The organism is Nocardioides sp. Root240 (genome assembly GCF_001428825.1).
Lineage (GTDB): Bacteria > Actinomycetota > Actinomycetes > Propionibacteriales > Nocardioidaceae > Nocardioides.
In genome coordinates this window covers 494,737-550,085 of sequence record NZ_LMIT01000002.1, presented here as the reverse complement: position 1 = coordinate 550,085, position 55,349 = coordinate 494,737, and the positions used below count along the sequence as shown (strand labels likewise).

General features: G+C 71.6%; 56 protein-coding genes (1 of these 56 running past the window's edge). 26 read left to right on the top strand and 30 right to left on the bottom strand.

The annotated features are described in order from the left end of the window. Positions 1 to 1,254, bottom strand: partial view of an acyl-CoA synthetase gene (locus ASE20_RS05655; RefSeq protein WP_056893536.1) — the 5' portion only. The gene continues 378 nt to the left of window position 1, outside the view; the window shows 1,254 of its 1,632 coding nt (coding positions 1-1,254); the start codon lies at positions 1,252 to 1,254; its stop codon lies beyond the left edge, outside the window. Between the two features lie 46 nt (positions 1,255 to 1,300). Between ASE20_RS05655 and ASE20_RS05650 the strand changes: the two genes are divergently transcribed. Further along, positions 1,301 to 2,083, top strand: coding sequence for a crotonase/enoyl-CoA hydratase family protein (locus ASE20_RS05650; RefSeq protein WP_056893535.1), 783 nt, complete (start codon positions 1,301 to 1,303; stop codon positions 2,081 to 2,083). Here the strand turns inward: ASE20_RS05650 and ASE20_RS05645 are convergent, their stop codons facing one another. Next, positions 2,084 to 2,644, bottom strand: coding sequence for a chloramphenicol phosphotransferase CPT family protein (locus tag ASE20_RS05645; RefSeq protein ID WP_056893534.1), 561 nt, complete (start codon positions 2,642 to 2,644; stop codon positions 2,084 to 2,086). A 125-nt stretch (positions 2,645 to 2,769) separates the two neighbouring features. On the opposite strand from ASE20_RS05645, the gene ASE20_RS05640 reads away from it, so the two are divergent. Further along, complete coding sequence (locus tag ASE20_RS05640; protein ID WP_157538607.1) at positions 2,770 to 6,561, top strand: hypothetical protein; 3,792 nt, start codon at positions 2,770 to 2,772, stop codon at positions 6,559 to 6,561. Next, a complete protein-coding gene (locus ASE20_RS05635; protein WP_056893532.1) occupies positions 6,549 to 6,974 on the top strand; it encodes a hypothetical protein in 426 nt (141 codons plus the stop codon). Before ASE20_RS05640 ends, ASE20_RS05635 begins: the two co-directional genes overlap by 13 nt. Here the strand turns inward: ASE20_RS05635 and ASE20_RS05630 are convergent. From ASE20_RS05630 to ASE20_RS05615, 4 genes are all read right to left on the bottom strand, one after another. After that, positions 6,955 to 7,575 (bottom strand): HAD family hydrolase, encoded by a 621-nt coding sequence (locus ASE20_RS05630; protein ID WP_056893531.1) that lies wholly within the window; start codon positions 7,573 to 7,575, stop codon positions 6,955 to 6,957. The two genes, ASE20_RS05635 and ASE20_RS05630, sit on opposite strands and share 20 nt — an antisense overlap. 33 nt (positions 7,576 to 7,608) lie before the next feature. After that, positions 7,609 to 9,207 (bottom strand): fatty-acid--CoA ligase FadD8, encoded by a 1,599-nt coding sequence (gene fadD8, locus ASE20_RS05625; RefSeq protein WP_082612175.1) that lies wholly within the window; start codon positions 9,205 to 9,207, stop codon positions 7,609 to 7,611. A gap of 88 nt (positions 9,208 to 9,295) precedes the next feature. Then, positions 9,296 to 9,685, bottom strand: a complete 390-nt coding sequence (locus ASE20_RS05620) for a hypothetical protein (RefSeq protein ID WP_056893530.1) — start codon at positions 9,683 to 9,685, stop codon at positions 9,296 to 9,298. A 40-nt stretch (positions 9,686 to 9,725) separates the two neighbouring features. Then, on the bottom strand, positions 9,726 to 10,769 hold the full coding sequence (locus ASE20_RS05615) for an LLM class F420-dependent oxidoreductase (protein WP_056893529.1): 1,044 nt from the start codon (positions 10,767 to 10,769) through the stop codon (positions 9,726 to 9,728). 80 nt (positions 10,770 to 10,849) lie between these two features. On the opposite strand from ASE20_RS05615, the gene ASE20_RS05610 reads away from it, so the two are divergent. From ASE20_RS05610 to ASE20_RS05595, 4 genes are read left to right on the top strand one after another with little or no spacing between them, the layout of a single operon-like run. Next, positions 10,850 to 11,809 (top strand): Zn-ribbon domain-containing OB-fold protein, encoded by a 960-nt coding sequence (locus tag ASE20_RS05610; protein WP_056893528.1) that lies wholly within the window; start codon positions 10,850 to 10,852, stop codon positions 11,807 to 11,809. Positions 11,810 to 11,827: 18 nt separating this feature from the next. Continuing rightward, positions 11,828 to 12,895 (top strand): thiolase domain-containing protein, encoded by a 1,068-nt coding sequence (locus tag ASE20_RS05605; protein ID WP_056893527.1) that lies wholly within the window; start codon positions 11,828 to 11,830, stop codon positions 12,893 to 12,895. After that, positions 12,895 to 14,058 (top strand): thiolase domain-containing protein, encoded by a 1,164-nt coding sequence (locus tag ASE20_RS05600; protein ID WP_056893526.1) that lies wholly within the window; start codon positions 12,895 to 12,897, stop codon positions 14,056 to 14,058. Before ASE20_RS05605 ends, ASE20_RS05600 begins: the two co-directional genes overlap by 1 nt. A gap of 58 nt (positions 14,059 to 14,116) precedes the next feature. Then, complete coding sequence (locus tag ASE20_RS05595) at positions 14,117 to 14,794, top strand: hypothetical protein (RefSeq protein WP_056893525.1); 678 nt, start codon at positions 14,117 to 14,119, stop codon at positions 14,792 to 14,794. A 3-nt stretch (positions 14,795 to 14,797) separates the two neighbouring features. Here ASE20_RS05595 and ASE20_RS05590 read toward each other — a convergent pair whose 3' ends face one another. After that, a complete protein-coding gene (locus ASE20_RS05590) occupies positions 14,798 to 15,694 on the bottom strand; it encodes a hypothetical protein (protein WP_056893524.1) in 897 nt (298 codons plus the stop codon). Positions 15,695 to 15,807: 113 nt separating this feature from the next. On the opposite strand from ASE20_RS05590, the gene map reads away from it, so the two are divergent. The 4 genes from map to ASE20_RS05570 all read left to right on the top strand — a co-directional run bounded on the left by map (position 15,808) and on the right by ASE20_RS05570 (position 20,876). Further along, positions 15,808 to 16,575: a type I methionyl aminopeptidase gene (map, locus tag ASE20_RS05585; protein ID WP_056893523.1), complete on the top strand. Its 768-nt coding sequence runs from the start codon at positions 15,808 to 15,810 to the stop codon at positions 16,573 to 16,575. 6 nt (positions 16,576 to 16,581) lie between these two features. Then, a complete protein-coding gene (locus ASE20_RS05580; RefSeq protein WP_056893522.1) occupies positions 16,582 to 17,544 on the top strand; it encodes a hypothetical protein in 963 nt (320 codons plus the stop codon). Positions 17,545 to 17,672: 128 nt separating this feature from the next. Next, positions 17,673 to 19,706, top strand: a complete 2,034-nt coding sequence (locus ASE20_RS25810) for a choice-of-anchor D domain-containing protein (protein WP_056893521.1) — start codon at positions 17,673 to 17,675, stop codon at positions 19,704 to 19,706. Positions 19,707 to 19,757: 51 nt separating this feature from the next. Then, positions 19,758 to 20,876, top strand: coding sequence for a glutamate--cysteine ligase (locus tag ASE20_RS05570; RefSeq protein WP_056893520.1), 1,119 nt, complete (start codon positions 19,758 to 19,760; stop codon positions 20,874 to 20,876). Here ASE20_RS05570 and ASE20_RS05565 read toward each other — a convergent pair. From ASE20_RS05565 to ASE20_RS05540, 6 genes are all read right to left on the bottom strand, one after another. Beyond that, entirely contained in the window at positions 20,866 to 22,035 is a 1,170-nt protein-coding gene (locus ASE20_RS05565; RefSeq protein ID WP_056893519.1) for an MFS transporter, read from the bottom strand. The two genes, ASE20_RS05570 and ASE20_RS05565, sit on opposite strands and share 11 nt — an antisense overlap. Positions 22,036 to 22,079: 44 nt before the next feature. Continuing rightward, complete coding sequence (locus ASE20_RS05560; RefSeq protein ID WP_056893518.1) at positions 22,080 to 22,259, bottom strand: hypothetical protein; 180 nt, start codon at positions 22,257 to 22,259, stop codon at positions 22,080 to 22,082. Positions 22,260 to 22,301: 42 nt separating this feature from the next. Then, positions 22,302 to 22,850, bottom strand: a complete 549-nt coding sequence (locus ASE20_RS05555; RefSeq protein ID WP_056893517.1) for a hypothetical protein — start codon at positions 22,848 to 22,850, stop codon at positions 22,302 to 22,304. Between the two features lie 95 nt (positions 22,851 to 22,945). After that, entirely contained in the window at positions 22,946 to 23,758 is an 813-nt protein-coding gene (locus tag ASE20_RS25995; RefSeq protein ID WP_412778603.1) for a sensor histidine kinase, read from the bottom strand. Positions 23,759 to 24,254: 496 nt separating this feature from the next. Further along, a complete protein-coding gene (locus ASE20_RS05545; protein WP_056893515.1) occupies positions 24,255 to 24,932 on the bottom strand; it encodes a response regulator transcription factor in 678 nt (225 codons plus the stop codon). A 94-nt stretch (positions 24,933 to 25,026) separates the two neighbouring features. Further along, complete coding sequence (locus ASE20_RS05540) at positions 25,027 to 26,262, bottom strand: cytochrome P450 (protein WP_056893514.1); 1,236 nt, start codon at positions 26,260 to 26,262, stop codon at positions 25,027 to 25,029. 172 nt (positions 26,263 to 26,434) lie between these two features. Here ASE20_RS05540 and ASE20_RS05535 point away from each other — a divergent pair, with 172 nt between their 5' ends. Both ASE20_RS05535 and ASE20_RS05530 read left to right on the top strand, forming a co-directional pair. Then, positions 26,435 to 27,598 (top strand): steroid 3-ketoacyl-CoA thiolase, encoded by a 1,164-nt coding sequence (locus ASE20_RS05535; protein WP_056893513.1) that lies wholly within the window; start codon positions 26,435 to 26,437, stop codon positions 27,596 to 27,598. Between the two features lie 70 nt (positions 27,599 to 27,668). Next, on the top strand, positions 27,669 to 29,102 hold the full coding sequence (locus ASE20_RS05530) for an NAD(P)/FAD-dependent oxidoreductase (RefSeq protein ID WP_056893512.1): 1,434 nt from the start codon (positions 27,669 to 27,671) through the stop codon (positions 29,100 to 29,102). A 12-nt stretch (positions 29,103 to 29,114) separates the two neighbouring features. Here ASE20_RS05530 and ASE20_RS05525 read toward each other — a convergent pair whose 3' ends face one another. Both ASE20_RS05525 and ASE20_RS05520 read right to left on the bottom strand, forming a co-directional pair. After that, positions 29,115 to 29,993 (bottom strand): SDR family oxidoreductase, encoded by an 879-nt coding sequence (locus ASE20_RS05525; protein WP_056893511.1) that lies wholly within the window; start codon positions 29,991 to 29,993, stop codon positions 29,115 to 29,117. Then, positions 29,990 to 30,772 carry an SDR family oxidoreductase gene (locus ASE20_RS05520; RefSeq protein WP_056893510.1) on the bottom strand — a complete coding sequence of 261 codons (783 nt, stop codon included), beginning with the start codon at positions 30,770 to 30,772 and terminating at the stop codon, positions 29,990 to 29,992. Before ASE20_RS05520 ends, ASE20_RS05525 begins: the two co-directional genes overlap by 4 nt. Before the next feature lie 40 nt (positions 30,773 to 30,812). On the opposite strand from ASE20_RS05520, the gene ASE20_RS05515 reads away from it, so the two are divergent. Genes ASE20_RS05515 through ASE20_RS05500 form a run of 4 tightly spaced genes read left to right on the top strand, consistent with a single transcriptional unit; the run spans position 30,813 to position 34,327 of the window. Further along, positions 30,813 to 31,607, top strand: a complete 795-nt coding sequence (locus tag ASE20_RS05515) for an enoyl-CoA hydratase family protein (protein ID WP_056893509.1) — start codon at positions 30,813 to 30,815, stop codon at positions 31,605 to 31,607. Continuing rightward, the gene (locus ASE20_RS05510; protein ID WP_056893508.1) at positions 31,607 to 32,497 is read left to right on the top strand and encodes a CoA transferase subunit A; all 891 of its coding nucleotides are present in this window, start codon (positions 31,607 to 31,609) and stop codon (positions 32,495 to 32,497) included. Before ASE20_RS05515 ends, ASE20_RS05510 begins: the two co-directional genes overlap by 1 nt. Continuing rightward, positions 32,494 to 33,267, top strand: a complete 774-nt coding sequence (locus ASE20_RS05505) for a CoA-transferase subunit beta (protein ID WP_056893507.1) — start codon at positions 32,494 to 32,496, stop codon at positions 33,265 to 33,267. The genes ASE20_RS05510 and ASE20_RS05505 overlap by 4 nt, the downstream gene beginning before the upstream one ends. After that, a complete protein-coding gene (locus tag ASE20_RS05500) occupies positions 33,260 to 34,327 on the top strand; it encodes an NAD(P)H-dependent flavin oxidoreductase (protein ID WP_056893506.1) in 1,068 nt (355 codons plus the stop codon). The genes ASE20_RS05505 and ASE20_RS05500 overlap by 8 nt, the downstream gene beginning before the upstream one ends. Positions 34,328 to 34,341: 14 nt before the next feature. Here ASE20_RS05500 and ASE20_RS05495 read toward each other — a convergent pair whose 3' ends face one another. Further along, complete coding sequence (locus tag ASE20_RS05495) at positions 34,342 to 34,671, bottom strand: hypothetical protein (protein ID WP_056893505.1); 330 nt, start codon at positions 34,669 to 34,671, stop codon at positions 34,342 to 34,344. Between the two features lie 94 nt (positions 34,672 to 34,765). On the opposite strand from ASE20_RS05495, the gene ASE20_RS05490 reads away from it, so the two are divergent. Then, positions 34,766 to 35,047 carry a hypothetical protein gene (locus ASE20_RS05490; RefSeq protein ID WP_056893504.1) on the top strand — a complete coding sequence of 94 codons (282 nt, stop codon included), beginning with the start codon at positions 34,766 to 34,768 and terminating at the stop codon, positions 35,045 to 35,047. Between the two features lie 9 nt (positions 35,048 to 35,056). Here ASE20_RS05490 and ASE20_RS05485 read toward each other — a convergent pair whose 3' ends face one another. Beyond that, the gene (locus ASE20_RS05485) at positions 35,057 to 36,043 is read right to left on the bottom strand and encodes a GNAT family N-acetyltransferase (RefSeq protein WP_056893503.1); all 987 of its coding nucleotides are present in this window, start codon (positions 36,041 to 36,043) and stop codon (positions 35,057 to 35,059) included. Between the two features lie 53 nt (positions 36,044 to 36,096). On the opposite strand from ASE20_RS05485, the gene ASE20_RS05480 reads away from it, so the two are divergent. Continuing rightward, a complete protein-coding gene (locus ASE20_RS05480; RefSeq protein WP_157538606.1) occupies positions 36,097 to 36,444 on the top strand; it encodes a hypothetical protein in 348 nt (115 codons plus the stop codon). Positions 36,445 to 36,557: 113 nt separating this feature from the next. Here the strand turns inward: ASE20_RS05480 and ASE20_RS24630 are convergent, their stop codons facing one another. Beyond that, on the bottom strand, positions 36,558 to 37,097 hold the full coding sequence (locus ASE20_RS24630) for a hypothetical protein (protein WP_056893501.1): 540 nt from the start codon (positions 37,095 to 37,097) through the stop codon (positions 36,558 to 36,560). 55 nt (positions 37,098 to 37,152) lie between these two features. Here ASE20_RS24630 and ASE20_RS05470 point away from each other — a divergent pair, with 55 nt between their 5' ends. After that, positions 37,153 to 37,848 (top strand): PilZ domain-containing protein, encoded by a 696-nt coding sequence (locus tag ASE20_RS05470; RefSeq protein WP_056893500.1) that lies wholly within the window; start codon positions 37,153 to 37,155, stop codon positions 37,846 to 37,848. 164 nt (positions 37,849 to 38,012) lie between these two features. On the opposite strand, the gene ASE20_RS05465 is transcribed toward ASE20_RS05470, so the two are convergent. The 5 genes from ASE20_RS05465 to ASE20_RS05445 are packed head-to-tail and all read right to left on the bottom strand — an operon-like array spanning position 38,013 to position 42,295. Beyond that, complete coding sequence (locus tag ASE20_RS05465; RefSeq protein ID WP_056893499.1) at positions 38,013 to 39,179, bottom strand: acetyl-CoA C-acetyltransferase; 1,167 nt, start codon at positions 39,177 to 39,179, stop codon at positions 38,013 to 38,015. Further along, positions 39,172 to 39,795: a TetR/AcrR family transcriptional regulator gene (locus tag ASE20_RS05460; protein WP_056893498.1), complete on the bottom strand. Its 624-nt coding sequence runs from the start codon at positions 39,793 to 39,795 to the stop codon at positions 39,172 to 39,174. The genes ASE20_RS05465 and ASE20_RS05460 overlap by 8 nt, the downstream gene beginning before the upstream one ends. Next, positions 39,773 to 40,576: an SDR family oxidoreductase gene (locus ASE20_RS05455; protein WP_056893497.1), complete on the bottom strand. Its 804-nt coding sequence runs from the start codon at positions 40,574 to 40,576 to the stop codon at positions 39,773 to 39,775. The genes ASE20_RS05460 and ASE20_RS05455 overlap by 23 nt, the downstream gene beginning before the upstream one ends. 4 nt (positions 40,577 to 40,580) lie before the next feature. Then, a complete protein-coding gene (locus ASE20_RS05450) occupies positions 40,581 to 41,786 on the bottom strand; it encodes an acyl-CoA dehydrogenase family protein (protein WP_056893496.1) in 1,206 nt (401 codons plus the stop codon). Positions 41,787 to 41,818: 32 nt separating this feature from the next. Next, entirely contained in the window at positions 41,819 to 42,295 is a 477-nt protein-coding gene (locus tag ASE20_RS05445; protein ID WP_056893495.1) for a winged helix-turn-helix transcriptional regulator, read from the bottom strand. A 59-nt stretch (positions 42,296 to 42,354) separates the two neighbouring features. Between ASE20_RS05445 and ASE20_RS05440 the strand changes: the two genes are divergently transcribed. Genes ASE20_RS05440 through ASE20_RS05420 form a run of 5 tightly spaced genes read left to right on the top strand, consistent with a single transcriptional unit; the run spans position 42,355 to position 48,305 of the window. Further along, positions 42,355 to 43,767, top strand: a complete 1,413-nt coding sequence (locus tag ASE20_RS05440) for an MFS transporter (RefSeq protein WP_056893494.1) — start codon at positions 42,355 to 42,357, stop codon at positions 43,765 to 43,767. Between the two features lie 42 nt (positions 43,768 to 43,809). Next, entirely contained in the window at positions 43,810 to 45,276 is a 1,467-nt protein-coding gene (locus ASE20_RS05435) for a FadD3 family acyl-CoA ligase (RefSeq protein WP_056893493.1), read from the top strand. A gap of 1 nt (position 45,277) precedes the next feature. After that, the gene (locus ASE20_RS05430) at positions 45,278 to 46,438 is read left to right on the top strand and encodes an acyl-CoA dehydrogenase family protein (RefSeq protein ID WP_056893492.1); all 1,161 of its coding nucleotides are present in this window, start codon (positions 45,278 to 45,280) and stop codon (positions 46,436 to 46,438) included. Then, a complete protein-coding gene (locus tag ASE20_RS05425) occupies positions 46,435 to 47,322 on the top strand; it encodes an acyl-CoA dehydrogenase family protein (RefSeq protein ID WP_056893491.1) in 888 nt (295 codons plus the stop codon). The genes ASE20_RS05430 and ASE20_RS05425 overlap by 4 nt, the downstream gene beginning before the upstream one ends. After that, positions 47,322 to 48,305, top strand: coding sequence for an acyl-CoA dehydrogenase family protein (locus tag ASE20_RS05420; RefSeq protein ID WP_056893490.1), 984 nt, complete (start codon positions 47,322 to 47,324; stop codon positions 48,303 to 48,305). The genes ASE20_RS05425 and ASE20_RS05420 overlap by 1 nt, the downstream gene beginning before the upstream one ends. On the opposite strand, the gene ASE20_RS05415 is transcribed toward ASE20_RS05420, so the two are convergent. The 6 genes from ASE20_RS05415 to hsaA all read right to left on the bottom strand — a co-directional run bounded on the left by ASE20_RS05415 (position 48,235) and on the right by hsaA (position 53,863). Then, positions 48,235 to 48,726 carry a hypothetical protein gene (locus ASE20_RS05415; RefSeq protein ID WP_056893489.1) on the bottom strand — a complete coding sequence of 164 codons (492 nt, stop codon included), beginning with the start codon at positions 48,724 to 48,726 and terminating at the stop codon, positions 48,235 to 48,237. The two genes, ASE20_RS05420 and ASE20_RS05415, sit on opposite strands and share 71 nt — an antisense overlap. A 37-nt stretch (positions 48,727 to 48,763) precedes the next feature. After that, the gene (locus ASE20_RS05410; RefSeq protein ID WP_157538605.1) at positions 48,764 to 50,125 is read right to left on the bottom strand and encodes a trypsin-like serine peptidase; all 1,362 of its coding nucleotides are present in this window, start codon (positions 50,123 to 50,125) and stop codon (positions 48,764 to 48,766) included. Between the two features lie 79 nt (positions 50,126 to 50,204). After that, on the bottom strand, positions 50,205 to 50,852 hold the full coding sequence (locus ASE20_RS05405; protein WP_225869177.1) for a flavin reductase family protein: 648 nt from the start codon (positions 50,850 to 50,852) through the stop codon (positions 50,205 to 50,207). Between the two features lie 22 nt (positions 50,853 to 50,874). Beyond that, entirely contained in the window at positions 50,875 to 51,771 is an 897-nt protein-coding gene (gene hsaC / locus ASE20_RS05400; protein ID WP_157538604.1) for an iron-dependent extradiol dioxygenase HsaC, read from the bottom strand. Further along, on the bottom strand, positions 51,768 to 52,673 hold the full coding sequence (hsaD, locus tag ASE20_RS05395) for a 4,5:9,10-diseco-3-hydroxy-5,9,17-trioxoandrosta-1(10),2-diene-4-oate hydrolase (protein WP_056893487.1): 906 nt from the start codon (positions 52,671 to 52,673) through the stop codon (positions 51,768 to 51,770). The genes hsaC and hsaD overlap by 4 nt, the downstream gene beginning before the upstream one ends. Positions 52,674 to 52,675: 2 nt before the next feature. Then, entirely contained in the window at positions 52,676 to 53,863 is a 1,188-nt protein-coding gene (hsaA, locus tag ASE20_RS05390) for a 3-hydroxy-9,10-secoandrosta-1,3,5(10)-triene-9,17-dione monooxygenase oxygenase subunit (protein ID WP_056893486.1), read from the bottom strand. 162 nt (positions 53,864 to 54,025) lie between these two features. Here hsaA and ASE20_RS05385 point away from each other — a divergent pair, with 162 nt between their 5' ends. Beyond that, positions 54,026 to 54,295 carry a hypothetical protein gene (locus ASE20_RS05385; RefSeq protein WP_056893485.1) on the top strand — a complete coding sequence of 90 codons (270 nt, stop codon included), beginning with the start codon at positions 54,026 to 54,028 and terminating at the stop codon, positions 54,293 to 54,295. A 262-nt stretch (positions 54,296 to 54,557) separates the two neighbouring features. On the opposite strand, the gene ASE20_RS05380 is transcribed toward ASE20_RS05385, so the two are convergent. After that, a complete protein-coding gene (locus ASE20_RS05380) occupies positions 54,558 to 55,085 on the bottom strand; it encodes a DUF1990 family protein (RefSeq protein WP_056893484.1) in 528 nt (175 codons plus the stop codon). Positions 55,086 to 55,349 lie beyond the last annotated feature (264 nt).

Genomic DNA, 55,349 nt, shown 5'->3' with positions numbered 1-55,349 from the left:
GGCGTTGTCGCCGGGGATGGAGTAGCGGACGCCGTCGATCTCGATGAAGGTCTTCGCCGACTTCTCGGGGTCCTTGTAGTAGCCGACCGGGACGTTGCCCGAGCGCGCGGTGCGGCCGACCTTGCCGACGTCCTTGACCGGGTCGAGGATTTGGTTGTCGTCACCGAGGATCACCGTGGTCGGCGGGATCGAGACCACCGGGCCGTCGGTCGACAGGGCGCTGGCGTCCTGCAGGCCGGTGCCCTGGAAGCCGGTCTCCGACGAGCCGACGGAGTCGGTGAAGACGGCGTTCGGGAAGTGCTTCATCCACCGCTCCTTCACCGACTTGGAGAAGATCGCGGCGCTCGAGGCGATGGCGAACAGGGTCTGCCCGTCGAAGCCCCCGGCCTCGTAGGCGTCGATCAGCGGCACGGCCATCGCGTCGCCGGTCATGAAGAGCATCTGCACGCCGTGCTTGTCGACGAGCTCCCAGGTGCGGACCGGGTCGAACTTCGGCTCGAGGATGGTGACCTGGCCGGCGAAGAGGTGCATCAGCAGCGAGGCCTGCGCGCCGCCGTGCATCAGCGGGCTGAGCGGGAGCGTCACCAGGCTGTCCTGGAGCGCCTTCTTCGACTGGTCGTACTCCTCGAGCGGCTCGGCCGTCATGAAGTCGATGCCGCCGCCGAGCACTCGCCAGAAGTCCTCGTGGCGCCACATGACGCCCTTCGGGAAGCCGGTCGTGCCGCCGGTGTAGATGATGTGGATGTCGTCGGGGCTGCGCGGACCGAAGTCGCGGGCGTCGGACTGGCCGGCGACGGCCTCGGCCAGCGTCACGCCGCCGTACGACGCGATGCCGCTGGCGTCGTCGGGCTCCAACGGGTTCGGTACGGCGACGACCGCCTTCATCGGCGCGACCTTCGGCAGCACCTCGGCCACCAGCGGCGCATAGACCCGGTCGTGGACCAGCCCCACGAGGTCGGCGTTGTCGAAGAGGTACTCCAGCTCGCCGGCGACGTAGCGGAAGTTCACGTTGATCGAGACGGCGCGGACCTTGAGGATCGCGATCAGCGCGATGACGTGCTCGATGCTGTTCTTGGCGTAGAGACCGACGTGGTCGCCGGTGCCGATGCCCTGGGACCGGAGGTAGTGGGCGAGCTTGTTGGACTCGGCCTCCAGCTCGGCGAAGGTGATGACGCTGTCCCCCACCTGCACGGCAGGCTTCTCGGGGACGGCATCGACGGCATGTTCGAAGAGATCGGCGATGTTCAGGGCCACGACGCGAGACTAGAACACGTTTCACTTTTTCGCTAGCGTGGTTCACATGAGTGATTGCCTCGTCGAGCAGGACGGCCACAAGCTGGTCGTCACCATGAACCGCCCCGAGCGGCGCAACGCACTCTCCTCGGAGATGCTGCGGATCATGGAGGACGCGTGGGACCGCGTGAACGAGGACCCGGAGATCCGGGTCTGCATCCTCACCGGCGCCGGCGGCTACTTCTGCGCGGGCATGGACCTGCAGAAGGCCGACGAGAAGCCGCCGTCGGAGAGCTTCGAGTCCGGCGAGTACGACCCGACCGTCATCAAGGGCCTGCTCAAGGGCTTCCGGCTCACCAAGCCGCTGATCGCCGCCGTCGAGGGCCCCGCGATCGCCGGCGGCACCGAGATCCTGCAGGGCACCGACATCCGCGTCGCCGGCGAGTCGGCCAAGTTCGGTGTCGCCGAGGCCCGCTGGTCCCTCTACCCGATGGGCGGCTCCGCCGTCCGACTCCCCCGCCAGATCCCGTACACCGTCGCCGCCGAGCTGCTGCTGACCGGCCGCACCCTGCTCGCGCCGGAGGCCAAGGAGCTGGGGCTGATCGGACACGTCGTACCGGACGGCCAGGCGCTCGCCAAGGCCCACCAGCTCGCCGACATGGTCGCCGCCAACGGGCCGCTCGCGGTGCAGGCGATCCTCCGGACGATGCGCGACTCCGAGGGCAAGCACGAGGAGGACTGCTGGGCCGACGACGCCAAGGTCGGCGCCGCCGTGTTCTCCTCCGCCGACGCCAAGGAGGGCCCGCGGGCCTTCCTGGAGAAGCGGGCTCCGCAGTTCCAGGGGCGCTGATCAGGAGGAGGCGCGTCGCGCGCGCAGTCGGTCGAACGCCTTCGGGCCGCTCAGCGCCGCCATCGCCGCGACGACCTGCGCCGCGCACTCCCGTGCCGACGCGTGCGTCGTGTCGACCGTGACGTCCCGGTCGCCGTGGGCGTGCACCAGCTCCTGCGACCGCGCCAGGCCGACCGGGCGGTCGCCTCGGGCACGCTCGCGGCGCTCGAGCTCGGCAGGATCGCAGCGGACGTCGACGAGGGTGACGTCGTACCCGTCGAGGACGTCGAGCAGGTCGTCGAGGCGCCACGCCTCGCTGAGCGGGTAGTCCATGACGACGTCATTGCCGACGGAGGCGAGACCGGCGACGGCGCGGTGGTACCCGAGCCGGGTACGACGCAGCATCGCCGCGACCTCGTCGTCGTCGAGCTCCCGCGAGTGCACCGTCGATCGCAGCGCCCCGAGGGCGTCGACCGGCACCAGGAACCAGGGATCCGGGAGCAGCCCGAGGAGGGCCTCACCCAGGCTGGTCTTGCCGGAGCTGGACGTGCCGTTCAACAGGATGATCCGGCCGCGAGCCATGCCACGACCGTAGCCGAATGTAAAGACTCCGAACGGGCTATGGCGTCCGGCCGCGCTCAGGAAGATAGTGATCACCGCCACTCCCTGCTCTGCTCCCGATCCCCCCGAATTGGCAGGTGTCTCCCGTGCGCACTCGGACCCTTTGTGCTGCCCTCTCCTCGGCCGTGATGCTGGCCGCCCTCGTGAACCCGGGGGCCGCCCACGCGGCGCCCCTCCCGGCCGTGGCCGGCGGCAGCGCGGTGCGCTGCGCCGAGCCGCCGCCGACGGAGGGCGCAACGGCGGAGACCCGCGACCGCTTCGTCGACCTGTGGGCGCCGCGGTTCACCGACAACGCCTGGCGCAAGCGCTTCGTCGCGCTGGAGAAGGTGCCGGCGGACATCCTCGCCGAGGGCTTCCACGCCCTTCCCGACGCCACGCAGCTGTGGCTGAGCGCGTGCCTCGTCGACAAGCTGCTCGACGTCACGAACACCACGCCGACGGCGCAGGAGCGCGAGACCTACCTGGCCGGTGTCGCCATGGTGGTCTTCGGCAAGCAGGGCACCGAGGACCTCAAGGACGAGCTCAACGACACGACGCCGACTCCCCCGCCGGCCGACACCCCGCCGGTTAACCGCGACCAGACCGGCGAGGCGCTCGACGCCGTCGCCGAGGAGCTGGCCGAGGCGCCGAGCCTGACGTCCGCCCGGCTCCCGCGGGCCTCGGTCGCCGCGCCCACCGCACGCACGTCGAGCACCATCACCGCGGGCCTGCCGCCGTCGTTCAACGACACGTTCACCTCGCTCCCGCTCGTCCCGCAGCTGCTGGACGCGCTGGACGAGCTCCTGCAGGAGGTCAGCAAGATCCAGGGCAAGCTGTTCACGCTGCCCGTGGTGAACCTGCTGTCGCCGCTGTTCTACAAGATCTGTGCCGAGTCGCCGACCATGCCGCTCTCGTGCAGCATCTCGCTGCCGGTGGGCGTCCCGGTGCCGGCCGACGTGACGGGTGACCACCTGCCCGACGTCCTCGCACAGCTCAACCCGGTCACCAACCTGATCGACGTGGGCGCCCGGTTCGCGGTGCAGCGGATCACGCCCAACAGCGGGCCCCTGCCGGCGCACGTGTTCGCCGTCTACGACACCCCGGTCGTGAAGAAGCGGGTCACTGTCGGCGTCGACGGCCGCGCCTCCACGCTCGGCGGGAACAGCACCGCCCGCGTCCTGCTCAAGAACGTCGTCGCCGCGATCACCGGCGACATCCAGGTCGCCGCCGACGTCGTCTCGACCAACCCGGGGCCCAAGGAGGCGATCACGTTCGGCGTGAAGTCGCTGACCGGAGGCAGCGGCGGCGTACCGCTGACCGAGCAGGACCCGCTGACCGGCTCCGTGCAGCTCAGCCCGTTCCCGACCACCCTGAACATCGGCGCGCGGATGACGCACGGGAGCACCAGCAGCAAGGACACGATCACCGTCGACACACCGACCGCGACCCGCGTGGACGCCGTCATCGACCAGGCGACCGACTCGGGTCCGATCGACAGCAACCGTCGCTTCACCGCCACGGTCGACAAGCTGCCGTCGTCGGTGCGCGTCGACCTGGTCCGCCAGGGCACGCACCAGAACATCGAGTACACCGCGAACGACGAGATCGGCCTCGTCGAGGCGACCGACACCACCACGCCGGACCTCACCAAGCCGACCGAGGTCGACCACGCGGTCTACCAGGTCCACGGCGTCCCGAAGCACATGAAGGTCGACCTCGACGGCAACCTCGTCACCTACGACGCCAGCGACTCCATCGACAAGGTCTACGCGGGCGTCGAGCGGATGGGCGGTGACCGGATCACGGCCGAGGTGCTCGGCATCCCGGCCCACGCCAAGGTCCTCTTCGACGGGAAGAACTCCGTCCTGGACTGGGACGCCGACACCGCGACCACCAGCGCCGCGGCCACCGCACACCTGACGGCGGCGACCCTGGGCATGGACCGCGACTTCGACGCCGGCCTGGCGATCACCTCGATCCCGGCCAAGTGGAATGCCTCGTGGGCGGACGGCAACGTCCTCTTCGAGGCCCCGGCTGCGGGCATCGGCTCGATCGTCGCGAACGTCACCAACCACGAGGACCACTCGACGCTGCCGGGCGACCACCTGACGGCGTACTACGACGAGGCCTCGGGCGACCTCGACGCCAGCCTCCAGGTCAGCAACCTGCGGCGGGCGGCGTTCACCAAGCTCCCCGACGACGGTGACGGGGGCGGCTTCGAGGCCGGCCTGGACATGGGCGACCACAGCACCTTCTCGTTCGCCGCGGAGGCGCACCTGGCGCAGGGCGACCTCGAGGCCTCGGGCCAGCTGAGCAACCTGCCGTCCGAGATCACGCTGCGCAGCGAGGGCGGCCGGATCACCTACGACGGTGACTCGAACCCCGACCTGACCCTCTCGGTCGCCGCGGGCAAGGCCGCTGCCCTGGCCGCCACGCCGGTGCCGCCGCAGGTCCACGGTGTCGCCGTCCGCGACGGTGCCAGCGGGTCCGACAAGGCCGTCCGGGCCAAGCTGTACCTGACCGGACTGCCCACCAACCTCGACCTCGACTCGACCAACGGGATCTACACCGTCACGGGCTTCCACCCGACCAACGGCACCCTGGTGGTCGACGCCAAGCTGAAGGCACTCGCACCCAAGCCGCTCAGCCTGTACCTGACGCAGGGCATCCCGACGGCCAACCCGGTGGACTTCACCTTCGGACCGATCGTCACGCGCACCGAGCCCGACGGCAGCCACACCACCGGCCTCGACTACGTCGCCAGCGAGCCCCTCGGGGCCTTCACCGCCAACGCGCAGTACGACAACACCGACGAGGCACAGCTGACGATCAGCGCGATCCCGAAGACCATCAGCGTGGACGTCGCCTTCGGCGCGGACACGAAGAAGGTCGGCATCGTGATGAACCAGGGCATCAGCGACATCACGGCGGCGTACAAGCACGTGGGCGACCTCGACTTCGCGGCGTCGGTACGCCTGCACGACGTCCCGAAGACGGTCGACATCCTGATCGGCAAGGAGTCCTCCGCCGGCGGCGGTACGACGGTCGACGCACCCGTCTTCACCATGACGGCCTTCGCACCGGGCCTCGACATCGACGCCTTCGCCGCCGCGCGGATCGCCGACCCGGTCGACGCCAACGCCGCGGTCAAGCTCACCGTCACCGACCTCGGGCAGACCGTCACCGCCGACCTGATCGGGTCCCGGCTCCACATCACCTCGGCGCCGGCGACCCACGCCTTCGCGCTCGAGGCGGCGGGCCGGGTGCAGAAGTCCATCTCGCTCGACTGGGGCAGCGGCGAGGACGGCCAGACCGGCTTCTTCCAGAACCGGGGCTACCTGGCGGCCGACCTGAAGATCCGCCGGGTCACCCTCGGCCTGACCGACTTCTCCGACGTGAACCTGCGGCTCGGCTTCACCACCGGCCTCGACGGCTCGTTCGGGACGTTCACGTTCGGCCAGGACAGCAACCTGACGGTCGACCTCGAGGACAAGTTCTCGGTGTTCATCGACTGGCCCGACCCGCTGGGCTCGGACACGATCACCATCGTCGACATCCCGCACCTGGTGATCCCGTTCGGCAACGTGGCGCCGCGCTGGCACATCAACGAGAACATCCAGGAGCGTGCGTTCCACCTGCCGATCATCCACTTCGGCATCGCGGACTGCGGCGTCTCGTTCGACGTCCGCCCGGCCCCCGGCTACACGACGTCCGGCAACACGTTCACGCTCGGCCAGCCGACCAACGACGGGACGAACACCCCGGCCTGGCTGATCACGCCCGACATCAACCTGCTCGGGTTCTCGCTGCCCGACTTCGGGCTGGACATCATCGCCTACTTCCTGTCGCCCTACGGCAACAACATCCACCCCTACCCCGAGTGCCAGTGGCTCGTGTAGCGCTGGCCCTCGCCGCCCTCGCGCTGGTCTGCTCCGGGTGCAGTGACGACCCGGAGCAGACCGGGGCCGACCCCTCGGCGCCGGTCACGGACATCACGGTCGAGTGCGACCGGTTCGCCGACACGGCGCAGCGGATCGCTGAGGCCCAGGCGGCGCTGTACGACGGCAAGGACTCCCCGGAGGACGCGACGGCCGTCGACGACCTCGTGACCGAGCTCGACGCGCTCAAGGAGGAGGCGCCGGACGACGTCGACGAGGCACTGACCGGTCTCGGCGAGGGCTTCCGCTCCGCGCAGGAGCTGCTCGCCGACCCGACGCCGGAGAACACGGCCGAGCTGGCCGCACTCTCCCCCAAGCTCTCCGAGGACAGCCAGGCCGTGACCGCCTGGATCCTCAGGGAGTGCGAGAGCTGACGTAGCCGGAGAGCCAGTCCGGGAAGTCCTCGAGACTCTCGAGGACCACGTGCGTGCCGGCGGCGACCAGCTCGTCCGCGGTGCACCCACCGGTGAGGACGGACACGCTGGTGACCCCCGCGGCGAGGGCGCCCTCGACGTCGTGGACGTGGTCGCCGACGTACACCGACGCGGACTCGCGGCGCAGCGCCTCGGCCTTGCCGACTCCCCACACCCATCCCTCGAGCACGTCGACGTCGAGCCCGGTGTGGTCGATGTGCAGCTGGGCGTTGGCCGCGAACTTGCCGGTGACCACCACCACCCTGCCCCCGAGCCGTCGTACGGCGGCGATCGCCTCATGGGCGCCGGGCAGCACCGGCACGGTCGTGATCGCGTGGTCGGGGTAGAGCGCGCGGAAGCGGTCGCCCGCGGCAGGGATCCGGTCTGCCGCGAGGTACGGCGCGAGCAGAAGGTCCAGCGGCGGCCCGAGGCGCCGGGTCATCTCCTCGACGGGGAACTCGACCTCGAGCTCGTCGCCGAGCGCGCGCAGCACCTGCCTGAAGCCCGGTGCCGTGTCGATGAGGGTCAGGTCGAGGTCGAACCCGACGACGAGATCCGGCATGCCGCCACGGTACCGGCGAGCCGCCCGAGACGATCAGCCGACCGAGCGCTCGCCCGTCCAGAAGCGCGCCCGCAGCGCCTTCTTGTCGGGCTTCCCGAGCGCGGTGAGCGGCAGCGCGTCGACGGCGATGACGTCCTTCGGGGCCTGGACGGAGCCCTTGCGCTCCTTCACCGCGGCCTGGATCTCCGCGACCACCTCGTCGGTGAGCTCGTGGCCCTCGCGCAGGACGACGACGGCGGTGACCGCCTCGCCGAACTTCTCGTGCGGCGTACCGATCACGCCGACCTGGGCGATCGCCGGGTGCTCCGCGATGACGTCCTCGACCTCGCGCGGGAAGACGTTGAAGCCGCCCGTCACGATCATGTCCTTGGTGCGGTCGACGATGTACCAGAACCCGTCCTCGTCCTCGCGCGCCACGTCGCCGGTGTGCATCCAGCCGTCGCGGAAGGTCTCGGCGGTGGCCTCGGGCAGCTGCCAGTAGCCCGCTGACAGCAGCGGTCCGGCGACACAGATCTCGCCCGGCTCGCCCTGCGGGACCGGGTTGCCGGCCTCGTCGAGCAGCGCGGCCCGCAGGTACGCCGACGGCCGGCCGCACGACGTGAGGCGGCTCTCGACCGGCGTACCGTCGGCGTCGACGTGGTCGCCCTTCGGGAAGTAGCTGATGACCATCGGCGCCTCGGACTGCCCGTAGTACTGGGCGAAGATCGGCCCGAACCGCTCGATGGCCTCCTTGAGCCGGACCGGGTTGATCGCGGACGCGCCGTAGTAGACGGTCTCGAGCGAGGACAGGTCGCGGGTGTGCGAGTCCGGGTGGTCCATCAGCGCGTAGAGCATCGTCGGCACGAGCATCAGCGAGTTGATCCGCTTCTCCTCGATGGTCCGGAGCACGTCGGCCGGGTCGAAGCGGGCCGACACGAACAGCGTGCCGCCCTGCAGCACCACCGGGACGAAGAACGCCGCACCCGCGTGCGACAGCGGCGTGCACATCAGGAAGCGAGGCTCGGCGGGCCACTCCCACTCCGCCATCTGGATCTGCGCCATCGTCGAGAAGGCGCGCACGTTGCCGATCACGCCCTTGGGCTTGCCGGTCGTGCCACCGGTGTAGGTGATCGACGTGATGTGGTCGGGCTCGAGGACCGCGGCCGTGAGGGTCTGTGGCTCGAAGGTCGCGGCGACCTCGGTCAGGTCGGTGCCGACCTCGGCCAGCTCCTCCGGCACGGGGCCGATCGTGAGCACCTGCTTGAGGCCGGGGCACTTGCCCAGCAGCTCGACGGCACGGCCCGCGAAGTACGGGTCGATGACCAGCGTGGTGATGCCGGCGTCGTTGATCACGTAGGCGTGGTCGTCCGCCGAGCCCAGCGGGTGCAGCGACGTGCGCTGGAAGCCCTGGGTCTGGCCGGCGCCGAGGATGAACAGCACCTCCGGCCGGTTGAGCGCGAGCAGCGCGCCCGGCGTACCGCGTCCGGCGCCGAGGGACTCGAAGGCCTGGATGTACTGGGAGATCCGCTCCGCGGTCTCCTTGCCGGTCAGCGTCACGTCGCCCAGGTGCACGATCGGGCGGTTCGCGTGGCGCTTGAGCGCGGCGACCATCAGGTGGCCGTTGTGGGCGGGGGTCCGGAGCGTGTCGGTCACTGAATGCCTTCGGTTATTGAGGAGCACGCGAGGGACGAGCGCGCGTCTCGAAATATAGAACGTGTTCTACTAACGGGCAAGGACCTGCTCAGCTCGCGGGCCGGCGCTCGACAGGTGCCACCAACGGCCGCACCCCGCCCAGCCGGCGGTGGAAGCGCACCCCGTCGGCATGGGCGTCGAGCACGTCCCACAACGCGCGGTGGGCCGCCCACGGGAGCGGGTCGTCGCCGCTGGCCCAGCGGTCGCCGAAGCTGACCCACACCGGCGTCCACTCGGCGGCGCAGTCCCAGGCACCGCGCTGCGCCTCGACCAGCCGGCGGCGTACCTGGAAGGCGGTGCGCGGACCGTCGACGCAGATCGGCGCCGACCGGACCGGCCACACCCAGAGGTCGAGCTCGACCAGCTCCAGCTCGAGGTCGGGCAGCAGGGCAGGGTCGACCAGCACCGTGGCGACGTTCTCGTGGGGCTCCCGCCTCATGGCAGGAACGCTAGTCGGCACCGCCGACAGCGGCCAGCGATCAGGCGAGGAGCTCCGCGACCTGCCGCACCTCGTCCGCGCTGCGGCAGGACAGCAGCAACGTGGTCACGCCGGTCTCCTCCCACCGCGCGACCCGGTCCTTCACCTCGGCGGCGGTGCCGATGATGTGCATGTCGTCGACGAGGTCGTCAGGGATCAGGGCAGTGGCCTCGTCGCGCTTGCCGGCGAGGAACAGCTCCTGGACCTGGTCGGTGATCGCGGCGTAGCCCATCCGCTCGAAGACGTTCTTGTGGAAGTTCTCGTCCTTCGCCCCCATCCCGCCCATGTACAGCGCGACGATCGGCTTCATGCCGTCGATCACCGCCTGCTTGGCAGCCGCGTCGGGGACGACCTGGAGGTGGCACGTCGCGGCGATCTCGAAGTCCTTGCGGGTACGACGGGCGCCGGGTCGGGCGAAGCCCTCGTCGAGCCAGGGCTGGTACATCCCCGCGCTCCTGGGTGTATAGAAGATCGGGATCCAGCCGTCGGCGATCTCCGCGGTCTGGGCGACGTTCTTGGGGCCCTCGGCGCCGAGCCAGATCGGGATGTCGGCGCGCAGGGGGTGCACGATCGGCTTGAGGGGCTTGCCGAGGCCGACGGCACCGGGGCCGTCGTAGGGCAGGGGGTGGTGGGGGCCGGGGTTGGTGACCGGGGCCTCGCGGGCGAGGACCTGGCGGATGATCGAGACCACCTCGCGGGTGCGGGCCAGGGGCTTGGAGAACGGGACGCCGTACCAGCCCTCGACGACCTGGGGTCCGCTGACGCCCATGCCGAGGACCACCCGGCCGCCCGTGAGGTGGTCGAGGGTCAGGGCGTGCATGGCGATCGAGGTCGGGGTGCGTCCCGACATCTGCACGATCGAGGTGCCCAGGCGCACGCGGGAGGTCTCGCGACCCCACCACGCCAGCGGCGTGAAGGCGTCGCTGCCCCAGGCCTCGGCGGTGAAGATCGCGTCGAACCCGGCGTCCTCGGCGGCCGCGACCAGCTCACCCACACCTTGCGGGGGCTGCGCGCCCCAGTAGCCCAGCTGCAGTCCCAGTTTCATGGTTCGCATCATGCCGTGACCCGACACGCCATTTCTAGAACATGTTTCACTTTGGGGCAGAACATGTTTCACTTTCGCTCATGAGCCGCACCTTGCAGGCGCCCGTGACGGTCGCCTTCGACTACACGCGTTCGACCGGGCCCGTCGTCGGTCGTTTTCTCTCCGGACTCCGCGACGGAGTCGTCGTCGGCGCACGGACCTCGACCGGTCAGGTCGTGGTTCCCCCGCTCGAGTTCGACCCCGTCACCCACGAGGCGACGACCGAGTTCGTGGAGGTCTCCTCCGTCGGGACGGTCACGTCCTGGACCTGGGTCCCCGAGCCCGTGAAGGGCCAGCCGTTCGACCGGCCGTTCGCCTTCGCCCTCGTCACCCTCGACGGCGCCGACGTCCCGTTCCTGCACGCACTGGACGTCTCGTCGCCCGCCGAGGTGACGACCGGCATGCGGGTGCGCGTGCGCTGGGCCGCGGAGAGGGTCGGCCACATCAACGACATCGCGTGCTTCGAGCCACTCGCCCCCGGTGAGGCCGCGGCGACCGCCCCGGCCGCCTCCTCCAGCGAGCCGGTCACCGGCGTCGTCACCGAGGTCTCGCTCGACTACGACTACGCCGCCTCTCCGGAGGAGTCGCTGTTCTACCGCGGCCTCAACGAGGGCCGCATCATGGGCCAGCGCTGCCCCACGTGCCAGAAGGTCTACGTCCCGCCGCGCAGCGCCTGCCCCTCGGACGGCACGCCGACCGCGGAGGAGGTCGAGCTCTCGCAGACCGGCACCATCACGACCTTCTGCATCGTCAACGTGCCCTTCCTCGGCCAGAAGATCACCCCGCCGTACGTCTCGGCGTACGTCCTCCTCGACGGCGCCGACATCGCGGTGCTGCACCTGATCCTCGGCGTCCCGGCCGACGAGGTGCGGATGGGCATGCGGGTCAGGGCGGTCTGGAAGCCGGAGGAGGAGTGGGCGTACTCGCTGGAGAACATCGACCACTTCGCGCCGACCGGCGAGCCGGACGCCGACTACGACACCTACAAGCACCACCTCTGAGACGGGAGACAACGACAGATGCGTGACGTCGCCGTCGTCGGGTTCGCCCAGCGACAGATGCCTGAGTTCGACGGGTCCCCGACCTGCGTCGAGCTGCTCGTGCCGGTCTTCAAGGAGCTCTACGAGCAGACCGGCTGGACCCGCAAGGACGTCGGGTTCTGGTGCTCCGGCTCCTCCGACTACCTCGCCGGCCGTTCTTTCTCGTTCGTCCAGGCGGTCGACGCGATCGGCGTCATCCCGCCGGTGAACGAGTCCCACGTCGAGATGGACCTCGCGTGGGCGATGTACGAGGCCTGGCTCAAGATCCAGACGGGCGAGGTCGACACCGCCCTCGTCTACGCGTTCGGCAAGAGCTCGGCCGGCGTCCTGCGCCGCACGCTCGCGCTCCAGCTCGAGCCGTACACGATGACGCCGCTCTGGCCCGACACCGTGTCCCTCGCCGGGCTCCAGGCCCGCGCGGGCATCGACGCCGGCGCCTGGGACGAGCGCGCCATGGCCGAGGTCGCCAACCGCTCGCTGACCGACGCCGAGAAGAACGAGCACGCCATCCGCAAGGGCGGCTCGTCGGTCGAGGAGCTGCTCGCCCGCCCGATGTACGCCGACCCGCTGCGCAAGCACGACTGCTCCCCCGTCACCGACGGCGTGGCGGCCCTGGTGCTCGCCGCGGGCGACAAGGCCCGCGAGGTCCGCGAGCGTCCCGCCTGGCTGACCGGCATCTCCCACTCGATCGACCCGATGGGCATGGGCGTCCGCGACCTCACCCGCGCGCCGTCGGCCCAGCGGGCCGGCGCCGCGCTCGACCTCGGCGGCGTCGAGGTGGCCGAGCTGCACGCGCCGTTCAGCCACCAGGAGCTCATCCTCCGCAGGGAGCTCGGGCTCGGCGACGACGTCGTCATCAACCCGTCGGGTGGCGCGCTCGCCAGCAACCCGATGTTCTCGGGCGGCGGCATCCGCGTCGGCGAGGCCGCGCAGCGGGTCTGGTCCGGCGAGGCCGACAAGACCCTCGCCCACGCCACCAGCGGCCCCGCCCTGCAGCAGAACCTCGTCTGCACCCTGGCTGCATCGACCGAAGGGAACCAGAACTGATGGGCAAGCAGCCTGCAGCGATCATCGGCGTCGGCCAGACGCACCACCGCGCCAAGCGCGAGGACGTCTCCATGGCCGGCCTGTGCCGCGAGGCCATCGACCGCGCGCTCCTCGACGCCAACCTGACGCTCGACGACATCGACGCGATCGTCGTCGGGAAGGCGCCGGACCTGTTCGAGGGCGTGATGATGCCCGAGCTGTTCCTCGCCGAGGCGCTCGGCGCGGCCGGCAAGCCGCTGCTCCGCGTCCACACGGCCGGCTCCGTCGGCGGCTCGACCGCCATTGTCGCGTCGTCGCTGGTCCAGGCCGGCGTCCACAAGCGGGTGCTGACGGTCGCCTACGAGAAGCAGTCCGAGTCCAACGCGATGTGGGCGCTCTCGGTGCCGCTGCCGTTCAACATGCCCGTCCACGCGGGGGCCGGCGGCTACTTCGCACCGCACGTGCGGTCCTACATCCGTCGTTCGCAGGCGCCCACCCACGTGGGCGCGATCGTGGCCGCCAAGGACCGCAACAACGCGCTGAAGAACCCGTACGCGCACCTCCACAACGAGGGCACGACGGTCGAGTCGGTGCTGGCGTCGCAGATGCTCTGGGACCCGATCCGGTACGACGAGACCTGCCCCTCCAGCGACGGCGCGTGCGCCCTCGTCATCGTCGACGAGGACACCGCCAGGTCCTCCCCGAACCCGGCGTGGATCCACGGCACGGTCATGCGGTCGGAGGCCACCACGGCCGCCGAGCGCGACCAGGTCAACCCGCAGGCCGGCCGCGACGCCGCCGCCGCGCTCTGGAAGCAGGCCGGGATCACCTCGCCGATCGACGAGATCGACGCGGCCGAGATCTACGTGCCGTTCTCGTGGTTCGAGCCGATGTGGCTGGAGAACCTCGGCTTCGCCGCCGAGGGCGACGGCTGGAAGCTCACCGAGGCCGGCGAGACCGCGATGACCGGCAGGATCCCGGTCAACTGCTCGGGCGGCGTCCTCTCGTCGAACCCGATCGGCGCCTCGGGCATGCTCCGCTTCGGCGAGGCCGCACTCCAGGTCCGCGGCGCCGCGGGCGAGCACCAGGTCGACGGCGCACGCAAGGCCCTCGGCCACGCGTACGGCGGCGGCTCACAGTTCTTCGCGATGTGGGTCGTCGGCGCCGACAAGCCCGAGAACTGACCGCGGGCTGACCGCGGGCTGACGTTTCGGCGACTGGGGTGGCGGCTAGGTTCGCGTGGTGAGTGACGCGCCCTACCCGCCGCCCCCGCCGTACGGCCAGCCCGTCCCCCGACCGCCCGGCAACGGGCTCGCCGTCGCGGGGCTGGTCCTCGGCATCCTCGCGCTGCTGACGGCGCCGATCCCGCTGGTCAATTTCCTCGGCCTCGTCCTCGCCCTGGTCGGCGCGGGACTCGGCATCGCCGGCATCACGCGCGGCCGGCGGGTCGGTCGCCGTACCGGCATGGCCGCGTGGGGTCTCGGCCTGTCCGCCGTGGCCCTCGTGGTCTCGACGGTCGTCGGCTTCCTGACCGTGCGCTACCTGGGCGACCTGCTCGACACCGTCGACCCACCGGACCCGAGCGCCTCGATCGGCGAGGAGTTCGAGACCGACGACGGCGACCTGAGGATCACGGTGACCTCCGTCGGGTGCGGGAGCGCCGACGGTGCCGACTGCACCTTCAGCTTCGACGCGCGCAACACCAGTGACCGGACCCTCTATCTCGACAACATCAAGGTGAAGGCGGTGGTCGACGGCGAGTGGGTCGACCCGAGCCTCGACGGCGGGCTCACCCTCGCGCCGGACGCCTCCGCCACCGGCAGCGGATCGGTGTGGCTGAGCGGCGGGACCCTCGAGGGGCTGGCGTTCGACGCTGACGACGCATCGAGCCACAGCGCGGTCGTGGTCGCCGTCCCGTAGCGGTCAGGTGCTGCTGTGCCCGACCATGCCGGAGACGCGCCAGCGACCGAGCACGCCCGGTCGCAGGCGGAGCACGTAGTACGCCCGGTAGGTCGGCACGTCTCCCCCGTTGCCGTAGTAGGCAGCGTCGAGCAGGCACCCCTTCGTGGCGGTGCCGAGGTAGGAACCGTAGTCCGGGTCGGTTCGACCGAAGCACTTCACGATCGTGAGCACGTCATCGTTCCAGTGCATCGTGTAGAGCCGGTCGGTGACGCTCTGGCTCGCCCACCGAGCCGTCGCGGCTGGCTGGACGGCGTTGACCGTGCGCGCGACGATCCGGCCGGCGTAACCGACCGTGCGCAGGTCGCGCGGCTGTCGGAAGTTCGCGTACGAGCGGTAGCCGCCGAGGTCGCCGTAGCAGGATCCACCCGAGACCGCCGTCGGTACGCCGTAGGCGCGCAGGTCGGTGCACCACAGCGCCTCATGCCCGCCGAGCAGGTACGGCGCACGCCACACGCCGCCGCGGACCAGCCAGATCGCATGGTGGCCGCCGCTGGGGCACGGGCTGGCCGTGCCGACGCCCGAGATCTGCGCGAACCCGTCGGAGCGCCAACGCTTCACAGTGACGTACGGCGCCCGCTTGCACGCGGCCGTACCCCCGACCGAGCGCCACAGCTGCGTGAGCTGGCGGTTGACGAAGACCCGGAAGGACCGGGACGTGCCGGTCAGGTTGCCGACCGTGCCCAGGTGCACCTTGCGTCCGCTCCCGGCGTAGGTGACCGTGCGCACCGCGACCCGCTCCACCCGCGCCGTCACCGTGGGCGACACCGGGGGCGACGCCTCAGCGACCGCGACCTGACCCGAGACGAGGACCACGCCGACGACGGCGGCGTTGACGAGCCGTCCGAGCACCCTGTTCATCACGCGGCGAAGGTAGCGCCTCGGAGACCCGGAAAGGTCCCACTTCGTACCGATTTTGCCGAATCTGCCGCCACGGTTCTCCGACTCGGCACCGACGGATCTAGGCTGGATCGGTGATCGAGCTCCGTACCCCGACCCAGATCGAGCAGATGCGCCCCGCGGGACGCTTCGTGGCCTCGGTGATCAAGGCGCTCTCCGAGAAGGCCGACGTCGGGGTCAACCTGCTCGAGCTCGACGAGCTGGCGCACCGGATGATCAAGGACGCCGGCGCCGAGTCCTGCTACATCGACTACCACCCGTCGTTCGGCGCGAGCCCGTTCGGCAAGGTGCTCTGCACGTCCGTCAACGACGCGGTGCTGCACGGCCTGCCCTTCGACTACACGCTCCAGGACGGCGACCTGCTGTCCGTCGACTTCGCCGCGTCCGTCGACGGCTGGGTCGCCGACTCGGCCCTGTCGGTCATCGTCGGCACGCCGGACGAGAAGGACCAGTGGCTGATCGACGTCACCCAGCGCGCGCTGGACGCCGGCATCGATGCCGCCCGGGCCGGCAACAAGCTCGGCGACATCTCCTTCGCCATTGGCAGCGTGGCCCACGCCGAGGGCCTCAAGGTCAACCTGCAGTTCGGCGGACACGGCGTCGGCAAGACCATGCACGGCGAGCCGCACGTGCCCAACGACGGTCGCGCGGGTCGCGGGCTGAAGCTGCGTCCGGGTCTGGTCATCGCGATCGAGCCGTGGTTCCTGCACACGACCGACGAGATCGAGTTCGACCCCGACGGCTGGACGATCCGCAGCGCGGACGGCTCGCGCGGCGCGCACGTCGAGCACACCGTCGCGATCACCGACGGCGACCCGATCGTCCTGACCGCCCGCGACTGACCCCCGATGGGCCTGTTCGGCCGGCGCCGGCGCCGGGAGCGTGACCTCTCCCCCGTGACGCCGGAGAACCCGGACGACTCGCTGACCTTCCTCGGTGTCGAGGACGCGCAGCGCATCCGGGCCCTGGTACGACGCTCGTTCGCCGATCGCGGCCTCGAGGTGAGCGTCCACGCCGACCACGTGGTCGACGACTCCGGACGCCAGTTCGGCCTCTGGAACGTCGCCGCCGCCTGCCACCAGGACGACCGCGGACGTGGCGGCTGGGCCGACGTGGTCGACCAGCACGTCGACCGGGTGCTGGCCGGCATGGATGCTCCCGACCCGTTCGAGGGCCTGACGCCCGAGGCGGCGCGACCACGCATCTACGCACGCATCTACGAGCGCGCCGGCATCCCGGACCTGACCGGCTTCCCGCACCGTGAGTTCGCTCCGGGCCTCGTCGAGATGATCGCCCTCGACATGCCGGACTCGGTGATGGTCTTCAACGACGAGCGCGTCGAGGCCCTCGGCGGGTACGACCAGCTCCGCGCGTGGGGCATGGAGAGCCTGCGCCGGGAGCCGGTCGAGCGGCACGAGGTGCTCGACCTGCCCGACGGGGCCCGCTTCCACGTGCTGCTCGGTGGCTCGGTCCACACCGCCAGCCGTGCGCTGCTGATGCCGTGGCTCGCGGCCGAGGTCGCCGGCGAGGAGGTCGGTCGGCACGGCTGGCTGCTCAGCGTCCCGAACCGCCAGCAGGTGGTCTGGCACCTGGTCCGCGACATCTCGGTCATCCCGACCCTCCAGGCGATGGCGGGTTTTGCTGCGGCGGGCTTCGGCGACTCCCCCGGCCCGCTCAGTCCGCACGTCTACTGGTGGGACGGCGGCGCCTACCAGCAGCTCACGCAGTACGACGACGAGGGCAACGCCTCGATCGTCGTCGACGCTACCTTCCAGGCGGTCCTCGAGGAGCTGGCCGGCGGGACCGACTGACCCCGCACGTTTGCCTCGAATGTGCTGCACCGTCGCACAGACAGCCCCTAGTGTGACGCACGACATCACGTCGGCCGCGCGGCGAGTGCTCCCCCCTCTCTCGCGCCGGACCCCATGGGAGTTGTGCCATGCCTGTCTTCTCTGCCCGCCGGCTGCTGGTCGGCCTCTGCGCCACCGGCCTCGCCGCGACCGGCGTCGCCGCCCTCGCGCCGGACACCGCCAGCGCCGCACTGCCGGCGCAGTGCTCCACCGCCGGTGACGCGGTCACCTGCCTGTTCACGCAGCAGGGCAACTACTACCTGCCGATCCCGGACGCCGTCACCAGCATGCAGGTCCACGCGGTGGGCCAGCGCGGCGCCGACGCCGTCGGCGCACCGGGCGGGCGCCCGGCGTACGTCGACGCGACGATCCCGACCGCCGACAAGGACGCCTTCATCGTCTCGCTGCGCGCCGACGGCGGCGCCGGCACCGACGGCGGCGGCAACGGCGGCGGCTCGGCGACGGTCACCCGGACCGTCGGGGGCAGCACCCCGGTCGTGCAGGCAGCGGGCGGCGGTGGCGCTGGTCGTGGCACGGTCGCCGGCGGTGCCGGTGGCGACGCCGGCTCGCCGGGCCAGGGCGGACTCTCCAGCGGGGTCGTGACGACGCCCGCCGGCGGCGGTGGCGCCGGTACGGCGACGGCGGGCGGCGCCGGCGGCCTGGGCGCCTCCATCAAGTGCAACAACCTCACCTGGGTCGGTGTCCGCGGTGGCGCGGGTGCGGCCTACGCCGGCGGCCGTGGCGGCGCCGACTACAGCGGCAACACCGTCCAGCAGGGCGGCGGGGGTGGCGGCGGCGGCCGCTTCGGCGGCGGCGCCGGCGGTGGCGGTGCCACGTGCGACGGCACCACGTTCGCCGACGGCGGCGGTGGTGGCGGCGGCACGAGCCTGGCCCCGGAGGGCAGCACGATCGGCGTCGCGGGCTCGGAGTCCTACCTGGTCCGCATCACGTTCACCCTGCAGCCGCGGTCGACGTACACGCCGACCTCGCTCGCGTTCGCCCCGCAGGAGATCCGTACGGCGAGCGCCGCCAAGTCCGCGACCGTCACCAACACCGGCTCGCTGCCCCTGGCCATGGGCACCGCGGCCTTCGAGGGCCCCGGCGCCGCGAGCTTCGTGAAGGGCACCGACACCTGCAGCGGCACCAGCCTCGCCGTGGGCGCGAGCTGCCAGGTGGGCGTCAGGTTCTCCCCCACCACCGCGACCAACCTCGAGGCGACCCTCTCGATCCCGAGCAGCTCCCCGACCTCTCCCCACCTCGTGGCGCTCACCGGCACCGGCCTGCCGCCGGCGGACCTGAAGGTCCTCGGCATCGGCTCGATCTACAGCGGCAAGGGCCAGCTGGTCACCCGCACCCTGCCGGTCTCCGGCAGCAAGCTGATGGTCTACAAGCTGGGTGTCCTCAACGAGGACACCGTCGCCCGCTCGTACCGGCTGCGGCTGACCTCCGCCGGCGCCCCGGCGACCGCGGAGGTCTGGACCACCGGATTCGGCGCGAAGGTGCTCGCCAAGGACCCGTCGGGCAACTTCATCACCCCGACCGTCGCGGCCGGCAAGGTCGTCACCCTCGACCTCCGGATCACGCCCACGACGCCCGGCCAGCACACCTCCCACGTCGACGTCGACCTGCTGAGCGACCTGGAGGCGCTGATCGAGGGCGTGTCGACCGAGACGAACACCCCCGCCCCGGCGAAGGGCACGTCGTCGTACGAGCTCACGGCGATCCAGGGCGGCCAGCCCGCGATCGGCGGGCCCGTCCTCGACCAGACGGTGACCGCTCCGGCGCTCAACGTGGGCCAGACCGCGTCGTACACGGTGCGGCTGAAGAACGACGGCGCCAGCGCCGCCGCGATCGGCTTCAAGCTCGCCCTGGTCTCCGGCTGCAACGCCTACACGGCCGTCGCCAAGGTCGGCGCCACCAACATCACCGCCGCCGCGGCCGCCGGCACGTACGTCACCCCGGTCCGCCCGATCGGCCAGTCGACCAACGTGACGATCACGGTGAAGCGGGTCGCGACCGGGTGCCGCGCGTTCAAGCTGCAGGTGCAGTCGCTCAACGCGGGTGTGCCGGTGCGGTCGTCGTACCTGCTGACGAACGCGGCCTACGCCGCGGCGACGGACTGACGGATCTCCCGGGGGTCGGCTGCGGCCGGTCCCCGGGGGTACCGCCGTGCCATGGTGCGCACGGTGGGGGTCGAGGAGGAGCTGCTGCTGATCGACCCGGTGAGCAGGCAGGCGGTGCCACGGGCTCCGGAGGTGCTCAAGCACGCGGCGGAGCACCACCTGCCGGGGAGCGACGCGCTCGACCACGAGCTGTTCCGGCACCAGCTCGAGATCCGCACGCCGCCGGTCGCTGACGTGGCGAGCCTGTACGAGCACGTCCTTCTCACTCGTCGCACCGCCTCCCTCGCGGCGTCCGCGGCGGGCCTGGTCACCGCAGCGTGCGGGGCCGTGCCCCTGCGCAGCGCGCCGCCGCGCACCACCCGCAACGACCGCTACCTGGCGATGGTCGACACCTTCGGCGAGGTCGCCCGCCCCGGCGGGACCTGCGGCATGCACGTCCACGTGGCCGTGGCGGACGACGAGGAGGCGGTCATCGCCCTCGACGGACTGGCCCCCTGGCTGCCCGTACTGCTCGCCATGAGCGCGAACTCGCCGTTCTACGCCGGGCACGACACCGGGTACGCGTCGTGGCGCTCCCACCTGTGGGCCCAGTGGCCCAGTGCCGGACCGACCGAGCGGTTCGGCTCGGTCGCGGCCTACCGCGAGGTCGGGCGGCGGCTCATCGCGTCCGGAGCGGCCCTGGACGAGGGCATGCTCTACTACGACGCCCGCGTGGCACGGAACTTCCCCACCGTCGAGATCCGCGTCCCCGACGTCTGCACGGACCCGGCCGACGCCGTGCTCATCGCGGCCCTGGCCCGCGCCCTGGTCGAGCACCTGGCAGCAGCGGGCCGTCCCACCGTCGCCAGCGACGTGTGGCGCGCCGAGCTGCTGCGCGCGGCGCGCTGGCGGGCGTCGCGCTACGGCCTCGGGGACCGGATCCTGGACCCCGTGTCGGGCGAGCTCGCTCCCGCGCGCGACGTGCTCGCTCTCCTCGTGCGCACCGTGCGGGAGCCGCTCGAGGCCGCGGGCGACGTCGACATCGTCACCGAGGGCGTCGCCCGGGTGCTCGCGGACACGGGATCGACCCGGCAACGCGCCGCCTTCGAGCGCAGCGGCGGCAGCGTCGAGCGCGTCGTCGACGACCTCGTCCAGCGGACCAACGCGGCAGGGAACGCGGTCAGGCCCTGACCCGGACGGTGGCCAGCAGGAGGACGAGCGCGAGCGCCTGCGCGCCGGCGACGAGCAGCGCGAGCGTGGTCGCGTGGTGGGTGACGAGCGCGCCCGCCGTGGCGCCGCCGACGACGGCACCGAGGCCCTGGACGGCCGCGAAGACGCCGTAGCCCGTGGCCCGGCGGGGTGCGGGGACGACGGCGGCGACCTGCGCCTTGACGGTCGAGTCGAGGACGCCGGTCGCCACGCCCCAGAGCGCGACGCCTGCGAGGACGACCCAGAGCCGGTCGCCGAAGACGAGCGGGGGCAGCACCGCCACCAGCACCGGTACGACGAGCAGCACCCGCGCCCCGGAGCGGTCGAACACCCACCCGGTGGCCAGGGCGGCCAGGGCTGCGGTCGCCATCGCGAGCGCGTAGACGACCGGCGCCGCGGCGAGCGGGACCAGGCCCTCCTCGACGAAGCGGTAGGAGATGACGCCGAAGGTCATCAGTCCGGCGGTGGCGAGGGCGGAGGCCGCCGAGAACACGTGGAAGCGAGGCGGCAGGTCGACGCCGAGCACCGCACCGAGGCCGCGGCGCTCGATGCCGTCGGGCTCCGGCTGCTCGACGGCGGTCAGGCCGGGCGAGCGGCGCGCCAGCTGGGCCAGGAGCAGCAGCGAGAGCACGCCGGGGACCGCGAGCACGGCGAACCCGGGCCACAGCACACCGGTCAGGGCGGTCACGCCGGCGACGACGAGCGGGCCTACGAAGGCGCCGACCTGGTCGAGCGCCTTGTGCACGCCGAACGCCTTGCCGAGGCTGCCGCCCGTGGCGACCCGGGCCAGCAGCGCGGACTTCGCGGGGCTGCGGACGGCCTTGCCGGCCCGCTCCAGCAGGATCAGGGCCGCGGCGACGGCCACTCCCGCCGTACCGAGGGCGGGAGCGAGGGCCAGCAGCGGCACGCAGACCGCGGTCAGGCCGTAGCCGACGACCGTGAGCCGCCAGTGACGGCCGCTGCGGTCCGCCCACGGGCCGGTGGCCAGGCGGAGCAGCAGCGCCATCGCCTCACCGGCGCCGGTGATGATCCCGACGACGAGCGCCGAGGCACCGAGGGCGCCGAGGAAGGGTCCCGAGATCGACCGCATCCCCTCGTAGACCATGTCGGCCGAGAGGCTGACGAGGCCGAAGGCGACCACGGTCCGCCACGGGGACCAGGTCTCCCGTGGCGTGGGGGCCTCGCTCAGTGGCTGATGCCCCAGAGGAACCCGAACACGCCGGCACCGACGCCCAGCACGATGATCGTCCACAGGGAGATCCACGCGAGCGTGTGCATCCCGTGCTGGTAGTGGTTGTCAGAGAAACCCTGGAATTGCTCCACGTTGACGTCGCTCATCGCGTCCTCCTGTCGGTCGGCGTCCACGGCGAAACGCTACTGCACCCGGGCCCCTCCCGGCGGACCGGCTCAGCGGTCGGCGTGCTGGGCGACCACGGAGAAGTCGGCCGCGAGGTCGACGTCCCACTCGGCGCCGGCCGCGTCACGGACCTCGACCTCGTAGGCGACGCCCCGGTCGTCGCTGGCCTCGACGTCGACGACGGTGCCCGTGCCGACGGCGGCCAGTGCGGCCTTCCCTGCGGAGCCGCGCTCCGCAGCGGTCAGGACACGGTCGTCGGCGTCCCGGTCCCAGCGCTCGTCGTCGCGCTCGTCGTCGCGCTCGTCGTCGCGCTCGGTCGCGACCACGCCGAGGTCGCGGTCGAGCGCGACGTCCACCTCGGCGCCGTCCGCGGTGCGGACCTCGACCTCGTAGGCCTCGCCGGCGTCGTCGCTCGTCTCGACGTCGACGGCCGTGCCGCCACCGGCGGCGTCGACCGCGGCGGCCGCCACCCGGTCACGCTCGGCGCCGGACACGTCGTCGGCCGAGGCGGCCCAGACGGTGCCACCGACGGCGAGGACGGCGACGGTCGCCAGGGCGGGGAGGACGACGCGCTTGCGGCGCAGGATGCTCGTGTTCATGGGGATTTTCCTCTCGTTGGAGCTCGTGAGCTGGTTGCTGCTCCGAGCCTGCCGGGAGGTCGCTGAACGTCCCCTGAACGCTCTTGAAGGAGGCTTCAGGAAGGCAGTCGTACGACGAACCGCGCGCCCCCGAGCACGCTGTCGGTGACCTCGACCGTGCCGCCGTGGCCGGTGACGACCTCGCGCACGATCGCCAGGCCGAGCCCGCTCCCGCCGGCGTCGCGCGCCCGCGCCTCGTCGAGCCGCACGAACCGCTCGAACACGCGCTGCCGCTCCCCCGGAGGCACGCCGGGTCCGTCGTCGTCGACCGCGAGCACGACCTGGCCCGCCGCCGCCGACAGCGACACCGCGACCCGGTCACGGGCGTGCCGTGCGGCGTTGTCGACGAGGTTGCGGACCACCTGGCCCAGCGCGACCGGGTCGCCGAGGACCCGGCCGGCGGCAATCCCGGAGCCGTCGACGGCCAGCCCGGGGCGGGCGATCCGTCGTACCTCGGCGAGGGCGAGGTCGTCGAGGTCGACCTCCATGCGCGGTGCACGGGCGCGACCCTCGCCGGCGCGGGTGAGGACCAGGAGCTGGTCGACCAGCGCCTGCATCCGGACGGTCTCCTCGAGCACGGTCCCGGTCAGCTCGCCGGGTGGCATCGCCGCCGGGTGCGCCTGCGCGACCTCGGCGGCCTGCCGAAGGCTCGCGAGCGGCGAGCGGAGCTCGTGCGAGGCGTCGGCGACGAACTGCTCCTGCCGGTGGCGGCTGTCCTGGAGGCGCGCCAGCATCGCGTTCATGGTCCGGGCGAGGCGGCCGACCTCGTCGGTCGCCGCCGGCTCCGGGACGCGGCGGTCGAGGCTGCTGCCGCTGATCCGCTCGACCTCGGCCCGGATCCGCTCGACCGGGCGCAGTGCCCTACCCACCACGAGCCAGGTCGTCCCAGCCACGACCAGCAGGAGCAGCGGCAGGCCGAGCAGCAGCGGCAGGCCCAGCGCCGCGGTGGTCTCGTCGACGTCCTCGAGCGACACCGCGACCGCCACGACGCCGTCCGCCTCGGTGTCCTCGGTGACGACCAGGTAGGAGTGCTCCCCGCCGCGCAGGCTCGCCTCCTCCCCGTCCACGACAGGGATGCTGCCGCCGTTCAGCGAGGCGGAGGCCGCGACGACCCGGCCCTCGGCGTCGGTGACCTGCCAGACCAGGTCGTCGGGCTCGTCGTCGTCCTCCCCGGGCGCGGGCAGCCGTCCGGCGTCGACCTGCTCGGCGATCACCGACGCCTGGTGCTCCGCGGTCGTCTCGGCTGCGCCGTGCAGCGACGAACGCACGGTCAGCACGAGCGCGACGGCCGCGACCACGAGGGCGACCGCGACGACCGCCGTGGCGGCGAGGGTGGTCCGGGTCCGCACGGAGGTACGACGCACCTCAGCCCCCGTCGCTCGCGAGCCGGTAGCCCGCGCCCCGGACCGTCTCGATCGCCTCGCGCCCGAACGGCCGGTCGACCTTGTTGCGCAGGTGGCGCACGTAGACCTCCACGATGTTGGGGTCGCCCTCGAAGTCGCCGTCCCACACGGCGTCGAGGACCTGGCGCTTGGAGACGACGTCGCCCTTGTGCCGGGCGAGGAAGGAGAGCACCGCGAACTCGCGGGCGGTGAGGGCGATCTCGACGTCGCCGCGTCGTACCCGGTGGGCGGCGGTGTCGACGACCAGGTCACCGATCTCCAGCGCCGTCGGCCGCTCGCGCGCCCCGCGCCGGGCCACGGCGCGCAACCGGGCGACGAGCACGGGGAACGAGAAGGGCTTGGTGAGGTAGTCGTCGGCGCCGGTGTCGAGGCCCTCGACCTGGTCCCACTCGCCGTCCTTGGCGGTGAGCATCAGGATCGGCGTCCAGTCCTCCTCCGCCCGCAGCGTCGCGCAGACCCGGTAGCCGTTGATGCCCGGCAGCATCAGGTCGAGCACGATGGCGTCGTAGGTGTTCTCCCGCGCCATCCAGAGCCCGTCGGTGCCGTCGTGCGCGACATCGACCGCGAAGCCCTCGGCCTCCAGACCGAGCTCCAGCGACCGTGCGAGCCGGCGCTCGTCGTCGACGACCAGGACACGCACGACGACCTCCGGTGGGCGAGAGACAGCTCAGGGTGGCCCCATTCTCATGGAGCCACCCTGAAGCTGCGCTGAAGGCCAGCACCGGACCGACAGGTCAGGCGTACTTGACCTGCATCTCCTTGATCGCGTTGAGCCAGCCCGAGCGCAGGCGCTTGGGCTCCTCGGCGAGCTGGATGTTGGGCGCGAGGTCCGCGAGGGCCTCGAAGATCAGCTTGATCTCCATCCGCGCCAGGTTGGCGCCGATGCAGTAGTGCGCGCCGTGGCCGCCGAACGCCACGTGCGGGTTCTTCTCGCGGGTGATGTCGAAGGTGAACGGGTCGTCGAAGACGGTCTCGTCGAAGTTGGCCGAGGCGTAGAAGATCCCGACCCGCGCGCCCTTCTTGACCTCCTGACCGGCGACGACGACGTCGTTCTTGGCCGTGCGCTGGAACACCGTGACCGGCGTCGACCAGCGGATCACCTCGTCGATCATGGTCTCGGGACGCTCGTTCTTCCACAGCTCCCACTGGTCGGGGTGCTGGAAGAAGGCGTGCATGCCGTGGCTGATCGCGTTGCGGGTGGTCTCGTTGCCCGCGACCGCCAGCAGGATCACGAAGAAGCCGAACTCGTCGTTGGTGAGCGCACCGTGGTCGTCGTCCTGCCCGACGCTGACGAGCTTGGTGACGATGTCGTCCTGCGGGTTCGCGCGCCGCTCGTTGGCGAGGGCGTCGAAGTAGACGAGCAGCTCCATCGACGCGGTGGCCGGGTCGGAGGTGTTGTCCGGGTCGTCGTAGCCCATCATCGAGTTGGACCACTCGAAGATCTTCTTGCGGTCCTCCTGCGGCACGCCGAGGAAGTCCGCGATCGCCTGCAGCGGGAGCTCGGCCGCGAGGTCCGCGACGAAGTCGCCGGCGCCACGGTCGAGGGACTCCTGCACGATCTCGTACGCACGGGCCCGCAGGTTCTCCTTGAGGCCGGCGATGGCACGCGGGGTGAAGCCGCGCGAGACGATGCCGCGCATCTTGGTGTGGTCCGGCGGGTCGTGGTGGATCAGCATCGCGCGCTGGACCTCGACCTGGTCGCGGGTCATGTCCTCGGCGAACCGGATGATCACGCCGTTCTCGGCCGTCGACCAGTTCTCGTTGTCCTTGGAGATCTCACGGACCTCCTGGTGCCGGGTGCAGGCCCAGTAGCCGGTGTCGAGGAAGCCGGCGCGGGCGTGCGGCGGCTGCTCGATCCACCGGATCGGCTCGTTCGCCCGCAGCGCCCGGAACTCGTCGTGCGGCAGGGCGACGGCATTGATGTCGGGATTGGTGGGATCCCATCCCTCGGGAAGGAGGAGCTCGGTCACGAAGCGGAACCTTTCGACAGCGGGGATCCGGAGATCAGTCCAGGGGGGGTGGAACACGTTCTAGAGCCACAGTACAAAGCATCGCGTGATTACGAAAGGGTTTCATTCAGCGTTTCTTCGCCGAGTGGAAGCAGAACGAGAACGTGTTCTAGTTCGGTGCTATCGTGCCTGCATGGGCAACCCCGTCATCGTCGAAGCCGTCCGTACTCCCCTCGGCAAGCGCAAGGGCTGGCTGGCCGGCCTGCACCCGTCGCAGACCCTGGGCTTCATCCAGGCCGAGGTGCTGCGTCGCGCGGGCGTCGACCCGGCGCTGGTGGAGCAGGTCATCGGCGGCATCGTGACCCAGGCGGGCGAGCAGTCCAACGACGCCGTACGCCGGGCGTGGCTGTACGCCGGCCTGCCGATGGCGACCGCCGGCACCGCCCTCGACGCACAGTGCGGCTCGGGCCAGCAGTCCACGCACCTGGTCAACGACATGGTCGCCGCCGGCACGATCGACGTCGGCATCGCCTGCGGCGTGGAGATGATGTCGCGCATCCCGCTCGGCGCGAACGTGCCGGCCGGCATGGGCGACCCGCGCCCCGCCGACTGGTCGATCGACATGCCGAACCAGTTCGAGGCGGCCGACCGGATCGCGAGGAACCGCGGCATCACGCGCGCCGACCTCGAGGTGCTCGGCCTCGCGTCGCAGGCCCGGGCGAAGGTCGCCGTCGAGGAGGGCCGCTTCAAGCGTGAGATCGCCGCCATCGAGGCGCCGGTGCTCGACGACGAGGGCAACCCCACCGGCGAGACCCGCCTGGTCGACACCGACCAGGGTCTGCGCGACACCACCGCCGAGGGCCTCGCGTCGCTGCGCAGCGTGCTCCCGGACGGCCTGCACACCGCCGGTACGTCGTCGCAGATCTCCGACGGCGCCGCGGCCCTGCTGATCATGGACGAGGACACGGCGCGGGCGCTCGGCCTCACGCCGCGCGCGCGGATCAAGGCGCAGTGCCTCGTCGGTTCGGACCCGTACTACCACCTCGACGGCCCGATCGACGCGACCCAGCGCCTGCTCGACAAGACGGGCATGGCGATCAGCGACTTCGACCTGTTCGAGGTCAACGAGGCCTTCGCGTCCGTCGTGCTGTCGTGGGCCGGCGTCCACGGGGTCGACATGGACAAGGTCAACGTCAACGGCGGCGCGATCGCGCTCGGCCACCCGGTCGGCGCGACCGGCGTCCGGCTCATCACCACCGCCCTGCACGAGCTCGAGCGCCGCGACCAGTCCACCGCGCTGATCTCGATGTGCGCGGGCGGCGCGATGGCGACCGGCACGATCATCGAGCGCATCTGACCCGACCGGCGCGGAGCGAGCACGAACAGGGTCTTGCCGTGACGTCACGTCGCGGCAAGACTCCTCCGCTATGGGCTCCCGTCACCACGTCGTCGTCGTCGGCTCCGGCTTCGGCGGTCTCTTCGCCACGAAGGCGCTCCGGCGCGCCGACGTCGACGTCACGCTGATCTCGAAGACCACGCACCACCTGTTCCAGCCGCTGCTGTACCAGGTGGCGACCGGCATCCTCGCCCAGGGCGAGATCGCGCCGCCCACCCGTGAGGTGCTGGCACGGCAGGCGAACGCCCGCGTGGTGCTGGGCGAGGTCAACGCACTCGACCTCGGGGCCCGCACGATCACCTCCGACATCCAGGGCCGGGTGCACCAGCTGTCGTACGACTCGCTGATCGTCGCCGCGGGCGCCGGGCAGTCGTACTTCGGCAACGACCACTTCGCCGACTTCGCCCCCGGCATGAAGACCATCGACGACGCCCTCGAGCTGCGTGGGCGCATCTTCGGCGCCTTCGAGCTGGCCGAGCTCGCGGAGACCAAGGAGGAGCTGGAGCGTTACCTCACCTTCGTCGTCGTCGGCGCGGGTCCGACCGGCGTCGAGATGGCCGGGCAGATCGCCGAGCTCGCCCACAAGACCCTGCGCCGTGACTTCCGCAGCTTCGACCCGCGCCAGGCACGGGTGGTCATGGTCGACGCCGCACCCCAGGTCCTGCCGCCCTTCGGCGCCAAGCTCGGCGCCGTCGCGCAGCGGTCGCTGGAGAAGCGCGGTGTCGAGGTGCTCCTCGGCGGGATCGTCACCACCGTCGACCAGCTCGGCATCGAGCTGCAGCACAAGGACGGCACCACGACGCGGATCGAGGCCGCCACCAAGGTGTGGGCCGCAGGCGTCCAGGCCTCCCCGCTCGGCAGGCTCCTGGCGGAGCAGACCGGCGCCCAGCTCGACCGGGCCGGCCGGGTCGCCGTGAACCCCGACCTCACGCTGCCGGGCTACCCCGAGGTGTTCGTCGTCGGCGACATGATGGCGCTCGACAACCTGCCCGGTGTCGCGCAGGTCGCGATCCAGGGCGGGAAGTACGCCGCGAAGACGATCACCCAGCGCGTGGAGCAGAAGGCGCCGCCGGGCCCGTTCACGTACTTCGACAAGGGCTCGATGGCGACCATCTCGCGGTTCAGCGCCGTCGCCCTGGTCGGCAGGCTGCGGCTCACCGGCCTGGTCGCCTGGCTGATGTGGCTGGTGATCCACCTGCTGTACCTGACCGGGTTCAAGAACCGGTTCACCGCGCTGCTGCACTGGCTGGTGACCTTCGTCAGCAACAGCCGCTCGGAGCGGACCGCGACGGCCCAGCAGATCTACGCCCGCCTCGCCATCGGCCGCCTCGAGGGAGGTACGGCGTCGGTGGCCTCCTCGCCGTCCCACTGGAACGAGCTCCGGGTGGAGCTCGAGGCCAGGGCCGCCGAGGAGGCCCGGCTCACCGACAGCGGCGAGCGCGGCGCGCGGGTCGAAGCGGGCTGATCGGACGCTGGGTCAGGCGCCGTACACGGGCTCCGGAGCCGGCGCCTCCGCGAACAGCTCCCGCAGTGCGGGGCCGACCTTCTCGGCCTCCCACCGGGCGCCGGCGTCGCGCGAGGGACCGTGCGACCACGCGTTCTCGACCGTGATCACGGAGCCGTCGACCTCGATGACCCGGCCGGTCACGTCGCCCGCCTCCTCGGAGGCGAGCCAGGCGACGATCGGCGAGTTGTCCTCGGGCAGCGCCATCGCGGAGGTGTCGAAGGCGCCTTCGGTCATCCGGGTCTTGGCAACCGGAGCGATGGCGTTGACCGTCACCCCGACCCGGCCCAGCTCGGCCGCGGCGACGAGGGTCATCGTGGCGATGCCGCCCTTCGCCGCGGAGTAGACGACCTGGCCGATGGAGCCCTGCAGGCCGGCGCCCGACGTGGTGTTGATGACCCGAGCCGCGCGCTGCCGGCCCTCCTTCGACTCCGCGCGCCAGTAGGCGGCGGCGTGACGCAGCGTGGCGAAGTGGCCCTTGAGGTGCACCCGCACGACCGCGTCGAACTCGTCCTCGGTCGCGTTGACGAGCATCCGGTCGCGAACGAATCCCGCGTTGTTGACCAGGATGTCCAGGCCGCCGAAGGTGTCGATGGCCTGCTGCACCAGCGCGGCGGCCTGCTCGAAGTCCGCGACGTCGGCACCGTTGACCACGGCCTCACCGCCCATCGCCTCGATCTCGGCGACCACGTCGTGCGCGGGCGAATCGGTCTTCTCGCCGTTGTTGGAGACCCCGAAGTCGTTCACGACGACCTTGGCGCCGTGGCGGGCCAGCTCGAGCGCGTGCGCGCGTCCGATGCCACGACCCGCGCCGGTCACGATCGCGACGCGACCCTCGAGAAGCTTGCTCACTGGGACTCTCCTTGGTTGTTCTGGGCGTTCTGGGCGATGTAGAGGAAGACGGGCTGCTCGCCGCCGCCGTGGCAGGCGATCCGCGCCCCGGAGACGTACGACGCCAGGTCGCTCGCCAGGAAGGCGACCACCTGGCCGATCTCGGCGACGTCGGCCATCCGGCCGGCCGGGATGGTCGCCTCGATCGCGGCGACCGTCGCGTCGCCGCCGTAGTGGTCGGCGGTGTCGGGCGTGCGCACCAGGCCCACGTCGATCGCGTTCACCCGCACCCTGGGCCCCCACTCCTGGGCCAGCGAGGTGGTGAGCGAGTCGACGCCGGCCTTCGCCGCGCCGTACGCCGCCGTGCCCGGGGAGGGCCGGACGGCCGACACCGAGGAGATGTTGACGATCGAGCCGCCGCCGGGCTGGTCCTGCATGACCCGGTTGGCGGCCTGGCTGACGAGCAGCGAGGACATCAGGTTGAGCCCGACGATCTTGTCGTGGAAGCGCGCGGACGCGGTGGCGGCGGGCGCGAAGGGCGCTCCCCCGGCGTTGTTGACCACGACGTCGAGCCGGCCGTGGTCGGCGACGATCCCCGCCACGAGGGCCTCCACCGAGGCCGCGTCACGTACGTCGCACAGCCCGTGCGACGCGCCGGCCGGCGGCTCGGCCTCCGACCGGCCACAGGTCACGACCGTGGCGCCGGCGGCGAGCAGGACCTCGGTGATGCCGCGGCCGATGCCGCGGGCACCGCCGGTCACCAGCGCGACGCGCCCGGTCAGGTCCAGTGAGAGAGCCATGGCGGGAGCATACCAAGCAAATGCTTGGTAGGGTGCCTCCATGCCCATCACCAGCGAGCTCCGCGACGACGGGATCCGCCTCGTCACCATGAGCGCTCCCCCGGTCAACGCCCTCACCGTGCAGGGCTGGTTCGACGTCGCCGCCGCCCTCGACGAGGCGAGTGCCGACCTCGCGACGAAGGTCGTGGTCCTGCGCGCCGAGGGCAAGGGCTTCAACGCCGGCGTCGACATCAAGGAGATGCAGAACACCACCGGCTTCGACGCACTGCTCGGGGCCAACAAGGGCTGCTACGCCGCCTTCAAGGCCGTCTACGAGTGCTCGGTCCCGGTGATCGCGGCCGTCAACGGCTTCTGCGTCGGCGGTGGTGTCGGCCTGGTCGGCAACGCCGACTGCGTCGTGGCCAGCGAGGACGCCTACTTCGGCGTCCCCGAGGTCAACCAGGGCGCCCTGGGCGCGGCCACCCACATGGCCCGCCTGGTCCCCCAGCACCTGATGCGCACCCTCTACTTCACCGCCCGCACCATCCCCGCCAAGGACCTCGTCCCGTTCGGGTCGGTGCTCGAGGTGGTGCCGCGCGACGAGCTCGACGAGGCCGCGCTGCGCGTGGCCCGCGACATCGCCGCCAAGGACACCCGGGTGATCCGTGCCGCCAAGGAGGCGCTCAACGGGATCGACCCGATCAACGTCAACAAGTCGTACCGCTGGGAGCAGGGCTTCACCTTCGAGCTCAACCTGATGGGCGTCAGCGACGAGCTGCGCGACGACTTCGCTGGAACCGACAAGGGTGCTTCGAGGCTCGCTGGCGCTCGCACCTCAGCAACCGAGGAGAACTGATGAACAAGCCCCGCGACAAGCAGATGACCATCGACGAGGTGGTCGCCTCGCTCGAGGACGGGATGACGATCGGGATCGGCGGCTGGGGCCCGCGGCGCAAGCCGATGGCTCTGGTGCGTGCGATCCTGCGCTCCGACCTCAAGGACCTCACCATCGTCAGCTGGGGCGGCGCCGACGTCGGTCTGCTCGCCCGTGCGGGCAAGATCCGCCGGCTCGTCTACGCCTTCGTCAGCCTCGACTCGATCCCGCTCGAGCCGAACTTCCAGCGCGCGCGCCAGAACGCCACGATCCCCGAGGTCGTCGAGCTCGACGAGGGCATGTTCCAGACCGGCCTCAAGGCCGCTGCGGAGCGCCTGCCGTTCCTGCCGATGCGCGCCGGGCTGGGCTCCGACGTCCTGGTCAACAACCCATGGATCAAGACCGTCACCAGCCCGTACGACGACGGGGCCGGGCTCGAGGAGCTCGTCGCCGTCCCGGCGCTCAAGCTCGACGTCGCGCTGGTGCACCTCAACCGTGCGGACGTGCACGGCAACGCGACGTACCTCGGTCCGGACCCTTACTTCGACGACCTGTTCGCGATGGCCGCCGACCGGACGTACCTGTCGGTCGAGCAGGTCGTCGACACCGCCGGCCTCACCGTCGACACGCCCGTCCAGCGGGTGCTGCTCAACCGGATGATGGTCACCGGCGTCGTCGAGACGCCGAACGGCGCGCACTTCACCAACTGCGTCCCGGACTACGAGCGCGACGAGCGCTTCCAGAAGGCCTACGCCGCCGCGGCCGGTGGCACCGACGAGGACTGGGCCGCGTTCGAGGAGCGCTTCCTGTCCGGTGACGAGGCGGCCTACCAGGCCGCCGTCCAGGCGTTTGCAGAGGAGCAGGGCAAGTGAGCAACGAGGTCGTCACCCGGGCGGACGTGTGTGCCGCCGCCATCGCCGACGCGTTCAAGGACGACGGCGAGATCTTCGGCAGCCCGATGGGCCTGCTGCCCATGCTGGGCGTCCGGCTGGCCAAGCTCACGAGCAACCCCGACCTGGTCATCTCCGACGGCGAGTCGGTGTTCCTGTCCGGCGTCCCGCCGCTGTTCGCCAAGGGCGACGTCGTCGAGGGCTGGATCCCGTTCCGACGCGTCTTCGACGTGGTCGCCTACGGCAAGCGGCACGTGATGATGGGCGCCACCCAGGTCGACCGCCACGGCAACCAGAACATCTCCGCCATCGGCCCGTTCGCCCAGCCCAAGCGGCAGCTGCTCGGCTCCCGCGGTGCGCCGGGCAACACGGTCAACAACCGGACGTCGTACTGGGTCCCGAAGCACTCCGACCGGGTCTTCGTCGAGCAGGTCGACATCGTCTCCGGCGTCGGCCCCGCCCGGGCGAAGGCGGCCGGCGCAGGCGCCTCCCGCTACAACGACATCCACCGGATCGTCAGCAACCTCGGTGTCTTCGACATGGGCGGCGCCGACGACACGATGCGCCTGGTCTCGGTCCACCCCGGCGTCACGGTCGACGACGTCGTCGCCGCCACCGGCTTCGCCCTCGACATCCCGGCGGATCACTCGCAGGTCGCGACGACCCGCGAGCCGTCGTACGAGGAGCTCGTGATCATCCGCGAGGTGCTCGACCCGAAGGGCCTGCGGTTCAAGGAGGTCCCCCATGAGTGAGCAGCTGATCCGGACGCCGTTCACCGACCTGGTCGGCGTGCCGCACCCGGTCGTGCAGACCGGCATGGGCTGGGTCTCCGGTCCGCGCCTGGTCTCGGGCACGGCCAACGCCGGCGGCCTCGGCATCCTCGCCTCGGCGACCATGACCTTCGCCGAGCTGGAGCAGGCGATCATCGAGGTCAAGGGCCGCACCGACAAGCCGTTCGGCGTCAACCTGCGCGCCGACGCGGGCGACGCGGGCGACCGCTGCCAGCTGCTGATCGACCACGGCGTCAAGGTCGCCTCCTTCGCGCTGGCCCCGAAGCCGGAGCTGATCGCGAAGCTCAAGGAGCACGACATCGTCGTGATGCCCTCGATCGGCGCGGCCAAGCACGCGGTCAAGGTCGCCTCCTGGGGCGCCGATGCCGTGATGATCCAGGGCGGCGAGGGCGGTGGCCACACCGGCGCCGTCCCCACCACGCTGCTGCTGCCGACCGTGCTCGATGCGGTCGACATCCCGGTGATCGCCGCCGGTGGCTTCTTCGACGGCCGTGGTCTCGCCGCCGCCCTGTCCTACGGCGCCGCGGGCGTCGGCATGGGCACCCGTTTCCTGCTCACCCAGGACTCCGCCGTGCCGGACGCGGTCAAGGAGCTGTACCTCTCCAAGGGGCTCACCGACACCGTCGTCACCGCCAAGGTCGACGGCATGCCCCACCGGATGCTGCGCACCGAGCTGGTCGAGTCGCTCGAGGAGACGTCCGCCGTACGCCGCCTCGGGCCGACCGCCCGCCGCACGCTGGAGTTCAAGAAGTCCTCGGGCATGTCGTGGACCGAGCTGCTCAAGGACGGCCGCGCCATGAAGAAGGCGCAGGGCCGCACCCTCGGGCAGATGGCCCTCGCCGCCAACACCCCGACCATGCTGCGCGCCGGGCTCGTCGAGGGCGACACGTCCGCCGGCGTGCTGGCCAGTGGTCAGGTCGTGGGCGTCATCGACGACCTGCCCACCTGCAAGGAGCTGGTGGAGCGGATCGTCGTGCAGGCCGCGGCGGAGCTGCGCCGGGCGTCGGCGTACGTCGTGTGACCGCGCCGGGACGATCAGTCGTCCGCGTGACCGGTGCCGCCGGCCTGCTGCCGACGGCGCTCGTGGAGCCGCTGCTCCGCAGCCGGCAGGAACTCCAGGCACGGCGCGTCACTCGTGGGGTGTTTCTCCCGGAGGTGGAAGATCCAGCGGTCCATGCCCGCCATGAACCCGTTGTCCTCGCCGGGACGGTAGACCGACCACGGCCGGTCGCCCTTGCCGGTGCACTCGACGCACGTGATCTTGTAGACGAACTGGTCCTGCGGGCCGACCTCGATCCGGACCCGCGCCAGCTCGCCGGCCTGGGCGGCGGCCTTGCGCTCCCGGGCAGCACGACTCGCCACCATCACAGCCCCCTGACGTCGTCGGAACGGCGAGCGTACCGACCTGCCGGACCGCTGTGTCGGACCACTCCCCTAGGGTTCATCAGGTGAACGGCCGATGAGCAAGATGGATGCAGTGCGTGCGATGCGTGAGGCTCGCTACGCGGAGGCGCAAGCCCGCGCGGCGACGCCCGGGACCGCGGCGAAGCCTGCCGCCCGCCAGAAGCCGGCACCGGCGAAGGCAGTGCCGGCGAAGGCAGCGCCTGCGAAGGCCGCCAAGGCTCCTGCCCCGCCGGCCGAGTCCCCCGCGGCCGACGAGCTGTGCGGCCACCGCAACATGAGCGGACGCACCTGCACCCGCGAGCGAGGGCACGCCGCGAAGTCGCACCGCTACTCCTGAGCCGACCGGTCACAGCGCGCGCTGGTAGGCCCACTCGCGACCGAGCACGCGGTAGCCGAGCACCTCGTTGACGCCGATCATGTGGTCGTTGGACTCGGCGTTCCACGTCTCGACCGTCTCCAGGGCCGGCTCGGCCTCGGCGAGCCAGGGCAGCATCTCGGTCTTCAGCACCAGCCCGAGACGGTGGCCGCGGTGTGCCCGGGTGACCGAGGTGTCGTGCTGGTGCGCACGCCGCGGGTCGGCGGTCTCGACGGCCACCACGGTCTGCGCCGCCAGCACCCCGGTGGCGCGGTGGCGGGCGACGAGCCGGTACATCCGCTCCCCGCGGCCGGCCGTGGCGACCTCGTAGGCACGCATCCGGTCAGCCGTGAACACCTCGTCCTCGTAGTCGAGGTCGTCCAGCGGGGCGTCGTTGATGGCGGACGCCATCACGGCGAGATCATCGAGACGGTCGTCCGGGGTGGGCACCGGCCAGCGCTCGAGGACGTAGTCGCGGGCGTGGGGCAGGGCGGCGTCGTACTGCTGGGTGAGGGTGGGCCGGTCGACGTCGGCGAGGTACTGGCGACGGTTGATCGCGGCCAGCTTGCGCACGAAGCCGTGCTGCCGGGCGAACGCGTCGCCGGGCTCGGCGTCCCAGCACTCCGCGACGAGGCTGGTCCGCCGGCGGCGGCGCGCCTCGTCGAGCAGCACCTCCAGCAACGCCGTACCGTGGCCGCGGCGGCGGTGCCCCGGGTGCACCTCGACGTGCAGGACGGCGAGATCGAGGTTGTCGTAGTCGCTCGTGCTGATCGAGCCGGCGGCCACGGCCGTACCCGCCACCCGCACCAGGTACGGCGACTCCGGCTCCCCGTCCCAGCCGTGGGCAAGGCGGCCGCGGACCAGCGTGGGCGTGGTCGGGTACGACCAGGGGGCGTCTGCGGCTGCGACGGCGTTGGCGAGCTCGGCCCACGCCGCCACCTCAGCGGCGTCGTCCGGACCGAACGGATGGATGTCCATGCCCCCACCATGCGGATGCGAGAAGCCACGGCGCCACTGGATATCCTTCGTCGGTGAGCGACCAATCGCCTCCGCGGCGGCGGCACCTGATGGACCCCAACGCGCCCCGCAAGGCCCCGGACCCGAAGGACATCGAGCGCCTGGCGCGGGTCCAGCGCCGAGTGATGTCGGTCCTGCTCGTCACCACCGTGCTGCACCTGTCCGCCGGCCTCGTGATCGCGGCCGACCACGTCGCCGCGGACCGGACCGACGCCCGCGTCGGCCTCAGCGTGATCGCCAGCGCCTTCATGATCGGTGGCATCGCGGCAACACTGATCATCAACCACCGGTCGTGGAAGTCGCCCTGGCTGCTCCTCGGGCTGGTGCCCTCCATCGTCGGCATCTGGTGGACGGTGCTCTGAGCCGACCGGCTCACCCCGGCAGGTGCAGGTCCACGAACGGCACCGTGTCGCCGTCGAGCACGTAGCGGTCGTGCTCGACTAAACCCCGCGCCAGCGCGAACGCGAGCCCGTCCTCAGATCCTCGCGGCTCGAGGCGACCGTGACTGCTGGTCGCCGCGGACCCGCGGCGGTGCCGTGGGCGCGACAGGCGTGGCGGACCCGGCGGGCCGGGTGTCCTCGGCGGCCATCTGACGGACGAACGCGAGGTGCTCGGCCAGCTCGGGTCGGGGTGGGTCGACGGCGATCAGGTGGCTCACCGGGAGCCGAAGCGGGTCGAACAGCTCGAGGCTGGTGTGCGACGCGTAGGGCTGGCTGTCGAGCAGGCAGGTCACGGCATCGCCGTCCCGGCCGGTGACGACCGCCCACATCCGCTCGACGTGGGTGACCAGCACCGGCCGGCCGGCGTCGTCGTACGGCGCCCGGCCGTCGCGCGCGACGTCAGCGATGTCGACCAGCTCGAACATCGCACGTACGACGCTGCCCGGCACGATCCCGTCGAGGTCGGCGGCTCTCGGGAGCTCGAAGGTGTCCGGGTGCTCGGCCGCCACCGGACGTGGGTCGAGCAGTCGCCAGCCGCCACCGGCCAGCAGTTCCGAGAGTTCCGAGGGCTCCATGCGCCCATCGAACCACGCACCTCAGGTCTCCCCTCCGCCTGCCGACGTGAAGGGCATGTCGACCTCGCGCCCGGTCACGGTCGCTGCCGAGCTGCACCCGGCGCTGCTCCAGCCCGTCGGGCTCAGGCTGCGGCCGACCACGGGCGACACCCTCGACGTGGAGACCCGCGTCCTCGACGTCGAGCCGTACGGCGACGGTGGAACCACCCTCGTGGTGGCCTGCCCCGACGGGCTCGACCCCGACGAGCACCACTTCGACGCCAGCGTCAGCTGGACCTACCCGCTGGGCCGGATGGAGTGCGCCGTGAGCACCCGCCCGGCGGTCCGGCACTACGGCCGGGTGTGGCTGCTGCGGCCCTCCGCAGCCCCGACCCGACTGCAGCAACGCGCGTTCTTCCGCGCCCGCGTGGCCGTGCCGGTGGCCCTCGTCTGGACGACCGAACCCGCAGAGGACGGACCCGCGGAGGACGAGCCCGAGAAGCACGCCCTCCTCGGCGTCGCCGTCGACCTCAGCGAGGGCGGAGCACTGGCCGCCGCCCAGGGTGACATCCCGCCCGTGGGCGCCGACGTGGAGGCGACCGTGCGCATCGACGGCGACAACCTCGCCCAGCCCGCGCGGGTCGTCCGGCACGTCCAGTTCGCGGGGGGCGGGACCGGCGTCGCGCTCAGCTTCGCCGACCCGACCGCCCACGGCGACCGGATCAGGCGGCTGGTCTTCGAGACCGAGCGTCGCCGCCAGCGCCCGCGTTGATGCGACGCGTCCAGAGAACCGCGATGGATCGTCCCGCGAGGTAGCCGACGGCGTACGTGCCGAGGACGACCAGTGGGAACTGCTCTGCCTGACGGTGGTTCATGACGTCCCCCTTCCCCCGTGTCCCCTCCCATCGGCAGGACGGACCGGGGGCGAAGGGATCGTCAGCCGAGCCGCTCGATGATGGTGACGTTGGCCTGGCCGCCGCCCTCGCACATCGTCTGCAGGCCGTAGCGGCCGCCGGTGCGCTCGAGCTCGTTGAGCATCGTGGTCATCAGGCGGGTGCCCGTCGCGCCGATCGGGTGGCCGAGGGCGATGCCGCCGCCGTTGACGTTGACCTTCTCGTGCGGGGCGCCGGTCTCCTTCATCCACGCCAGCGCGACGGAGGCGAAGGCCTCGTTGCACTCGAACAGGTCGATGTCGTCGATGGCGATGCCCGACCGCTCGACCGCGTGCCTCGTCGCGTTGATCGGGCCGGTGAGCATCCACACCGGGTCGTCACCACGGACCGACAGGTGCACGATCCGGGCGCGAGGCGTGAGCCCGTGGTCCTTCACGGCCTGCTCGGACGCGATCAGCATCGCCGACGACGCGTCGCAGATCTGCGAGGCGACGGCGGCGGTGATCCGGCCGCCGGGACCGAGCGGCTCGAGGCCGGCCATCTTCTCCAGCGAGGTGTCCCGCGGGCACTGGTCGGTGTCGAAGGCGGTGCCGTCCTCGAGCGTGAACGGCACGATCTCGTTGGCGAAGCGCCCCTCGGCGATCGCCGTACGCGCGCGGGTGTGGGACGCCAGCGCGAAGGCCTCCATCTCCTCGCGGGAGATGTCCCACTTCTCGGCGATCATCTCGGCCGAGCGGAACTGGCTGACCTCCTGGTCGCCGTACCGCTTGAGCCAGCCGGGCGACTCGGCGAAGGGCGTGGAGAAGCCGTACTGCTGGCCGACGAGCATCGCGGCCGAGATCGGGATGGCGCTCATGTTCTGCACGCCGCCGGCGACCACGAGGTCCTGGGTGCCGGACAGCACGCCCTGGGCGGCGAAGTGCACGGCCTGCTGCGAGGAGCCGCACTGGCGGTCGATGGTCACGCCGGGGACGTGGTCGGGCAGGCCCGCGACCAGCCAGGCGGTACGGGCGACGTCGCCGGCCTGCGACCCGATGGTGTCGCAGCAGCCGAGGATGACGTCGTCGACGGCCCCGGCGTCGACACCGGTGCGCTCGACGAGGGCGGCCAGCGAGTGGGCGGCCAGGTCGGCCGAGTGGACGCCGGCGAGGGCGCCACCGCGCTTGCCGACCGCGGTGCGGACCGCGTCGATGATGTAGGCCTCAGCCATGGGACTTCCCTTCGTCGATGGCGATCCCGTCGAGCAGGATCCGCACGTACTGGTCGGCGACGGTCGTGTGGCTCAGGCCGCGTCCGGGGCGGTACCACCGGACGGCGACCCACACGGTGTCGCGGATGAAGCGGTAGGTCAGCGTGACGTCGAGGTCCGCGCGCAGCACGCCGGCGCGGACGCCCTCCTCGAGGAGGCTCACCCAGACCTGCCGGGACTGCGCGTTGCGGTCGGCGAGGTAGCCGAACCGCTCGAACGAGCCGAGGTGGTCGGCGTCGTTCTGGAAGATCGCGACCTCGTGCGGGTGCTGGTCGATCGCCTCGAAGGAGACCCGGACGGCCCGCTCCAGCTTGGTGCGGGCGTCGTCGCCGCTGGCGAGGATCTCGTCGTACTTGCCGAAGAGCTCCTCCTGGAACGGGATCAGGATCTCGTCGACCATCGACTCCTTGGAGTCGAAGTGGTGGTAGAGGCTGCCCGACAGGATGCCTGCGGCATCCGCGATGTCGCGCACCGTCGTGTTGCGGAATCCCTTCTCGGCGAACTGCTCGGCCGCGATCGCGAGCAGCTGCTCGCGGCGACTGGGCGTGCCGCCCTCAGGCGTGCTGGCTGCTGACACTGATCACCTCACCGGTCAGGTACGACGAGTAGTCGCTCGCGAGGAACACCATCACGTTCGCAACCTCCCACGGCGCGGCGGCGCGGCCAAAAGCCTCGCGCTGCTTGAGCTCCACCAGCAGCTCGGGCGAGGTGACCTTCTCGAGGAAGGGATGCATCGCCAGGCTCGGCGAGACCGCGTTGACGCGGATGCCGTGCGGGGCGAGGTCGAGCGCCGAGCAACGGGTCAGCGCCATGACCCCGGCCTTGGCCGCGGCGTAGTGGGCCTGGCCCTCCTGCGCACGCCAGCCGATGACGGAGGCGTTGTTGATGATCACGCCCTTCCTGCCCGCCGCGACGAAGCGCTGGCCGGCGGCACGGGTGGCGCGCATGGTGCCGGTGAGGGTGATGTCGATGACCCGGTTCCAGGTCTCGTCGGTGACCTCGAGGATTGAGTCGGTGCCACCCAGGCCGGCGTTGTTGATCATGATGTCGACGCCACCGAACTCCTCCGCCGCGTCGAGGAGGGCGGTGATGTCCTCCTCCTTGGTGACGTTGCAGACCAGCTGGCGCACGCGGTCGGCGCCGAACTCGGCGGCCAGCGCCTCCTCGGCCTCGGCGAGGCGACGCTCGTGGGTGTCGCTGAAGACGACCGCCTTCGCTCCCTCCTCCAGCACTCGTCGTACGACGGCCGCGCCGATGCCGGCACCCGCGGCGGCGGTGACCACGACGACCTTGCCCGCCAGCAGGTCGTGGCCGGGGACGTAGTCGGGGGTGGGCTGCTCGGGTCGCATCGCCGTCATGGGTTCAGGCACCTCTCGGTTCACGGGGAAGGCCGAGCACACGCTCGGCGAGGATGTTCTTCTGGACCTCGTCGCTGCCGCCGTAGAGGGTGTCGGCGCGCGAGAAGAGGAAGAGCCGCTGGTGGTCGTCGAGGTCGTAGCCCCCGGTCGGCCGGGCCAGCAGCCCGTCGGCGCCGGCGACGTCCATCGCCACCTCGCCGAGGTCGCGGTGCCAGTTGGCCCACGCCAGCTTGAAGATCGAGCCCGCACCGTTGCCCGCTGCGGAGTCCTGGCCGCCCTCGACGAGGGCGAGCGAGCGGAGCGCGAAGCTGCGGATCACGGCCAGCTCCGACTTCATCCGGGCCAGCCGGTCGCGGACGACCGGGTCGTCGATCGAGCCGTTGGCCTTCGCCCGGTCGATCACGGTGTCGAGCTCGCGGGCGAAGCCGACGGTCTGGCCGAGCGTCGACACGCCGCGCTCGAAGCCGAGCAGGCCCATCGCCACGCCCCAGCCGCGGCCGGGCTCGCCCACGACGAGGTCGCCCGCCGTACGGGCGCCGGTGAAGAAGACCTCGTTGAACTCCGAGCCGCCGGTCAGCTGCTCGATCGGCCGGACCTCGACGCCCTCCTGGTCGAGCGGGACCAGGAGGAAGGACAGGCCGTGATGGCGGGTCGAGCCCGCTTCGGTGCGGGCGACGACGAAGCACCAGTCGGACAGGTGCGCGAGCGAGGTCCACACCTTCTGCCCGTCGATCACCCACTCGCCCGTGCTCTCGTCGCGCCGCGCGCGGGTCTGCACGTTGGCGAGGTCGGAGCCGGCGTTCGGCTCGGAGTAGCCCTGCGCCCACAGCTCGCGGACGGCGACGATCTCCGGCAGGAAGCGGGCCTTCTGCTCCTCGGTGCCGAACGCGATCAGGGTCGGGCCGAGCAGCTGCTCGCCGAGGTGGTTGACGCCGGCAGGCGCGTCGGCCCGCGCGTACTCCTCGTGGAAGATCACCTGCTGCCACAGCGAGAGCCCGCGGCCACCGTGCTCGGTCGGCCAGCCGACGGCCGTCCAACCGTGCTCAGCGAGGTGGCGGTTCCACGCCAGCCGCTCGTCGTGCGCCTCGTGCTCGCGCCCCGGGCCGCCGAGGCCGCGCAGCGCGGCCCACTCGCCGGTCAGGTGATCGGCCAGCCAGGTGCGCACCTCCTCACGGAAGGCGCGGTCGTCGGCACTCTCGGTCAGGTCCACCCCGGGAGCATACCAAGCAAATGCTTGTTCGGTCAGCCGCGTCGTCCGGTGACCACGACCTCCGACTCCGGTACGTCGTGCCCGGCGTCGCACCGCAGGGCCACGTGGACCGGAGCCCCGCACTCGGCGTGGCTGAGCGCGACGTGGCTGCGGTCGTCGGGCAGGTGGGTGCGCCCCCACTCGAGCAGGCCCGCCAGGATCGGCGCGAGCGCCGCGCCGGACTCGGTCAGCACGTACTCCTGACGCGTGCGCTGGCCGGGCTCGCGGTAGGGCTGCTTGGCCAGCACGCCCGCGGCGACGAGCTCCCGCAGCCGCTGCGCGGCCACTGCGTCGGTCACGCCGACCCGTCGCACGAGCTGCTCGAACCGACGCGCGCCGTAGAAGACCTCGCGCAGCAGCAGCATCGACGTCCGGTTGCCGAGCAGTCCCATCGCGCGATCGATCGGGCAGGCCGCGCCCAGCGGGACGTCGCCCCGCCGCGCCAGTCCCCCGGCCACTTGCATGCTCATGCCCACCACCCTAGCGATCTGACTTGCCATTTCCATAGTCAGGGTCCTACGGTCTGGCTATGTCCACACAAAGCCAGACCCCCCGTGTCGGGCTGGTCACCGCACTGCTGACCGGCGCGACCTTCCTCGCCGGCCTCGACCTGTTCATCGTCAACGTGGCCTTCGACGACATCGGGCGCGACTTCGCCGCCGACGGCACGCCGCCGACGCTCGGCCAGCTCAGCTGGATCCTCAACGGCTATGCCGTGGTCTTCGCAGCCCTCCTCATCCCGATGGGCCGGCTGACCGACCGCTACGGGCGCAGGACCGGCTTCGTCGCCGGCGTGGTGGTCTTCGCCGCGGCGAGCCTGGCCTGCGGGTTCGCGGACGACGTGTGGACGCTGGTCGCGTTCCGGGTGCTCCAGGCCGTCGGCGCCGCAGCCATGACCCCCGCGAGCCTCGGCCTCCTGCTCGGCGCCCTGCCGCCGGAGAAGCGAGCCGCGGGCGCCCGGCTCTGGGCCCTGGCGAGCGCCGTCGCCGCTGCTCTCGGCCCGGCAGCCGGTGGCGTCCTGGTGCAGGTCTCGTGGCACTGGGCGTTCTGGATCAACGTCCCGATCGGCGCGGCCCTCGCGCTCGCCTCGCTGCGCTTCGTGCCGGACGTGCGTCACAATGAGGGGGCACCTCACCCCGATCTGGCGGGGGCGGCCCTGATCGCCGGAGGAATCGGTGCACTCATCCTCGGACTGGTCCAGGGCAACGACTGGGGATGGACCTCGCCCGGCGTGCTCGGCTCGTTCGCCGCCGCCGTGCTCCTCGTGAGCGGCTTCGTCGCCGTGAGCGCGCGACACACCGCGCCCGTCATCGACCCCGCGCTGCTGCGCATCCGCCCGGTCCGCTGGGCGAACCTCGCCGCCCTGGCCTTCAACACCGCGTTCGGCTCGTCCCTGCTGCTCGGGATCCTGTGGATGCAGAACGCCTGGGACTACTCGGCCCTGCGCACCGGGCTCGCCGTCGCAGCAGGTCCGGTGATGGTGCCGGTCGCCTCCCTCCTCGCGGCCCGACTGCTGCCGAGGGTCCGGCCGGGTCGCCTCATCGCGGCAGGCAGCATCGCCTTCGGCGTCGCCGCGCTCTGGCAGTCGATGGTCATCTCGACCGACCCGTCGTACCTCACCACCTTCCTGCCGGGCTGGTTGCTCGGCGGAGTGGGGGTCGGCCTCGCGATGCCGAACCTGGTCGCGGCCGCCACGTCCGCCCTGCCGCCCGAGCAGGCCTCGACCGGCTCCGGCCTCTCGAGCATGGCCCGCCAGGTGGGCCTGGCGTTGGGCGTCAGCATCCTCGTCGGCCTGCTGGGCAGCGGTCCGCTCACGCTGGACGACGTGCGCTCGGGCTGGGTGTTCATCGCCATCGCCTCCGGAATCGCGGCGCTCGTCGCGGTGGCCATCGAGGGCGTCCGTGCGCCGGCCCGCGCGATCGTGCCGGAGCCCGTCGCCTGACAGCGGAGGGCGAACCAAGCAAATGCTTGGTAGGGTGTGGCCATGGACACGATTCCCGCCGTCCTGCGCGACGCCGCCCAGCGGTACGGCGACCGACCGGCCTACGTCGAGAACGACCAGGTCCTCACCTTCGCCGACCTGCTCGACCGGGTCGAGCGGACCGCCTCCGCCTACCGCGACGCCGGCGTGCGCCGCGGCGACCGGATCGTCCTGTGGGCGCCCAACAGCACCGCCTGGGTGATCGCCGCGCTCGCCGTGTCGTGGTCGGGCGCGACGCTGGTGCCCGCCAACACCCGCTACCTCGGGGCCGAGGTCGCCGAGATCGTCGAGCGCGTCGGCGCCGCACTGGTCGTCGTCGAGGACGGCTTCCTGGGCCGCCACCAGATCGACGAGCTGCGCGCCGAGGGCGTGTCCCGCTCCGTGGTCACGCTGGCGTCGGTGACTGCCGCGGACCTGCCGTCGGGTGCGCCCTTCGACGACGAGGTCGGCCCGGACGACGTCGCGGACATCCTCTTCACCTCCGGTACGACGGGCCGCCCCAAGGGCGCCATGAGCGCCCACCGCCAGACGGTCGGCGTCGCGCGTGCCTGGGGCGAGCTCGGCGGGGTCACCGCCGCGGACCGCTACCTCGTGGTGAACCCGTTCTTCCACTCCTTCGGCTACAAGGTCGGCATCGTCACCGGACTGACCACGGGCGCGACGCTCTACCCGTTGGCCACCTTCGACCTCGAGCGCACGATGGACCTCATCGAGTCCGAGCGGATCAGCGTGCTGCCCGGTGCGCCGGCCGTCTACCAGTCGCTGCTGACCGCACCCGGCCGCGAGGAGCGCGACCTGTCGAGCCTGCGGCTCGCGGTGACCGGCGCGGCCGTCGTCCCCGTGGTGCTGATCGAGCGGATGCGCGAGGAGCTCGGCATCGACCAGGTCGTCACCGCGTTCGGCATGACCGAGGCGGTCGTGGTGACCATGGCGCGCAACGGCGACGACGCCGAGCTGGTCGCGACCACCTGCGGCCGCGCGATCCCGGGCATGGAGACCCGCATCGACGCTGCGTCCCCGGGTGAAGCCGGCGAGCTGCTGGTGCGCGGCGAGTTCGTGATGCTCGGCTACCTCGACGACCCGGCGGCCACCGCCGAGGCGATCGACGCCGACGGCTGGCTGCACACCGGTGACGTCGGCGTGCTCGACGGGGCCGGCAACCTGCGGATCACCGACCGGCTCAAGGACATGTACATCTCCGGCGGCTTCAACGTGTACCCCGCCGAGGTCGAGCAGGTGCTGATGCGGCTCGACGGTGTCGACGACGTCGCCGTGGTCGGCGTACCCGACGAGCGGATGGGCGAGGTCGGCAAGGCGTACGTCGTGGGCTCGGCCCCGGCCGAGGAGGTCCTCGCCTTCGCCAGGACCCGCCTCGCGAACTTCAAGGTGCCGCGCTTCGTCGAGTCGATCGACGTGCTGCCGCGCAACCTGTCCGGCAAGGTGCTCAAGACCGAGTTGAGGAAGAACTGACGTGGACCTGGAACTGAGCAACTCCGAGCTGGCCTTCCAGGCCGAGGCCCGCGCCTGGCTCGCGGAGAACGTCCCGGCCGAGCCGCTGCCGTCGCTCGACACCCCCGAGGGCTTCGAGCTGCACCGGCAGTGGGAGGCGAAGCTGTCCGCCGCCCGCTGGTCGGTCGTGTCCTGGCCCGAGGAGTACCACGGCCGCGCGGCGTCGCTGGTCGAGTGGATCATCTTCGAGGAGGAGTACTACCGCGCCGGCGCGCCGCTGCGGGTCGGCCAGAACGGCATCTTCCTGCTCTCCCCCATCCTCTTCGAGCACGGCACCCAGGAGCAGCAGGACCGGTTCCTGCCGTCGATGGCGACCGGCGACAAGGTCTGGGCGCAGTGCTGGAGCGAGCCCGAGGCAGGCTCCGACCTCGCCTCGCTGAAGTCGACGGCCCGGCGTGACGACGACCGCGGCGGCTGGGTCCTCAACGGCCAGAAGATCTGGTGCTCGCGCGCCGCGCTCGCCCACTGGGGCTTCGGGCTGTTCCGTAGCGACCCGGAGGCGCTGAAGCACGCCGGCCTGACGTACTTTCTCTTCCCGCTCGACGCCGACGGCGTCACGGTCCGGCCGATCGCACAGCTCGACGGCGAGGCCGGCTTCGCGGAGGTCTTCTTCGACGACGTCTTCGTGCCCGACGCCGACGTGCTCGGCGCGCCGGGCGACGGCTGGCGGGTCGCGATGAGCACCGCCGGCAACGAGCGCGGACTGTCGCTGCGCTCCCCCGGCCGGTTCACCGCCGCCGCCGATCGCCTCCTGGCGCTGTACGACGAGACGCCCGAGGGCCCGAACCGCACCGCGGCGACCGACGGCGTCGTCGACGCGTGGATCAAGGCCGAGGCCTACCGCCTCTACACGTGGGGCACCGTCTCCCGGCTCAAGGACGGCGGTGACATCGGCGCGGCCGGTTCGGTCAACAAGGTGTGGTGGAGCGAGCTCGACGTCGCCCTGCACGAGACCGCCCTCGACCTCCTCGGCCCTGATGCCGAGCTCGAGTCGACCTGGCTCGACGGCTACACCTTCTCGCTGTCCGGCCCCATCTACGCCGGCACCAACGAGATCCAGCGCAACATCATCGCGGAGCGCATCCTGGGCCTCCCGCGCGAACCGAAGGGACTGCAGCGTTGAGGTTCGAGCTCACCACCGACCAGCGGGACTTCGCGGCCTCGCTGGAGTCCCTCCTCGCCGCCGCCGACACCGTCGCCGCAGCCCGCGCCTGGGCCGACGGCGACCACGACGCCGGACTCAAGCTCTGGCAGCGGCTCGCCGAGCAGGGCGTCACCATGCTGGCCACCGAGGCCACCCCGGTCGAGGTCTGCATCGCGTTCGAGGCGCTCGGCCGCCACGCCGTCCCCGGCCCGTGGGTCGAGTCGGCGGCCTACCTCCCCGTCGCGCTCGGCCGCGAGGTCGAGGGCATCGGCACCGTCGCCGCGCCCCGCGCCCTGGACGCCGACATCGCGGACGAGGTGTACGTCGCGGTCGACAGCGCCCTGCACACGGCGACCGCTGGAGCTGCGTACGTGTCGGTCGACCGCAGCCGCCACCTGTTCGACGTCACCCCGGGTGGGACCGTCGAGCACGGCGACCTCGCGGCGGCGTACGACCTCGCGGTGCTGGCCACCGCCGCCCAGCTCCTCGGAGCGGGCGAGCGGGTGCTCGCCGACGCGGTCACCTACGTCAAGCAGCGCAAGCAGTTCGGTCGCGAGATCGGCTCCTACCAGGCGATCAAGCACCACCTGGCCGACGTGCGCATCGCGCTCGACTTCGCCCGTCCGCTCGTGTTCGGCGCCGCCCTCGACCCGACCCCCCGGTCGGTCTCGGCGGCGAAGGTCGCCTGCGCGGACGCGGCGTACCTCGCCTCCCGCACCGGGCTCCAGGTCCACGGTGCGATCGGCTACACGCAGGAGTTCGACCTCAGCGTCTGGATCACCAGGATCCGCGCGCTGGTCACCGCCTGGGGCACGCCGGCCGAGCACCGCGCCCGCATTCTCTCGACGCTGGTGGGTGCCTGATGGAGTTCGCCCTCAGCGAGGAGCAGGCCGAGCTGGCCGCCACCGTCCGGAGCCTGCTCGAGAAGCGGGCCGACTCGGCCGCCGTCCGCGCCGCGTCGACCTCGGCGTCCGGCCACGACGTGGCCCTCTGGGCCACGCTCTGCGAGCAGATCGGGGTGGCGGCGCTCGCCGTCCCCGAGGAGTACGACGGCGTCGGCGCCACCTTCTTCGAGACCGCCGTGGTCCTCGAGGAGCTCGGCCGCTCGCTGGCGCCCTCGCCCCTGCTCGCGACCACGATCGCCACCCACGCCCTCCTGGCCGGCGGCACCGAGGAGGCCAAGCGGCACCTGCTCCCCCGCATCGCCGCGGGCGAGGTGGCGACCCTGGTGACCGGAGCGGCACCCGTCCTCGACGGCGACCGCGCGTCGATCGTGCTCGCGGTGCTCGGCGACGAGCTGGTCGAGGTCCACGACGCCCCCGCGACGTGGGTCGAGTCGATGGACCAGTCGGTGCGGCTGGCGCAGCTGGACCTCGCCGTCGCGACCACCTCCCCGCTCGGCGACGGCACCGCCGCGGGCGCCCGGGCCGAGCTGGTCGGCGCCGCGTCCGTGGCCGCCCTCGCGGTCGGCCTCGCCGACCGCGCGCTGCAGATGACCGTGGCCTACAGCAAGGAGCGGGTGCAGTTCGGGCGGGCCATCGGTTCCTTCCAGGCGCTCAAGCACCGGATGGCCGACGTGTTCGCCCGCACCGAGCTGGCGCGGTCGGCGAGCTGGGCGGCGTCCTACGCACTGGCCGAGGGTGCCGACGACGCGGACTTCCTGACTCGCGCCGCAGCGTCGTACGCGATCGAGACGGCTCAGCTGGCCGCGAGCGAGTGCGTGCAGCTGCACGGCGGCATCGCCATCACCTGGGAGCACGACGCGCACCTGGTGTTCAAGCGCGCCCACGCCCTGGGGCAATTGTTCGGCGCACCGCACCGACACCGGGCAGCCGTAGCGCTCTGAGGCCGCGACGCGGCGGCTCCGGCTCGTCCTGCTCCGGCCGCACCACGTGGTCGAAGGCGTCCTCGCCCTGCAGCGCGGCAGCGATGGCGGGCGCCGCCATCCGGACGACCTCGTCGACCGGCGCGGACGCGAGCGGCTCGATCTTGAGCACGTAGCGCGTCATGGCGAGCCCGATCAGCTGCGAGGCGACGAGCTCGGCCTTCATCGCCGACATCGCGCGCCGCTCCAGCACGGGCTGGAAGCGCGGGTTCAGCACGGCCTTGTTGATCCAGCCGTAGAGGCGCGGAGCACCCGGCCCCATCCGCGTGGACTGGCGGACCATCTGCAGCATCCGCTGGCGCGTGCGCGGGTGCTCGCAGAGCAGCAGGAAGCGCCGCAGCAGGCGGATCGCGAAGTCTTCGGTGGGGTCGAGGCTGTGCATGTCGGGGTCGATGCTGCCCCAGGTCGGGCCCCGGGCGTCAGCTCGTGGGGCCGGTGCAGCCCGTGTTGTCCACCACAGCGGCACTGCGCTGCGCGGGCAGCGGGCACACGTTGATCCGCACCCGGACCACGACCTGGCGCCCGGCGGCGTTGCGGACGCGGTACCAGCGGTAGCCGACCCGGACGAGCCGCTGAGACACCGCCACGGTGCCCGAGGCGCTCGCCCATCGCGTCGCTACCCGCGTCCACGGACCGCGTGCCGATCGGCGGCTCGCGTCGATGGCGACCCAGCGCCTCGCCGCCGAGCGGATCCGCAGCACCACCAGCTGGCCGCGGCCGATGACCGAGTGGTTGGGCGTGACCGACAGACCGGTCACGGCCCGCGTCGGGCTGGTCGACGTGGTGGTCGACGTGGTGGTGGAGCTGCTCGCCACGGTCCGGGCATTGAGCCGGGCGTCCGCGAGGAGGGTCCGGATCGAGTCGCCGATCGGGTACGCCAGCACGTACGCCGGCCCGGTCGTCGTCCGCCGCGAGGTGACGGCCCAGATGTAGCCGACGTTCGAGCCGACCATCCCGACGAACCACGGTCCGCCCGACGCACCGCCGGTCATCGGGCAGCTCAGGAAGGCGTCGCCGTTGGCGTCGAGCTCGGTCGTCGTGCCGTGGCAGCGCTTGACCGTCATGCCGTCGTACGGCGTCTCGGCCGGCCAGCCCCAGACGTTGATGTCGGCCTGCTCCGCAGGGAAGTTCCAGGCGACACCGTTGCCGCCCACGACGTCGACGAGGTTGCGGCCGTTGCGCGGCGCCACCTCGATCAGCGCCTGGTCGAACTCGAAGGCGTCGCACTCGCTGATCCACTGCTGGTGCGTCACCGCGCGCGTGCCGACCCACTGGCCGTCGGGGGCGGAGCCGTTGGCGTAGCGCGGGACGAAGAGGAAGTTCGTGTAGTAGCGGCCCTTGCTGCAGCCCAGCAGGTTCGGCACGCCACCGCTGTTGGCGCAGTGGCCGGCGGTGATGACGACATTCTTCTGGGCCGTGTTGAGCGCGGCGGCCGAGCAGACCGCGTTGCCCTGGGCCGTGGTGAAGAACAGCTTGCCCACCGACCGCGGCGCGGTCAGCGTCGCTGCCCGTGCCCGGGTCGTCCCGGTCGCGGGACCGCTGCCCGCGATCGCGTCCCCGTCGGCGTCCAGGTCCATCGGTACGGCCGAACGCATCCGCGCCGGCGTCCAGTAGTCGGCCACCCCGTCGGTCGAGAGGAGCGCGGACGCCGCAGAGGCCGTGGCCGCGCGCTCCGGGAGCGCCCCGCTTGCGTCCGCGAGCTGCGGCGCGACGAGCAGCAGCGACGCCACCAGTCCCACGCCCGACAGCGCCGCCCAGCAGCGCACCACAGACTTCCTCATCCGGACGATCCCCCCGATCTTCGTGCCGTGCCGTCCCAGCCGCAACGATCCGGCAGGGGTGGTGGCTACGGCGACCGGGTCAGCCGTCGGTGGTGCGGTAGCGCCCCTTGAAGAAGAGCAGCGGCTCCGTCACCGCGGCCTCGGGGCCGTGCTGCTCGAGGTGCTCGACCTTGCCGACGACGATGAAGTGGTCGCCGCCCTCGTAGACCGCGTGGATCGTGCAGTCGAGGTGGGCCAGGGTGCCGTCGATGACGGGCGAGCCGGTGGCCGCGGCCGGCGTCCAGGAGATGCCGGCGAACTTGTCGGCACCCTTGGTCGCCATCTGGGCCGAGACGTGCTCCTGGTCGGCGGCGAGGACGTTGATGCAGAACCGGCCGGCGCGCTGGATCATCGGCCAGGCGCGCGAGGTCCGGGCCGGGATGAACGTGACCAGCGGCGGGTCGAGCGACACGCTCGCGAAGGACTGGCAGGTCATGCCGACCGGCTCGTCGCCGCTCATCGTCGTGATGACGGTGATGCCCGAGCCGAAGCAGCCGAGGACGTCGCGGAACCGGCGCGCGGCGGCCTGCGCGGCGGGGTCGTCGTGGACGACCACCTCCTCGCCCGGTCGCAGCTCGAAGTCGACCTCGGCGTCCCCGAGCCACGACTGGATCAGCTCGGGGTGCGGCCAGGTCTCCCGGGCGTCGGAGCTGATGCCCTCGGGGATCGCGTCCTGGTTGTCTGCCACGGTGTCCACGCTAACGGCCTGCTCAGTGCCCACCGAAGACGTGGCCCCAGTACGAGACCGCCGTCGACTCGCGCGCCACCCAGCGGCTGTCGTCGACGGTCATGCCCTCGGTGCCGAACTCGACGTCGAAGCCACCGGGCGACCTCACGTAGAACGAGATCATCTCGTCGTTCATGTGGCGGCCGAGGGTCGCCGACAGCGGGGCACCGTGCTTGCGGACCCGCTCCAGCGCGCGGCCGACGTGGTCGAGCTTGTCGACCTCGAGCATGACGTGCACGCACTTGCTCGGGTTCGGCATCGGCAGGAACGCCAGCGAGTGGTGGCGCGGGTTGACGCCGAGGAAGCGCAGCCACACCTTGCTGCCCGGCTCCTTGCCGACGAACTCGCCGGGCATGCTCATCGAGTCGCGCAGCCGGAAGCCGAGCACCTCGGTGTAGAACCGCAGCGCCTCGACGTCGTCGAGCACCGGGACCACGATGTGGCCGAGGCCCTGGTCGCCGGTGACGAACGTGGCGGCGTACGGCGTGACGACGGGTCGCGCCTCGTAGGTGATCCCGTGGTACAGCTCGAAGACGTTGTCCCACGGGTCGCGGAAGCGGACCAGCTCCTGGACGCGGCGCTCGTCGAGCTCCTCCCGGGTGCCCTCCTCGAACTCGACGCCCGCCTTCTGAAGGTGCTCGCGGGCGGCCTGCAGCGCCTGGTGGTCGGCGACCTCCCAGCCGGTGCAGTCGAGCTGGTCGACGTCGGAGGGGAAGACCACGATGCGCGCGGACACCTCGTCGACGCGCCAGTACTGGTGGGCCGGGTTCGGCCCGCGCCCCTCGGCGAGGCCGAGCACCTTGCCGGCGAACTGCTTCCAGGCGTCGAGGTCGGTGCTCGCCACCCGGATGTAGCCCATGGAGCGGATGTCGATGGTCACGAACGGGTCCTTTCGACGTGACGGGCCAGGAACGCCGTGCAGATCTCGGCGAACTCGTCGGCCGCCTCGATCTGGGCCCAGTGGCCGCAGTTCGGGAACACGTGCAGCTGCGCCTTCGGGATCTGCTTGAGGGCGACGAGCGCACCGTCGAGCGGGTTGACCCGGTCCTCGCGACCCCACGTGAGCAGGGTGTGCTTGCGCAGGCGGTGCGCCTCGCGCCAGAGCATGCCGTCCTCGGCCCACTCGGGGTTCCAGAAGGACGCGCCCATCGAGCGCATCGCCTCCAGCGATCCCGGGGCGGTGGCGTCGGCGAAGCGCTCCTCGACGAGCTCGTCGGTCACGAGCGCCTGGTTGACGACCATCGTCGAGATGAACGCCCGCAGTGCCTCGCGGCTGGGGTTCATGCTGAAGTCCATCAGCCGCTTGACGCCCTCGGTGGGGTCGGCGTGGAACAGGTTGGTCGACAGGCCGCCCGGACCCATCAGGACCAGCCGGCCGACCCGGTCGGGGTACTCGAGGGCGAAGCGGGTCGCCGTACCTCCTCCGAGGGAGTTGCCGAGCAGGTGGACGCGCTCGATCTGCAGCTCGTCGAGCAGCTGGACGAGGTACGACGCCGAGTGCCGGAAGTAGTTGGCGCCGACCTCGGGCTTGTCGGACTGCCCGAAGCCGGGCTGGTCGACGAGCAGGGTCCGGAAGCTCGCCGCGAACTTCGGCAGCGCCGAGCCGAAGTTGCTCCACGCCGAGGCGCCGGGCCCGCCGCCGTGCAGCAGCACGAACGGGAGCCCGCCGCCGACCTGCGAGCCGCCCTCAGGGCCGGCCTCGTAGTAGTTCAGCGTGATGTCGCCGGCCTTCGCCGAGCGCCGGGTCGCCTCCTTGGAGAAGGCAGCGTTGTCAGCGGTCACGGTCAGTACATCCCCGGGTCGACCTTGTGGCCGAACTGCTGGCCGCCGTACATCTGCAGCGCGCGCTCGGGGTCGTTGGCGGCGTGCACGCGCCCCGCGTGCGCGTCGCGCCAGGCACGCTGGAGGTAGGTGCCCTCCGCGAGCGCACGGCCGCCGGACGCCTCGAACAGCGCGTCGATGGCCTCGATCGAGCGGGCGGTGCCGAGCACCTGGTCGCGACGCACCCGCAGGCGCAGCTCGAGCGGGATCTGCTCGCCCTTGGCGACGTGGGCCTGCTCCTCGCGGATGTTGTTCATCAGCAGTGCCCACGCGGCGTCGATCTCCGACGACGCCCGCGCGATGCGGACCGCGGCGAACGGGTCGAGCGACGCCTTCTCGCCGAGGTAGGCGGCACGGACGCGCTTCTGCTGCATCTCGACGTGCTCGGCGTACGCGCCCTTCGCCATGCCGATGATCGGCGTGGCGATCGTCGAGGTGAAGATCGAGTGGAACGGCAGCTTGTAGAGGTCGCTGGTGTTGACCGCCTGGCCCGGGCCGCGGCACGCGCCGGTCTCCCCCATCGAGAGCGTGAACGCCTCGGGGATGAAGGTCTCCTCCACGACGATGTCGTTGGAGCCGGTGCCGCGCAGTCCGACGACGTTCCAGACGTCGACCACCTGGTACTTCTCCCGCGGGACCATGAACGTGCGGAAGTCGACGACCTGGCCCTCCTCGTTGAACACCAGGCCGCCGAGCAGCACCCACGCGCAGTGGTCGCTGCCGGAGGAGAAGCTCCACTTGCCGGAGAGCTTGAAGCCGCCGTCGGTGATGACCGCCTTGCCCGTCGGGGCGTACGACGACGAGAGGCGCACGCTCTGGTCGTCACCCCACACGGCCTGCTGCGCCTCGTCGGCGAACAGCGCGACCTGCCACGGGTGCACACCCACGACGCTGGACACCCATCCGGTCGAGCCGTCGGCCGAGGCGATGTCGCGCACGGCGGTGTAGAACGCGATCGGGTCGGCCTCGAGGCCGCCGTACCGCTTCGGCTGCAGGAGGCGGAAGAAGCCGGTCTCCTCCAGCTCCTTGATCGACGCGTCAGGGATGACCCGGAGGCGGTCGCCCTCCTCGGCCCGCTCACGGAAGGTGGGGAGCAGGTCGCGGACGCCGTCGAGAACGGCAGTGACCTCGGGAGAGAAGTCGTCGTGCATGTGCGCTCCTAGTCAGAAGTACGAATGCAGGAATACTAGAACACGTTCTCGTTTTGGTCTACGCGACCCTCCCGGTGAGTGCGACACGGCGTGGTCGGATCTCTCCGGCGGCGCAACCGGTCCATGGATCCCTGCGCCTGAACGATGTGCAACGCTCTACCCATGTCGCGAGACGACAACGACAGTGACGTGTTCTCCTTCGTGTTGTCGCCCGGCGAGGACGAACCCCTCCACGTGGGTTTCGAGCCGGTCGGCCCCGAGTACGAGATTCGTCAGGGTGACCACCTGAGGATCAGAGTCACCGACTCTCCGCCCGAAGACCCCGTCGAGGTGACAGGCGGCAAGAACTGGGTGACGGTCTGGTCGGCGCCGAGCGCGAGGATTCAGGCCACGAACGCCAAAGGCGAGGTATTGCTCTTCCTGATCCAGTGATCGCGCGACAGGAGATCATTTGATGGCGTGGACATGGTGGCGCCGTGGCCCTGATCGGCCGTGGCGACGCTTGACCGGAACCGTGCCTGCGACCGTTGCGGCGGTACTGGCTTCTGGCGACTTCCGCGGCCCGTGGTGCGAGGCTTGCTACCCTCCACGAACCGATCTCGACGCAGGCCGCGACGGCCATCCCCCTTGCCCTGCGTGCAAGGCCAGCACCGTCGAGTGAGTCGATGACCACCCGAGCGCGCCTCCCTCCTCCTCAGCCTGATCGCCCGAGAGAGCGCAGGTAGCGCCGTCGGTACAGCCGCTGCGCCACCAGCGCACCGGGGAAGGCGATCCGCCAGCCGCCTCGGGCCGGCCGGGCCAACGACCGCAGCGTCAGCCACACCTCACCGTGGGCCGAGCGGTGCACGACGAACGCCTCCTCCCCGGAGACCGGATGACCGGGACGGGTCCCGTAGGCGAAACCACGACGGGTCGGCTCGTCGACCACCGCGACCACCCGGACCGGCTCGCGCAGGCGGAGCGGCCCCAGCACCGCGACCAACGTGCGGTCCTGGCCCGCCGTGACACGGAGGCTCTCGTGCGGTCCCGCAACCACCTCGAACCCGCTGCGGGTCTTGACGCCCCACTCCATCAGGGCCGCCGATGCTTCCTGCCAGACGTCCTCGCCCCGGCCGATGGACACGGTGCGCTCGAACCGGCGGTAGCCCGGCGGCGCGGCATCCCAACGCTCGTCGGCGACGCGGGTCGCCCCGACCGCGGAATAGCTGAGCGCGTCGTCCATGACAGGGATCATCGCCGACCGTTGCCGTCAGCTGTGGAGAACGGGCTTCGGTCGGGTGTTTGTGTCGGGGCCGGGTGATCCACTACGGGTATGGCCAACTCGGGGCTCATGGACCACGACACGCTGACGGACATGTCCGCCAGCGATCTCCTCGCGTTCGTCGAGACCCAACACACCATCCGACTCGACGCCGAGCGCACGATCCTCCGCGCGGCGTACCAATGGGCCAGGCTGCACCCCGGCGACTCCTACGCCGCCGCCGCG

Bases quoted from the DNA above. Each gene is read 5' to 3' on its own strand.
- ASE20_RS05650 (WP_056893535.1), top strand. From the start codon at position 1,301: ATGAGTGATTGCCTCGTCGAGCAGGACGGCCACAAGCTGGTCGTCACC.
- ASE20_RS05645 (WP_056893534.1), bottom strand. From the start codon at position 2,644: ATGGCTCGCGGCCGGATCATCCTGTTGAACGGCACGTCCAGCTCCGGC.
- ASE20_RS05630 (WP_056893531.1), bottom strand. From the start codon at position 7,575: ATGCCGGATCTCGTCGTCGGGTTCGACCTCGACCTGACCCTCATCGAC.
- ASE20_RS05620 (WP_056893530.1), bottom strand. From the start codon at position 9,685: ATGAGGCGGGAGCCCCACGAGAACGTCGCCACGGTGCTGGTCGACCCT.
- ASE20_RS05615 (WP_056893529.1), bottom strand. From the start codon at position 10,769: ATGAAACTGGGACTGCAGCTGGGCTACTGGGGCGCGCAGCCCCCGCAA.
- ASE20_RS05610 (WP_056893528.1), top strand. From the start codon at position 10,850: ATGAGCCGCACCTTGCAGGCGCCCGTGACGGTCGCCTTCGACTACACG.
- ASE20_RS05605 (WP_056893527.1), top strand. From the start codon at position 11,828: ATGCGTGACGTCGCCGTCGTCGGGTTCGCCCAGCGACAGATGCCTGAG.
- ASE20_RS05600 (WP_056893526.1), top strand. From the start codon at position 12,895: ATGGGCAAGCAGCCTGCAGCGATCATCGGCGTCGGCCAGACGCACCAC.
- ASE20_RS05590 (WP_056893524.1), bottom strand. From the start codon at position 15,694: ATGAACAGGGTGCTCGGACGGCTCGTCAACGCCGCCGTCGTCGGCGTG.
- ASE20_RS05580 (WP_056893522.1), top strand. From the start codon at position 16,582: ATGGGCCTGTTCGGCCGGCGCCGGCGCCGGGAGCGTGACCTCTCCCCC.
- ASE20_RS25810 (WP_056893521.1), top strand. From the start codon at position 17,673: ATGCCTGTCTTCTCTGCCCGCCGGCTGCTGGTCGGCCTCTGCGCCACC.
- ASE20_RS05570 (WP_056893520.1), top strand. From the start codon at position 19,758: ATGGTGCGCACGGTGGGGGTCGAGGAGGAGCTGCTGCTGATCGACCCG.
- ASE20_RS05555 (WP_056893517.1), bottom strand. From the start codon at position 22,850: ATGAACACGAGCATCCTGCGCCGCAAGCGCGTCGTCCTCCCCGCCCTG.
- ASE20_RS05535 (WP_056893513.1), top strand. From the start codon at position 26,435: ATGGGCAACCCCGTCATCGTCGAAGCCGTCCGTACTCCCCTCGGCAAG.
- ASE20_RS05530 (WP_056893512.1), top strand. From the start codon at position 27,669: ATGGGCTCCCGTCACCACGTCGTCGTCGTCGGCTCCGGCTTCGGCGGT.
- ASE20_RS05520 (WP_056893510.1), bottom strand. From the start codon at position 30,772: ATGGCTCTCTCACTGGACCTGACCGGGCGCGTCGCGCTGGTGACCGGC.
- ASE20_RS05515 (WP_056893509.1), top strand. From the start codon at position 30,813: ATGCCCATCACCAGCGAGCTCCGCGACGACGGGATCCGCCTCGTCACC.
- ASE20_RS05510 (WP_056893508.1), top strand. From the start codon at position 31,607: ATGAACAAGCCCCGCGACAAGCAGATGACCATCGACGAGGTGGTCGCC.
- ASE20_RS05500 (WP_056893506.1), top strand. From the start codon at position 33,260: ATGAGTGAGCAGCTGATCCGGACGCCGTTCACCGACCTGGTCGGCGTG.
- ASE20_RS05495 (WP_056893505.1), bottom strand. From the start codon at position 34,671: ATGGTGGCGAGTCGTGCTGCCCGGGAGCGCAAGGCCGCCGCCCAGGCC.
- ASE20_RS05490 (WP_056893504.1), top strand. From the start codon at position 34,766: ATGAGCAAGATGGATGCAGTGCGTGCGATGCGTGAGGCTCGCTACGCG.
- ASE20_RS05485 (WP_056893503.1), bottom strand. From the start codon at position 36,043: ATGGACATCCATCCGTTCGGTCCGGACGACGCCGCTGAGGTGGCGGCG.
- ASE20_RS24630 (WP_056893501.1), bottom strand. From the start codon at position 37,097: ATGGAGCCCTCGGAACTCTCGGAACTGCTGGCCGGTGGCGGCTGGCGA.
- ASE20_RS05470 (WP_056893500.1), top strand. From the start codon at position 37,153: ATGTCGACCTCGCGCCCGGTCACGGTCGCTGCCGAGCTGCACCCGGCG.
- ASE20_RS05465 (WP_056893499.1), bottom strand. From the start codon at position 39,179: ATGGCTGAGGCCTACATCATCGACGCGGTCCGCACCGCGGTCGGCAAG.
- ASE20_RS05455 (WP_056893497.1), bottom strand. From the start codon at position 40,576: ATGACGGCGATGCGACCCGAGCAGCCCACCCCCGACTACGTCCCCGGC.
- ASE20_RS05445 (WP_056893495.1), bottom strand. From the start codon at position 42,295: ATGAGCATGCAAGTGGCCGGGGGACTGGCGCGGCGGGGCGACGTCCCG.
- ASE20_RS05440 (WP_056893494.1), top strand. From the start codon at position 42,355: ATGTCCACACAAAGCCAGACCCCCCGTGTCGGGCTGGTCACCGCACTG.
- ASE20_RS05435 (WP_056893493.1), top strand. From the start codon at position 43,810: ATGGACACGATTCCCGCCGTCCTGCGCGACGCCGCCCAGCGGTACGGC.
- ASE20_RS05420 (WP_056893490.1), top strand. From the start codon at position 47,322: ATGGAGTTCGCCCTCAGCGAGGAGCAGGCCGAGCTGGCCGCCACCGTC.
- ASE20_RS05415 (WP_056893489.1), bottom strand. From the start codon at position 48,726: ATGCACAGCCTCGACCCCACCGAAGACTTCGCGATCCGCCTGCTGCGG.
- ASE20_RS05410 (WP_157538605.1), bottom strand. From the start codon at position 50,125: ATGAGGAAGTCTGTGGTGCGCTGCTGGGCGGCGCTGTCGGGCGTGGGA.
- hsaA (WP_056893486.1), bottom strand. From the start codon at position 53,863: ATGCACGACGACTTCTCTCCCGAGGTCACTGCCGTTCTCGACGGCGTC.
- ASE20_RS05385 (WP_056893485.1), top strand. From the start codon at position 54,026: ATGTCGCGAGACGACAACGACAGTGACGTGTTCTCCTTCGTGTTGTCG.
- ASE20_RS05380 (WP_056893484.1), bottom strand. From the start codon at position 55,085: ATGGACGACGCGCTCAGCTATTCCGCGGTCGGGGCGACCCGCGTCGCC.